54 protein-coding genes (1 of these 54 only partly in view) are annotated in these 55,956 nt (G+C 72.1%); 39 read left to right on the plus strand and 15 right to left on the minus strand.

Going from position 1 to position 55,956, the window contains the following annotated elements; all coding sequences use genetic code 11:
- The 4 genes from YWW_RS31510 to YWW_RS0118990 form a co-directional block, all read left to right on the plus strand.
- Nucleotides 1–1,001 (plus strand): LacI family DNA-binding transcriptional regulator (locus tag YWW_RS31510; RefSeq protein WP_035704545.1); only part of this gene is annotated, 1,001 nt, incomplete at its 5' end.
- Between the two features lie 64 nt (nucleotides 1,002–1,065).
- Nucleotides 1,066–1,671, plus strand: coding sequence for a TetR/AcrR family transcriptional regulator (locus YWW_RS0118980; RefSeq protein WP_026931351.1), 606 nt, complete (start codon nucleotides 1,066–1,068; stop codon nucleotides 1,669–1,671).
- 9 nt (nucleotides 1,672–1,680) lie between these two features.
- Nucleotides 1,681–2,664 carry an NAD(P)-dependent alcohol dehydrogenase gene (locus YWW_RS0118985; protein WP_051326030.1) on the plus strand — a complete coding sequence of 328 codons (984 nt, stop codon included), beginning with the start codon at nucleotides 1,681–1,683 and terminating at the stop codon, nucleotides 2,662–2,664.
- Nucleotides 2,665–2,735: 71 nt separating this feature from the next.
- Nucleotides 2,736–3,284: a GNAT family N-acetyltransferase gene (locus tag YWW_RS0118990; RefSeq protein ID WP_026931353.1), complete on the plus strand. Its 549-nt coding sequence runs from the start codon at nucleotides 2,736–2,738 to the stop codon at nucleotides 3,282–3,284.
- Here the strand turns inward: YWW_RS0118990 and YWW_RS0118995 are convergent.
- Nucleotides 3,268–4,470, minus strand: coding sequence for a sulfotransferase family protein (locus YWW_RS0118995; protein ID WP_026931354.1), 1,203 nt, complete (start codon nucleotides 4,468–4,470; stop codon nucleotides 3,268–3,270). The genes YWW_RS0118990 and YWW_RS0118995 overlap by 17 nt on opposite strands.
- Nucleotides 4,471–4,607: 137 nt before the next feature.
- Between YWW_RS0118995 and YWW_RS31515 the strand changes: the two genes are divergently transcribed.
- The 3 genes from YWW_RS31515 to YWW_RS31520 all read left to right on the plus strand — a co-directional run bounded on the left by YWW_RS31515 (nucleotide 4,608) and on the right by YWW_RS31520 (nucleotide 7,092).
- The gene (locus YWW_RS31515) at nucleotides 4,608–5,273 is read left to right on the plus strand and encodes a class I SAM-dependent methyltransferase (RefSeq protein ID WP_081687598.1); all 666 of its coding nucleotides are present in this window, start codon (nucleotides 4,608–4,610) and stop codon (nucleotides 5,271–5,273) included.
- A gap of 73 nt (nucleotides 5,274–5,346) precedes the next feature.
- Nucleotides 5,347–5,883, plus strand: a complete 537-nt coding sequence (locus YWW_RS0119005) for a tetratricopeptide repeat protein (RefSeq protein WP_026931355.1) — start codon at nucleotides 5,347–5,349, stop codon at nucleotides 5,881–5,883.
- Nucleotides 5,884–5,949: 66 nt separating this feature from the next.
- Nucleotides 5,950–7,092 (plus strand): NUDIX hydrolase, encoded by a 1,143-nt coding sequence (locus YWW_RS31520; protein WP_035700797.1) that lies wholly within the window; start codon nucleotides 5,950–5,952, stop codon nucleotides 7,090–7,092.
- A 9-nt stretch (nucleotides 7,093–7,101) separates the two neighbouring features.
- On the opposite strand, the gene YWW_RS0119015 is transcribed toward YWW_RS31520, so the two are convergent.
- Entirely contained in the window at nucleotides 7,102–7,722 is a 621-nt protein-coding gene (locus YWW_RS0119015; RefSeq protein WP_026931356.1) for a GyrI-like domain-containing protein, read from the minus strand.
- Between the two features lie 112 nt (nucleotides 7,723–7,834).
- Between YWW_RS0119015 and YWW_RS34305 the strand changes: the two genes are divergently transcribed.
- From YWW_RS34305 to YWW_RS34310, 13 genes are all read left to right on the plus strand, one after another.
- Nucleotides 7,835–8,413, plus strand: coding sequence for a TetR/AcrR family transcriptional regulator (locus YWW_RS34305; protein WP_081687583.1), 579 nt, complete (start codon nucleotides 7,835–7,837; stop codon nucleotides 8,411–8,413).
- Between the two features lie 27 nt (nucleotides 8,414–8,440).
- Entirely contained in the window at nucleotides 8,441–8,734 is a 294-nt protein-coding gene (locus YWW_RS31530; RefSeq protein WP_035700794.1) for a hypothetical protein, read from the plus strand.
- A gap of 46 nt (nucleotides 8,735–8,780) precedes the next feature.
- Nucleotides 8,781–9,602 carry an HAD family hydrolase gene (locus YWW_RS0119030; RefSeq protein ID WP_026931357.1) on the plus strand — a complete coding sequence of 274 codons (822 nt, stop codon included), beginning with the start codon at nucleotides 8,781–8,783 and terminating at the stop codon, nucleotides 9,600–9,602.
- A gap of 135 nt (nucleotides 9,603–9,737) precedes the next feature.
- Nucleotides 9,738–11,726 carry an elongation factor G gene (locus YWW_RS0119035; RefSeq protein WP_026931358.1) on the plus strand — a complete coding sequence of 663 codons (1,989 nt, stop codon included), beginning with the start codon at nucleotides 9,738–9,740 and terminating at the stop codon, nucleotides 11,724–11,726.
- 44 nt (nucleotides 11,727–11,770) lie between these two features.
- A complete protein-coding gene (locus tag YWW_RS0119040) occupies nucleotides 11,771–12,601 on the plus strand; it encodes an HAD family hydrolase (RefSeq protein WP_051326034.1) in 831 nt (276 codons plus the stop codon).
- An 85-nt stretch (nucleotides 12,602–12,686) separates the two neighbouring features.
- Nucleotides 12,687–13,355, plus strand: coding sequence for an SDR family oxidoreductase (locus YWW_RS0119045; protein WP_026931360.1), 669 nt, complete (start codon nucleotides 12,687–12,689; stop codon nucleotides 13,353–13,355).
- A 66-nt stretch (nucleotides 13,356–13,421) separates the two neighbouring features.
- Nucleotides 13,422–14,345 carry an aminoglycoside phosphotransferase family protein gene (locus YWW_RS31535; protein WP_035704720.1) on the plus strand — a complete coding sequence of 308 codons (924 nt, stop codon included), beginning with the start codon at nucleotides 13,422–13,424 and terminating at the stop codon, nucleotides 14,343–14,345.
- Between the two features lie 320 nt (nucleotides 14,346–14,665).
- Entirely contained in the window at nucleotides 14,666–16,189 is a 1,524-nt protein-coding gene (locus YWW_RS31540) for an anthranilate synthase component I family protein (RefSeq protein ID WP_081687585.1), read from the plus strand.
- Nucleotides 16,186–16,782, plus strand: coding sequence for an anthranilate synthase component II (locus YWW_RS0119060; RefSeq protein ID WP_026931361.1), 597 nt, complete (start codon nucleotides 16,186–16,188; stop codon nucleotides 16,780–16,782). The genes YWW_RS31540 and YWW_RS0119060 overlap by 4 nt, the downstream gene beginning before the upstream one ends.
- On the plus strand, nucleotides 16,779–17,402 hold the full coding sequence (locus tag YWW_RS31545; RefSeq protein WP_051326036.1) for a flavodoxin family protein: 624 nt from the start codon (nucleotides 16,779–16,781) through the stop codon (nucleotides 17,400–17,402). Before YWW_RS0119060 ends, YWW_RS31545 begins: the two co-directional genes overlap by 4 nt.
- A 4-nt stretch (nucleotides 17,403–17,406) precedes the next feature.
- The gene (locus YWW_RS0119070; RefSeq protein ID WP_026931362.1) at nucleotides 17,407–18,660 is read left to right on the plus strand and encodes an MFS transporter; all 1,254 of its coding nucleotides are present in this window, start codon (nucleotides 17,407–17,409) and stop codon (nucleotides 18,658–18,660) included.
- The gene (locus YWW_RS0119075; RefSeq protein ID WP_026931363.1) at nucleotides 18,657–19,877 is read left to right on the plus strand and encodes a glycosyltransferase; all 1,221 of its coding nucleotides are present in this window, start codon (nucleotides 18,657–18,659) and stop codon (nucleotides 19,875–19,877) included. The genes YWW_RS0119070 and YWW_RS0119075 overlap by 4 nt, the downstream gene beginning before the upstream one ends.
- A complete protein-coding gene (locus tag YWW_RS34310; RefSeq protein WP_051326037.1) occupies nucleotides 19,867–20,958 on the plus strand; it encodes a hypothetical protein in 1,092 nt (363 codons plus the stop codon). The genes YWW_RS0119075 and YWW_RS34310 overlap by 11 nt, the downstream gene beginning before the upstream one ends.
- A 64-nt stretch (nucleotides 20,959–21,022) precedes the next feature.
- On the opposite strand, the gene YWW_RS0119085 is transcribed toward YWW_RS34310, so the two are convergent.
- Nucleotides 21,023–21,265, minus strand: coding sequence for an SCO4848 family membrane protein (locus tag YWW_RS0119085; protein WP_026931364.1), 243 nt, complete (start codon nucleotides 21,263–21,265; stop codon nucleotides 21,023–21,025).
- Between the two features lie 231 nt (nucleotides 21,266–21,496).
- Here YWW_RS0119085 and YWW_RS0119090 point away from each other — a divergent pair, with 231 nt between their 5' ends.
- The 7 genes from YWW_RS0119090 to YWW_RS0119125 all read left to right on the plus strand — a co-directional run bounded on the left by YWW_RS0119090 (nucleotide 21,497) and on the right by YWW_RS0119125 (nucleotide 30,200).
- Complete coding sequence (locus tag YWW_RS0119090) at nucleotides 21,497–21,799, plus strand: hypothetical protein (RefSeq protein WP_155830268.1); 303 nt, start codon at nucleotides 21,497–21,499, stop codon at nucleotides 21,797–21,799.
- Between the two features lie 312 nt (nucleotides 21,800–22,111).
- Nucleotides 22,112–22,201 (plus strand): K(+)-transporting ATPase subunit F, encoded by a 90-nt coding sequence (kdpF, locus tag YWW_RS37465; RefSeq protein ID WP_155830269.1) that lies wholly within the window; start codon nucleotides 22,112–22,114, stop codon nucleotides 22,199–22,201.
- On the plus strand, nucleotides 22,201–23,862 hold the full coding sequence (gene kdpA, locus YWW_RS0119105) for a potassium-transporting ATPase subunit KdpA (RefSeq protein ID WP_026931366.1): 1,662 nt from the start codon (nucleotides 22,201–22,203) through the stop codon (nucleotides 23,860–23,862). The genes kdpF and kdpA overlap by 1 nt, the downstream gene beginning before the upstream one ends.
- A 12-nt stretch (nucleotides 23,863–23,874) precedes the next feature.
- Nucleotides 23,875–26,025 (plus strand): potassium-transporting ATPase subunit KdpB, encoded by a 2,151-nt coding sequence (gene kdpB, locus YWW_RS0119110; protein WP_026931367.1) that lies wholly within the window; start codon nucleotides 23,875–23,877, stop codon nucleotides 26,023–26,025.
- The gene (locus tag YWW_RS37835) at nucleotides 26,022–26,936 is read left to right on the plus strand and encodes a potassium-transporting ATPase subunit C (protein WP_211228620.1); all 915 of its coding nucleotides are present in this window, start codon (nucleotides 26,022–26,024) and stop codon (nucleotides 26,934–26,936) included. The genes kdpB and YWW_RS37835 overlap by 4 nt, the downstream gene beginning before the upstream one ends.
- Nucleotides 26,937–26,985: 49 nt before the next feature.
- Nucleotides 26,986–29,529, plus strand: a complete 2,544-nt coding sequence (locus YWW_RS0119120) for an ATP-binding protein (RefSeq protein WP_026931369.1) — start codon at nucleotides 26,986–26,988, stop codon at nucleotides 29,527–29,529.
- Entirely contained in the window at nucleotides 29,526–30,200 is a 675-nt protein-coding gene (locus tag YWW_RS0119125; RefSeq protein ID WP_026931370.1) for a response regulator, read from the plus strand. Before YWW_RS0119120 ends, YWW_RS0119125 begins: the two co-directional genes overlap by 4 nt.
- On the opposite strand, the gene YWW_RS0119130 is transcribed toward YWW_RS0119125, so the two are convergent.
- The 4 genes from YWW_RS0119130 to YWW_RS0119145 form a co-directional block, all read right to left on the minus strand.
- Nucleotides 30,182–30,886: a formylglycine-generating enzyme family protein gene (locus YWW_RS0119130; RefSeq protein WP_026931371.1), complete on the minus strand. Its 705-nt coding sequence runs from the start codon at nucleotides 30,884–30,886 to the stop codon at nucleotides 30,182–30,184. The genes YWW_RS0119125 and YWW_RS0119130 overlap by 19 nt on opposite strands.
- Nucleotides 30,887–30,951: 65 nt before the next feature.
- Nucleotides 30,952–32,436 (minus strand): glycosyltransferase family 39 protein, encoded by a 1,485-nt coding sequence (locus YWW_RS0119135; protein WP_035704722.1) that lies wholly within the window; start codon nucleotides 32,434–32,436, stop codon nucleotides 30,952–30,954.
- A 176-nt stretch (nucleotides 32,437–32,612) separates the two neighbouring features.
- Nucleotides 32,613–33,833 (minus strand): glycoside hydrolase family 64 protein, encoded by a 1,221-nt coding sequence (locus YWW_RS0119140; protein WP_026931373.1) that lies wholly within the window; start codon nucleotides 33,831–33,833, stop codon nucleotides 32,613–32,615.
- 133 nt (nucleotides 33,834–33,966) lie between these two features.
- Nucleotides 33,967–35,061 (minus strand): winged helix DNA-binding domain-containing protein, encoded by a 1,095-nt coding sequence (locus YWW_RS0119145; protein WP_026931374.1) that lies wholly within the window; start codon nucleotides 35,059–35,061, stop codon nucleotides 33,967–33,969.
- A 226-nt stretch (nucleotides 35,062–35,287) separates the two neighbouring features.
- On the opposite strand from YWW_RS0119145, the gene YWW_RS0119150 reads away from it, so the two are divergent.
- From YWW_RS0119150 to YWW_RS36115, 4 genes are all read left to right on the plus strand, one after another.
- On the plus strand, nucleotides 35,288–37,102 hold the full coding sequence (locus tag YWW_RS0119150) for an ABC transporter ATP-binding protein (protein ID WP_026931375.1): 1,815 nt from the start codon (nucleotides 35,288–35,290) through the stop codon (nucleotides 37,100–37,102).
- Nucleotides 37,103–37,198: 96 nt separating this feature from the next.
- Nucleotides 37,199–39,067 (plus strand): hypothetical protein, encoded by a 1,869-nt coding sequence (locus tag YWW_RS0119155; RefSeq protein ID WP_026931376.1) that lies wholly within the window; start codon nucleotides 37,199–37,201, stop codon nucleotides 39,065–39,067.
- Between the two features lie 246 nt (nucleotides 39,068–39,313).
- Nucleotides 39,314–39,676 carry an Rv3235 family protein gene (locus YWW_RS0119160; RefSeq protein WP_026931377.1) on the plus strand — a complete coding sequence of 121 codons (363 nt, stop codon included), beginning with the start codon at nucleotides 39,314–39,316 and terminating at the stop codon, nucleotides 39,674–39,676.
- Between the two features lie 127 nt (nucleotides 39,677–39,803).
- Nucleotides 39,804–39,998: a hypothetical protein gene (locus YWW_RS36115; protein WP_155830270.1), complete on the plus strand. Its 195-nt coding sequence runs from the start codon at nucleotides 39,804–39,806 to the stop codon at nucleotides 39,996–39,998.
- A gap of 155 nt (nucleotides 39,999–40,153) precedes the next feature.
- Here YWW_RS36115 and YWW_RS0119170 read toward each other — a convergent pair whose 3' ends face one another.
- From YWW_RS0119170 to YWW_RS0119195, 6 genes are all read right to left on the minus strand, one after another.
- Entirely contained in the window at nucleotides 40,154–41,029 is an 876-nt protein-coding gene (locus YWW_RS0119170; protein WP_026931379.1) for a hypothetical protein, read from the minus strand.
- Between the two features lie 207 nt (nucleotides 41,030–41,236).
- Nucleotides 41,237–43,186 carry a hypothetical protein gene (locus YWW_RS34315; protein ID WP_026931380.1) on the minus strand — a complete coding sequence of 650 codons (1,950 nt, stop codon included), beginning with the start codon at nucleotides 43,184–43,186 and terminating at the stop codon, nucleotides 41,237–41,239.
- Between the two features lie 106 nt (nucleotides 43,187–43,292).
- Nucleotides 43,293–43,625, minus strand: a complete 333-nt coding sequence (locus YWW_RS0119180) for a hypothetical protein (protein WP_026931381.1) — start codon at nucleotides 43,623–43,625, stop codon at nucleotides 43,293–43,295.
- A gap of 93 nt (nucleotides 43,626–43,718) precedes the next feature.
- The gene (locus YWW_RS0119185) at nucleotides 43,719–44,228 is read right to left on the minus strand and encodes a hypothetical protein (protein WP_026931382.1); all 510 of its coding nucleotides are present in this window, start codon (nucleotides 44,226–44,228) and stop codon (nucleotides 43,719–43,721) included.
- A gap of 346 nt (nucleotides 44,229–44,574) precedes the next feature.
- The gene (locus tag YWW_RS0119190; RefSeq protein ID WP_026931383.1) at nucleotides 44,575–45,084 is read right to left on the minus strand and encodes an O-acetyl-ADP-ribose deacetylase; all 510 of its coding nucleotides are present in this window, start codon (nucleotides 45,082–45,084) and stop codon (nucleotides 44,575–44,577) included.
- An 86-nt stretch (nucleotides 45,085–45,170) separates the two neighbouring features.
- The gene (locus YWW_RS0119195; RefSeq protein WP_081687586.1) at nucleotides 45,171–46,181 is read right to left on the minus strand and encodes an aldo/keto reductase; all 1,011 of its coding nucleotides are present in this window, start codon (nucleotides 46,179–46,181) and stop codon (nucleotides 45,171–45,173) included.
- A gap of 123 nt (nucleotides 46,182–46,304) precedes the next feature.
- Between YWW_RS0119195 and YWW_RS0119200 the strand changes: the two genes are divergently transcribed.
- The 6 genes from YWW_RS0119200 to YWW_RS0119225 all read left to right on the plus strand — a co-directional run bounded on the left by YWW_RS0119200 (nucleotide 46,305) and on the right by YWW_RS0119225 (nucleotide 52,117).
- Nucleotides 46,305–47,510, plus strand: coding sequence for an ROK family transcriptional regulator (locus YWW_RS0119200; protein WP_035700828.1), 1,206 nt, complete (start codon nucleotides 46,305–46,307; stop codon nucleotides 47,508–47,510).
- 317 nt (nucleotides 47,511–47,827) lie between these two features.
- Nucleotides 47,828–49,123 (plus strand): ABC transporter substrate-binding protein, encoded by a 1,296-nt coding sequence (locus tag YWW_RS0119205; RefSeq protein WP_051326038.1) that lies wholly within the window; start codon nucleotides 47,828–47,830, stop codon nucleotides 49,121–49,123.
- A 9-nt stretch (nucleotides 49,124–49,132) separates the two neighbouring features.
- Nucleotides 49,133–50,098 (plus strand): carbohydrate ABC transporter permease, encoded by a 966-nt coding sequence (locus tag YWW_RS0119210; RefSeq protein ID WP_026931387.1) that lies wholly within the window; start codon nucleotides 49,133–49,135, stop codon nucleotides 50,096–50,098.
- Nucleotides 50,099–50,103: 5 nt separating this feature from the next.
- A complete protein-coding gene (locus YWW_RS31565) occupies nucleotides 50,104–50,979 on the plus strand; it encodes a carbohydrate ABC transporter permease (protein WP_081687587.1) in 876 nt (291 codons plus the stop codon).
- 157 nt (nucleotides 50,980–51,136) lie between these two features.
- Nucleotides 51,137–51,523: a DUF4234 domain-containing protein gene (locus tag YWW_RS31570; RefSeq protein WP_051326039.1), complete on the plus strand. Its 387-nt coding sequence runs from the start codon at nucleotides 51,137–51,139 to the stop codon at nucleotides 51,521–51,523.
- A gap of 78 nt (nucleotides 51,524–51,601) precedes the next feature.
- Entirely contained in the window at nucleotides 51,602–52,117 is a 516-nt protein-coding gene (locus YWW_RS0119225; RefSeq protein ID WP_051326040.1) for an adenine phosphoribosyltransferase, read from the plus strand.
- Between the two features lie 4 nt (nucleotides 52,118–52,121).
- Here the strand turns inward: YWW_RS0119225 and YWW_RS0119230 are convergent, their stop codons facing one another.
- The gene (locus tag YWW_RS0119230; protein ID WP_026931389.1) at nucleotides 52,122–52,715 is read right to left on the minus strand and encodes a bifunctional 4-hydroxy-2-oxoglutarate aldolase/2-dehydro-3-deoxy-phosphogluconate aldolase; all 594 of its coding nucleotides are present in this window, start codon (nucleotides 52,713–52,715) and stop codon (nucleotides 52,122–52,124) included.
- Nucleotides 52,712–53,629, minus strand: coding sequence for a sugar kinase (locus tag YWW_RS0119235; protein ID WP_026931390.1), 918 nt, complete (start codon nucleotides 53,627–53,629; stop codon nucleotides 52,712–52,714). Before YWW_RS0119235 ends, YWW_RS0119230 begins: the two co-directional genes overlap by 4 nt.
- Nucleotides 53,630–53,890: 261 nt before the next feature.
- Here YWW_RS0119235 and YWW_RS0119240 point away from each other — a divergent pair, with 261 nt between their 5' ends.
- Both YWW_RS0119240 and YWW_RS31575 read left to right on the plus strand, forming a co-directional pair.
- Nucleotides 53,891–54,319, plus strand: a complete 429-nt coding sequence (locus tag YWW_RS0119240) for a hypothetical protein (protein WP_026931391.1) — start codon at nucleotides 53,891–53,893, stop codon at nucleotides 54,317–54,319.
- Nucleotides 54,320–54,457: 138 nt separating this feature from the next.
- A protein-coding gene (locus YWW_RS31575) for an RICIN domain-containing protein (RefSeq protein WP_051326041.1) crosses the window boundary here: on the plus strand, nucleotides 54,458–55,956 show its 5' portion. It continues 37 nt past the right edge of the window; 1,499 of the gene's 1,536 nt are visible here — the first part of the coding sequence; its start codon is at nucleotides 54,458–54,460; the stop codon falls past the right edge of the window.

The raw sequence follows: 55,956 nt of genomic DNA on the forward strand, positions 1-55,956 counted from the left end.
TGGCACGGAAACGACCGACGATCAACGATGTCGCGGCGGCCTCGGGTGTCTCGCGCGGCACGGTCTCGCGCGTCCTCAACGAGAAGGGGAACGTCTCGCTGGCGGCCGAGACGGCGGTGCGCAGGGCCGTGGCCGAGACCGGCTACGTCGTCAACCGCGCCGCCCGCAGCCTCAAGACCAACCGCACCGGCTCGATCGTCATGGTCCTGTCCGAACCGCAGGAGCGGCTGTTCGAGGACCCGAACTTCAGCGTGCTCATGCGCGTGGCCACGAACCAACTGGCCGAGCGCGACATGTCGCTGGTGCTCATGGTCGCCGGCGACGACGGCGGCCGCGACCGCGTGGCCCGCTACCTGCGCGGCGGCCACGCCGACGGCGCCCTGCTCATCTCGACTCACTCCGGCGACCCGCTCCTGGAGGCCATCGAGCGCTCGGACGTGCCCGCCGTCGCCTGCGGCGCCGTGCTGGGCCGCGAATCGGTCATCCCCTACGCCGCGGCCGACGACCGCGGCGGCGCCCGCGCCATGACCGAATACCTGGTGGCGCGGGGGCGCCGCAGGATCGGCATGATCACCGGCCCGCTCGACACGCCCGGCGGCTCGCTCCGCCTCGAAGGCTTCACCAGCGTCCTGGGCCGCAGGGCCACCAAGCAGATGGTCGTCCACAGCGATTACAGCCAAGCCGGCGGCGAGGCGGCCATGCGGCGGCTGCTGGAGACCGTCCCCGACCTCGACGCGGTCTTCGTCGCCTCGGACCTCATGGCCGCCGGAGCGCTCCAGGTCCTCCACACCGCGGGCCGCCGGGTGCCCGACGACGTGGCCGTGGGCGGCTTCGACGACTCGGCCGTCGCCACCGCCACCAGGCCGATGCTGACGACGGTGCGCCAGCCGCTGGCGACGGTCGCCGAGGAGACGGTCCGGCTCCTCACCGCCCTGCTCGACGACGAGCCGGTCGAGCCCGTCGTCCTGCCGACCGAACTGATCATCCGCGAGTCCGCCTGAGCCCGCCAATAATTGCGTGATAAGCAAATTTGCGTAACACGCAATATTGGGCTAGGCTCGGCGCATGTCCACTCGCAACGACCCCGCCCCGAGCCACCGGGAGCGCAAGAAGAACGCCACCCGCGAGCGCCTCGGCGAGGCCGCCCTGCGCCTGGCGGTGGAGCACGGACTCGAGCACGTCCGCGTCGAGCAGATCGCCGCCGCGGCCGAGGTCTCGCCGAGGACCTTCAACAACTACTTCTCGTCCAAGGAGCAGGCCATCGTCAGCCTGCTCGCGGGCCGGGCGCGGCGGTTCGCCGCCGCCGTGGCCGCCGCCGACGGGACCGCCCCGCTGTGGGAGGCGATCGCCGAGGCCGCCGCTGCGCTCGCCCCCGCCGACGACGAGGCCGAGCGGTGGCGGCCCCAGGTGCGGCTCATCCTGGACACCCCCGCCCTCGAGGCCGAGTACTTCCGCGTCACCGCCGCCGTCGAACGCGAACTGGCCCAGGAGATCACCGACCGCACCGGTGAGACGGGCCTGTACCCGCGCCTCGCCGCCTGCGCGGCCGTCGGCGCCATCCGCGCCGCCCTGCTGCACTGGATCGACGAGCCCGACAGCCCTCCCTACACCGCGCTGCTCCGGCAGGCCATCACCCGGGTCGGCGCCGGACTGCCGGCCCCCACCGAATAGGAGACCCCCATGCCGCAACCGACCATGCGCACCGCACCCATGCGCGCCGTCAGGTACGACCGCTACGGACCCCCGGAAGTGCTGAACGTCCGCGAAGTGCCCCGGCCCGAACCGAAACGCGGCCAGATCCTGGTCCGGGTCCACGCCGCCGCCGTCAACGCGGTCGACGCCGCGATCAGGGCCGGCTCCCTGCGCCTGGCCACCGGCTTCCGCTTCCCCAAGGCGACCGGCGCCGACTTCGCCGGCACGGTGGCCCAGGTCGGCCCCGGCGGCGACGAGTCCCTCGTCGGCCGGGCGGTCTGGGGCGCGGTCAACCCGCTGTCCGGCCGCACTGCCGCCGAGTACATCGCCGTCGAGGACGGCCAGTGGTCCCCGGCCCCTGCGGGCCTCGACCTCGAAGGCGCCGCCGCGCTGCCGACGGTCGGGATCTCGGCGCTCCTGGCGCTCGACGCCGTCGGCGCCGGACGCGGCCGACGTCTGCTGGTCGTCGGCGCCAGCGGCGGCGTCGGCAACGCCGCCGTGCAGCTCGCCGCCGCCGCGGGCGCGAGCGTCGCGACGGTCTCGAGCAAGGCCAACCTCGACTTCTGCCGCACCTGGGGCGCCGAGGACGCCTACGCCTACGACGAGCGGGCCGACCTCGACCGCGTCCTGCGCGAGGAGCGCTTCGACGCGATCCTCGACGTCCACGGCACCGCCATCGGCGCCTACCGCAGGCGGCTGCGCCCCGGCGGGCGCATGGTGACCCTGGCGGCCAGGGCGATGCCCGCCGCCCTGGCCTCGGCCGTCCTGCCCGGCCCGCGGGTCCGGCTCGTCCAGATGCGGCCCACCGGGGCCCGCCTGAAGCGCCTCACCGGGCACGTCGAGCGCGGCGAGCTGCGGCCGGTCGTCGACCGGGTCTACCGCATGGACGAGATCGCCGAGGCCCACCGCTCGGCGGGCACCGGCCACAGCAGAGGCAAACGGGTCGTCCTCGTCGCCGAGGAGGGCGACTGAGCCGGACGGACCGCTCGGCGATCCGCCCGAACTCGCTTGCGCGGCCCCGCTCCGGAGGCGAAGCTGTGGTCATGCGAACGGTGATGCGACTGGACGACGGGACCGTCTCCCTGACCCCGCTGGGGCCGGACGACCTCGAGGCCCACCTCGCCGGCGAGGACGAGGAGCTGGTCCGCTGGCTCTCGGGCGGACCGGCCGACCGCGACGGGCTCCTCGACTACCTGCGCGCCTGCGAGCGGATGTGGATCGAGGGCGGGCCGATGCACAATTTCGGCGTCCGCTGCGGCCCCGAGGCGGTCCTGGCCGGGACCATGGACGTCCAGTTCGACCAGCCGTACCTGCCGCCCGGGGAGGTCAACCTCTCCTACGGGCTCTACCCCGCCTGGCGCGGCCGCGGCGTCGCCACGCGCGCGGTCGTCCTCGCCTGCGACTACGCCACCGCGCTCGGCGCCGAGGCCGCCGTCATCCGCTGCGAGGCGGCCAACCGACGCTCCGCCGCCGTGGCCGAGCGCGCCGGCTTCGAGCCGCTCGAGCCGCGCCTGGCCGAGGACGGCGACCTCCTCGACTGGTACCGCCGAGCCTTGATTCACCAAGACAGAACACCTAGCGCATGGACGTGACCATGCGCCCGTAGTCGCCGAAGGCCCGCTCCACCGCCTCCGCGTCCAGCCCGTACCGGGCGAGCGTGTACTCGTGGTTCCGCCGCATCCCCGGCCGCGCGAGCACCGACTCGAGGTTGCCCTCCTCTTTGAACGTCCACTCCAGACCGAGCTGTTCGAAGATCTTCGGGAGCTGGCCGTAGGGGTCGGCCGTCAGCTGGTGGTAGGAGACGTCGACCATCCGCTCCGGCGGGATCCGCAGCCGCTGCTCGCGACCCTGGTCGACCATCCACGGGAGGGCGTCGATCCAGTCCGCGCCGATGTCGAAGGGGTCGTAGACGCGGTTGCACATCGCCGTCCCGGTCTCCACCAGCGAGCACCACGAGCCCATGACGGTCTGCGGGTCGCGGTGCGTCCACATGATCGTCGCGTCCGGGAAGACCTTCATCAGGGCGTCCAGGTTGTACATGTGGAACGGCGACTTCAGCACCCAGCGCCGGGGCCGGTCGCCGTACTGGAGCACCTGGAGGAACTCCTTGAGGTAGGCGTAGTCCGGCGCGAAGTCGCGCTCGGCGAGCCACTCGCGGTAGCCGGTCAGGCGGAAGCGGGTCAGCCAGTGCAGGCCGTGGGGGAGGGCCAGCACGCACTCCTCCGGCGTGTCGGCGCTGTTGGGGTGGATCGTCTGCCACACCGGCGCGATGTACTTCACCGCGGAGGAGACCTGCTGGGCCTGCCTGCGGCGCCTGTCGCGCAGCCGGGGGTCGGCGTCGGCCCGGTCGGTGGCGCGGAACTCCCACATCAGCGGCGCCCGGTTCCCCTCCGGCGCGGCGATGACCTTGTGCGCCAGCGTGGTCGCGGTCCGCGGCAGGCCCACCACCACGATCGGCCGGTCGATCGGCTCCTCGGCGATCCGGGGCGCCTCGGCGAGGCGGGCGCGGATCCGCAGCCGGTTCTCGAGGCGCATCTGGATCTCCGCGGTCGTGGCCGCCCATCCCAGATACGAGAGGGTGGGGATCTCGGCGAAGCGGCGCAGCAGGCCGCGGAAGTCCTCGGCGAACGCGTCGCCGCGTTCCGCGTCGGCTCCGGCGGCCCGCTCGGCCCTGGCGAGCAGCCGGTCGAAGGTCCGGTCGGGCTCGCGTACGGCCCGCGCGAGCGCGGGCGACATCATGGCGTTGACGGGCCGGACCCAACGGGCGATACGGCGCATGGCGCGTCCTCTCCTGGGGCGTTGGAGTAAACGCGCCCAGTCTCGCACACGGCGCGAACCGGCCGTGCCGCCTCGTCCGCCCCTCGGGCCGGCTTCGCGGGTTCGATCCGTCGCACGGCCGTGAAACCATGGGCGCCATGGAATACGAAGCGATCAAACAAGACCTGCGGCAGGCCTACGATGCGAAGGCCGAAGTGCGCGAGCGCAAGGAGGACGCGCCGTGGAAGCGGGACGAGCGGGCCCGCTTCGCCGCCCACCTGCGCGAGGCCGGGTCGTCGGTCCTGCTGGAGATCGGGGCCGGCCACGGCGTGAGCGGCCGGTACTTCGCCGACGAGGGCTTCGCGGTCACCTGCGTCGACCTCTCGCCGGAGATGATCGGCTACTGCCGCGCCAAGGGGCTCACCGCCGAGGTCATGGACTTCAACGCCCTCGACTTCGCGGACGGCTCCTTCGACGCCGTGTTCGGCATGAACACCCTCCTGCACGTCCCGCGCGCCGAACTCGAGGCCATACTGCGCGAAGTGAAGCGGGTCCTCGCGCCCGGCAGCCTGTTCTACTGGGGACAGTACGGCGGCCGGGACTCCGAGGGCGTCTGGTCCGGCGACCACTACGAACCGAAGCGGTTCTTCTCGTTCATGACCGTCGAGCGGATCACCGACCTCGCCGCCGAGCACTTCGAGCTGCTCGACCTCGTCGTCCTCGAAGCGGACTACACCGGTTTCGAGTACCACGGCCTCGTCCTGCGGCGGAACCGGACCGATCCTGCCGGAACGGAGGAGGAGGCGGGGCTCGCCCGGCGTTAGACTTTCCGGCAACCGGGCGGCAGCGCCCCCGTCGCCGCCCTGGCACCCGCTCGCCTGAAATCGAGGAAGAGTGATGTCGGCAGTGCAACGCCAGATAGCCGAGTTGATCGCGACCGGCAACGACGGCCGCATGTACGCGACCGAGCCCGAGAAGCTCCGGCGGCTCGTCGAGTTCGAACTGGCGCGGGAGGCCGGGCTGGCCCAGCCCGAGCTGCGCCAGGTCGGCGTCGGCCTGATCGCGCTCGGCGACCATCGGAACGCCCAGAAGGTCCTGGGACGAGCCCTGTCCGGGGCCGCGACGCCCCGCCAGACCGTGGCGACGCTGATCAACCTCGGCGACGCCCACCGCTACGGCGGCGACCTGGCCGGCGCCGAGCCCAACTACACGCGCGCCATCGAGACCGCCAAGTCCTCGTGCCCCGAAGTGCTCCACTTCGCCATGCAGCACTACGGCAAGCACCTCATCGACGCCCGCAAGCCCAAGCTCGCGGCCGAGGTGCTCCAAGAGGTCCTGAAGACCCGCAGGAAGATCGGCGACCAGGCCCTGATCGCCTCGACCCGGGAGGCGCTGAACCTCGCCAGAGCGGCGGTGGGCCGGCGGACCGTCTGAAGACGCACCGGCGGGCGCCCTCCGGACCGCCGGTACCCTCGGAGACCCGACGACCGAGGGAGAGCGATGGCGGACGAGAGCGCGGCGGTGGGCCTGGCCAGGCTGGCGGGCATGCTGCGGGCCGAGGCGACGAACGGCCTGTTCTGGGGCGGCGACGAGGACGAGCTGGCGCGGCTGCGCCAGCTGCGCCGCAGCGCGGCGGCCCTGATGGCCGAGGTCGACCACCGGCCGAAGGAGGTCATCGAGGCGTTCTTCGACGCCGACGTGCATCTGCGCAGCCCCATGCCGGGCACGGAGTTCCGGATCCGCTGCGCCGACGGCGAACTGCTGGTCCAGCGCCGCCGCCTGACCCGCGAGGGCGAGTCCCTCGGCACCCGCCTGGCCGAGCTCGCCGCGGCCCTGGAGACCGAGGCGCCCGCCGAGGCCTCCGGCATCGCCGACACCGACCTGGCCGGGCTGCCGTGCCCGCACACCTTCCTCCTCGTCTACGAGGCGGCCACGCCGCTCACCGCAGCCGAGGCCGGCCGCCGCCTCGCGCCGGGCGACGCCGACCTGGACGGCCCTGTGGAGGCCCTCGCGCCCGCCGCGAGCGCCGTCGTGCGCGAGCGGCCCCCGCTGCCGGTCTCGCCCGCCGTGAACGAGATCCTGAACGAGGTCGCCCGCACCGGCAAGGAGGGCATCGCCGCCGCGAAGACCGTCTACGAGCTCGAACGCCACGAACGCGTCGTGGCCCTGTGCGGCGACACCGTCCGGACCGATCTCGCCTACGCCCGCATCGACTGCGGCGACCTCGCCTCCGAGTGCCTCTCGACCGGTACGGACGCCGCGGTCTTCGACGACCGGGACCGCCTGCTGCTGATCCGCCGCACCGACACCGGCCAGTGGGCCATGCCGGGCGGCGGTTCCGAGGTCGGCGAGACCGTCGCAACGGCGGCCGTGCGCGAGGCCTTCGAGGAGACCGGCCTGGACGTCACCGTCACCGGACTGATCTCGGCCGTCGACAAGCGCGACGTCCGCGTCGCCGACTCACGGTTCCCCTTGATCGTGGCCTTCACGGCCCGGATGAACGACCCCGAGCAGCCCCTCCGCCTCGCCGAGCTGGAGGCCTCCGAGGCCCGCTGGATCACCCGCGACGAGGTCGGGGGCATCGACTTCTTCAAAGGCCACGAGCACCGCGTCCCGGCCGCCTTCGCCGCGCACCACCGCTGAGGGGCGGCGCTACTCGGCGGCCGCGACCGGTTGGCGCAGGACCGTCCGCAGCTTCGCGGCCTCGGTCTTGCGCGGGTCGCTCAGATAGACCTCGTGGTGGTGGCCGTTGAACCCGAGGCGGTTGTCCGGCATGTAGCGCTCGTGGAGCTCGGCCAGGAGCGGGCCCTCGTCATCGTAGGAGCCCACGTGCAGCGCCTGCGCGCACCGGCCCTCGCGGAGGATCTCGAACCGCACCCGCTCGACGGCGGGCAGCCGCTTCTTCGCCAGCGCGGCGGCCTTCGCCTCCTCGATCGCCTCGGCGCCCACCCACTCGGGCTGGCAGATCATCATCGTCCACTGCCACGACTGCTTGGCGCGGGCGGTGAAGTCCTCGGGCGTGTCCGACCACCAGAGCCCCTCGAGCGGCCCCACGACGAAATCCCCGCCCTCGCCGCGCTTGGAGGCGAACTTGATCGTGTACGCGACGCCGTAGAGCGCCTCGACGGCGTGCCTGTAGGCCTCGGCGGTGTTCGGGTCGCCCCGTCCGTCGACCGCGATGAACCGCTGTTCCGGCACGTCCACCAGGTTCCAGTCGGTGTTCTTCGGGGCGTAGAGCGTCTTGAGATCGCGTTTGAGGTCGTAGGCGGCCATGCCGTCTCCCATGTCCGTCGGAAATGAACCGGGCCACCGTACCCGCACGCTGCGACATCCCGGAGGCCCGCGTGCACTTGACAGACTGACAGAATAAATTTATAATGTCAGTATGTCGAGCAGATCAGCGGACACCAGGGACGCCATCGTGGCCGCCGCCATACCGGTCTTCGGCCGCTACGGCTACAGGAAGACCACCATGGACCTCATCGCCCAGGCCGCCGGCGTCTCACGGCCGGCGGTCTACCAGTACTTCGACGGCAAGACCGCGGTCTACCGCGCCGTCGCCGCCAGCGTCGGCGCCCAGCTCGCCCGATCGGCCGAGGCCGCCGCCGCGACCGGGGCGAGCACCGCCGAGCGGCTCCGAGGCGCGCTCGCGGTCAAGCTCGACTTCGCCGCGAGCGCCGTCGAGGCCGACCACCGCAACGAACTGGCCCTGGAGGCCGGCTCGATCGCCGCCGACGTCATGGCCGAGAGCGAGGCCCGCTACGCCGCCGTCGTCGAGGCGGTGCTCGCCTCGGCCGACGACCTCGACCTCCTCGACGACGCGCTCCCGGCCGCCGACGCGGCCGAGCTGCTCATCGACGCCATGACCGGCATCGCCCGGTCCCAGGCCACGCGCGAGCAGATGCACGAGCGACTGCGCCAGCTGGTCGCCCTCGCCGTCCGCGGCCTCTCCACGGGCCGCTGACCCCAACCACTACGCAACGGAGACGACATGTTCCAAGCAATCGCCCTCGGCCTCCTCGCGGGCCTGTTCCTCGCCAACGGCGTCCCGCACTTCTTCCGGGGCATCGTCAACGAGCGCTATCCGATGGTCTTCGGCTCGGGGCCGGTCCCCAACCTCATCGCCGGCTGGGGCTCCTTCGTCATCGGAGTGCTGCTCCTGGCCGCCGCCGACCTCGGTGCCGAACCGGTCGCGGGCGGGGCGGCCCTCGCACTCGGGGTGCTCCTGATGGGCCTGTTCCACGCCGCCGGCCTCGCCTTCGGCGTCGCCTCCGAGCGGTCATGAGGCCGTCTCGGTTGCCCTCGCCCGGCGCGGAGGCGATACTTGAGGAGTGCAGACTCCTCAGGTGATCGCCTCCGACCTGGACGGCACGCTCCTCACCCCCGACGGCCGACTCTCCGAACGAACCCGCAAAGCCCTGGTGGCCGCGCGCGAATACGGCCTCGCCGTCGTCGCGGTCACCGCCCGCACCCCCTACGGCGTCGAGCTGCTCCCCGAGCTCCTCCCGCTGCTCGACACCGCCATCTGCGCCAACGGCGCCGTCTTCTACGACCCGGTCGAAGCGAGCACGCTCATCCGGCACTCCATCGAGCCCGACACGGCCCACCAGGTGTGCGCCGCGCTCGCCGAGGCGCTGCCCGGCGCGTCCCTGGCGGTCGAGACCGGCGTGGGCATCGTCGGCAACCGGAGGCACTACGACCGCATCGTCTCCGACATGTCCCACTGGGAGTTCGTCGACTCCGACGAGGAGATGCTCGCCCGCGCGGGCACCGTCGTCAAGATCAAGGTCTACGACCCGGGCCTGCACTCCGAGGAGATGCTCCTGGCCGTCGACGGAGCCGAGCTCGCCGGGCTCGACATGTGCCACTGGGGCGACTTCGGGATGCTCGACTTCAACCCTCCCGGCGTCAACAAGGCCACCGGCCTCGCCGCCTGGTGCGCCGAACGCGAGCTCGGGCCCCGGGACGTGGTCGCCTTCGGCGACATGCCCAACGACGTCCCCATGCTCGCCTGGGCCGGCCGCTCCTACGCCGTCGAGGGCGCCCACCCCGAGGCGCTGGCCGCCGCCACCGACGTCACCGCCTCCAACCTCGACGACGGCGTCGCCCGCGTCATCGAGTCCATCATCGACGGCGCCCGGGCCGCCGCCTGAGCGAAAAGCGATTGCGGCGCCGCCGCCGATCTGCTGCACTACTCCCGACCGCACGAACAAGGGAGTCCGAAATGCGCCGAGCGTTCATGTCCGACCAGGAAGGAATCATCGTCAAAACGGAGGACATGACCGTACGTGCGCACACTCAACCTCGGCATCCTGGCCCATGTCGACGCCGGTAAGACCAGCCTGACCGAGCGGCTGCTCCACGAGGCCGGCGTCACCGACGAGATCGGCAGCGTCGACGACGGCAGCACGCTGACCGACTCGCTCGCGCTCGAACGCCGCCGCGGCATCACCATCAAGGCCGCCGTGGTCTCCTTCGCGCTCGGCGAGACCACCGTCAACCTCATCGACACGCCCGGCCACCCCGACTTCATCGCCGAGGTCGAACGGGCCCTCGGCGTGCTCGACGGCGCGGTCCTGGTGATCTCGGCCGTCGAGGGCGTGCAGGCCCAGACCCGCGTCCTGATGCGGGCGCTGCGGCGCCTGCGCATCCCGACGCTCCTGTTCGTCAACAAGATCGACCGCGAGGGCGCCCGGTACGGCGGCCTGCTGCGCGAGATCGCCGAGAAGCTCGACCCCTCGACGATCGCGATGGACACCGTGGTGCGGGTCCCCGGCCTCCGCGCCCGGACCCGCTCGCTGCCCCGCACCGACCAGGTGTTCGGGGCCGAGCTGGCCGACCTGCTCGCCGAGCATGACGACGCCTTCCTCGCCGACTACGTCCGCGACGAGCGCTCGGCCACGCCCGAGCGACTCCGCCGGTCCCTGGCCGCCCAGACCGGCCGGGCGCGCGTCTTCCCCGTCCACTTCGGCTCGGCCATCACCGGCGAGGGCGTCGAGGGCCTCACCGAAGGCATCCGCCACCTGCTCCCGGCCGCGGCGGCCGACGCGGACGGCCCGGTCTCGGGCACCGTCTTCAAGGTCGAACGCGGCCCGGCGGGGGAGAAGATCGCCTACGCCCGCCTGTTCTCCGGCACCATCCGCGTCCGCGACCGCCTGCCCTTCGGCGACGGCAAGGAGGGCAAGGCGACCGCCGTCAGCGTCTTCGACCAGGGCACCGACCGCCGCCGGCCGTCGGTCGAGGCGGGCCGGATCGCGAAGCTGTGGGGCCTGGACGCGCGGATCGGCGACCCGATCGGCCTCGAGCCGCCGACCCGGACCGAGCACTTCGCGCCGCCCACGCTGGAGACCGTCGTCGTCCCCTCCCGCCCCGGCGACAAGGGCGCCCTGCATCTGGCGCTCACCCAGCTCGCCGAGGCCGACCCGCTCATCGGCCTGCGCCACGACGAGCGACGCTCGGAGCTCTCGCTCTCCCTGTACGGCGAGGTCCAGAAAGAGGTCATCGGCGCGACGCTCGCCGAGGAGTTCGGGCTCGACGTGGACTTCCGCGCCTCGACCGTCATCTGCGTCGAGCGGCCGACCGGCTCGGGTGAGGCCGTCGAGCACATCGCCAAGGCGCCGAACCCGTTCCTGGCCACGGTCGGGCTGCGGATCGACCCGGCCCCGACCGGCTCGGGCATCGGCTTCCGCCTCGGCGTCGAGCTCGGATCGATGCCGTTCGCGTTCTTCAAGGCCGTCGAGGAGACCGTCCACGAGACCCTCGCCCAGGGCCTGCGCGGCTGGCAGGTCGCCGACTGCACCGTCACCATGACCCACTCCGGGTACTGGGCCAGGCAGAGCACCGCGCACGGCGGCTTCGACAAGAGCATGTCCAGCACCGCGGGCGACTTCCGCGGCCTGACGCCCCTGGTGCTGATGGACGCGCTGCGCACCGCCGGGACGGCCGTGCACGAGCCGATCCACCGCTTCCGCCTCGACCTCCCGGCCGAGGCCCTCGGCCCGGTCCTGGCCGCGCTCGCGAAGCTCCGGGCCGTGCCCGAGACGCCGCGGCTGAACGGCGGGGAGTGCACCTTGGAGGGCACCGTCCCGGCCGCGTCCGTCCACGAGCTCGGGCAGCGGCTGCCCTCGCTGACCGGCGGCGAAGGCGTCGCCGAGAGCGCGTTCGAACGCTACGAGCCGGTGAGCGGCCCGGTCCCGAGCCGCTCCAGGACCGACCACAATCCGCTCGACCGAGAGGAGTACCTCCTGGCCGTCGTCCGCCGCGTCGCCGGACGCTGAAAACAGCGTTGCCGTCCGCGCGGCGCCTCCCCGATACTCGAGGCGTGCAAGGGCTCAAGGTGATCGCCACCGACCTCGACGGCACCCTCCTCGACAGGGGCCGGCTGTCCGAACGGAACCGGAAGGCGCTGCGGGCGGCGCGCGAACGCGGCGCCCACGTCGTGGCGGTCACCGCGCGAGCACCGCGCGGCGTCCACCGCCACCCCGGACTCGCGGCCTCGCTCGACGCCGCGATCTGCTGCAACGGCGCCATCCACTACGACTTCCCGACCCGCGCCACCGACTTCCGCCACCCGATCCCGCTCTCGGTGGCCCGCGAGCTCCACCGCCGACTGCGCGAGGCGATCCCCGGGGCGCTCTTCGCGATCGAGACCGGCGAGGGCCAGATCGCCCAATCGCGACGGTTCAGCGAGAACGTGCTCCTGCACGACCCGTGGACCTTCGTCGAGCCCGCCGCCGAGCTGTTCGACGGGGTCGACGCCGTCGCCACCTTCGTCGTCCGCGCCCCCGGCGCCGACGGCCCGGCACTGGTGGCCGGGGCCCGGAGCATCGAGGCACCCGGCGTGCGGATGTGGCACTGGGGCAGCTACCCCGAGATCGAGTACAGCGCGCACGCCGCCACCAAGGGCGCCTCCCTCGCCGCGTGGTGCGCCGAGCGCGGCATCGGCCCCGAGTCGGTGGTCGCCTTCGGCGACATGCCCACCGACGCCTCGATGCTGGCCTGGGCGGGCCGCTCCTACGCCGTCGCCGACGCGCACCCCGAAGCGGCCTCGGCGGCCTCCCACCGCACCGGCGCGTGCGCCGAGGACGGTGTGGCCCAAGCGGTCGAATCGATCCTCGCCGAGTTCGACGCTCCGAAGAAGCCCGGCCGCTGAGCCGGGAGCCGCGTCCCCGAGCCGCCCGAATGTCGGATTCTCGCCGATCGCTTCCGCGCGGCGCCGCGGCGGTTAGGCTTCCGGTATGCACATCGTCATCGCCGGAGGACACGGACAGATCGCGCTGCGCCTGACCGAGGCCATGGCCGCCAGAGGCCACGCGGTCACCGGCCTGGTCCGCAATCCCGACCACACCGAGGACATCACGGCGATCGGCGGGCGGCCGATCGTGCTCGACCTCGAACAGGCCGACGTCGAGCACGTCTCGGGGCTCCTGGAGGACGTCGACGCCGTCGTCTTCGCCGCCGGGGCCGGACCGGGCAGCGGAGTGGACAGAAAGGACACCGTCGACCGGGCGGCATCGGTCCTCATGGCCGACGCGGCCGAGCAGGCCGGGGTCACCCGCTTTCTCCAGATCTCCACCATGGGCGCCGGAAGGGCCCCCGAGCCGGGGCGCGGCGAGGTCTGGGAGGCCTACATCGAGGCCAAGACCCGCGCCGAGGACGACCTCCGCTCGCGCGACCTCGACTGGGTCATCGTGCGCCCGGGCCGCCTGACCGACGACGAGCCGACCGGGACGGTGACGCTGGCCGAGGCGGTGGGCGGCGGCGAGATCGCCCGCGCCGACGTGGCCGCGGTGCTCGCCGCGCTCCTCGAGGCGCCCGAGCTGACCTGCCGCACCCTCGAACTGGTCGGCGGCGGGACGCCGATCGCCGACGCCATCGCGACCCTGGCGGCGCCCGAACAGGCCTGACCGCCGCGGCCCGGCTCACGGCGGAAATCGTTTGCGGCCCTGCGGCGGCGCGCCGATACTGGGCCGATGCGCTTCGACCCCGTCCCCCAGAACGTCCGCCGCTCCGTGCTCGGTTGGAGCGGCGAGGACGGCGAACGCTGGCTCGCGAGCGTCCCCGGCACCGTCGAGCGGCTGCTGCGGGCCTGGGCGCTGCACCGGACGGGGCCGCCGTTCGACGGCGGCACCCACTCCTATGCGCTGCCCGTCGAACGCGCCGACGGCACGCCCGCCGTGCTGAAGGTGATCTATCGGGACGTGGAGAACCAGGCCGAGCCGACCGCGCTGCGCGCCTACGGCGGCGACGGCGCGGTCATGCTCTATGAGTACGATCCCGGCACCGGGGCGATGCTGCTGGAGCGGGCCGAACCGGGCGCACCGCTGCTGGAGCACGAGTTCCCCGGCCTGAGCGAGCGCGCCGCCGCCCGCGAGCGCATGGCGATCGCCTGCGAGCGCTACCGCCGGCTCTGGCGCTCCCCGGTCGTACCGGGGGAGTACCCGGACTTCCCGAAGGCGAGCGACATGCTCGCGGCCTGGGAGGCCGGCTTCGCCGAACCGCGGGCGCCGCTGCTGGACCGGATCGGCCCCGCATGGGCCGAGCGCGCGCTCGCCTGGTGCTCGGAACTGCGCGGCCCGGTCGCCGAGGGCATCGCCAACCGCGACACCCACATGGGCAACATCGTCTCGAGCCGGCGCGAGCCGTGGCTGCTGATCGACCCCAAGCCGTACGTGGCCGAACGGGCCTTCGACGGCGGCTACTTCGTGTTCAAACAGGTGCTGCACGGCCCGCTCGCCGCCGCCGAGGCGCTCCGCGCGACGGCCGAGGCCCTGGGCGCCGAGCTCGAACGCGTCCGGGCCTGGGCGGCGCTGCGCGGCGTCGACGTCGCGGCGGACCTCGACGAGAAGGACGATCTCGCCGCCGCACTGGCCGCCGTCGAATCGATCTTGGAATGAACCGCGCCCGCTCCATAGTGCGCGGGCGACGACTTCACCTTCTTTTCTATTGAAAGTGCGAGTAATCGCGGCAATTGGATTCCAAAGTACCATGACGACGATCACAGTCGCCTTTTGATTCTCGATGCATCACCACTCTGATCTGCGTGAACGATGACTCCACATGAGCGGCCGACTCGCGACCTCCAAGTCACAGCAGATGCACTGCATATCATCATCCCCAGTAGACGAGTTTCGTTGGGAGCGCTTCCCCATGAAGGCGATCCGCGATGCTAGCCTGACCGCGGGCGCAGCCCCCGCCACAGAAGGAACCGTTCAACATGAATACAGTACGTCCACTGAGGATCGATTTGCATCGATTCGCCTGTCCAGTAGCCGACCCGTTCGACGCCTTCATCAAACTGCGCGCGAGCCGGGGAGAACAGGAGGTCTTCCTGCTCGAATCGCTCTCCGGGCCCGCCGTGGACAAGACCCGCGCCCTCATCGGCGTGACGCCCCTGCTCGACGTCGTCGTGCGCGACGGCGCCGTCGAACTCGACGGCGCCGAGCACTGGCTGGCCTGGGCCCGCGACCGCATGACCGGCTTCGACGCCGCCCGCCCCGACGGCCGCCGCTTCCGGCTCGAACGCCGCGAGGCCCTCTGGGACGCCCTGCGCCACCTCCGGGCCGGACTGGCCGTCGACGCCGTCGACGACCGCCGCTTCGGCTTCGGATTCGTGACCCTGCTCAGCTACGACGCGGTCACCTACATCGAAACCCTGCCCCGCCTCATCGAAGGCGACGACCGGATCCCCGACGCCGTGTTCCGCCTCTACGCCTCGGTGATCGAGATCGACCTGGTGCACCGCACCGCCGAGCTGACCGTCGCCACCTGCCGCGAATGGGACGGCCCCGACCCCGAGCGGACCCACCGCGCCATAGCCGCCGAGCTCTCCGTCGCCGACGACGCGCCGCCCGACCGCGCCCCCGGGCCGCCCCTCACCGCCGAACCGGAACTCACCACCACGCCGCGGGCCTACGCCCGGCGCGTCGAACGGGCACTCGACCACATCCGCGCCGGCGACATCTACCAAGTGCAGCTCGGCCACGAGGTCCGCACCGGCGGCAAGCGCTCCGACCTCGAGGTCTACCTGCGGATGAGGGCGGGCAACCCCTCCCCGTACATGGCCTTCATCCCCTTCGACGACATGACCCTCCTCAGTGCCAGCCCCGAGCTCCACGTCCGCATCGAGTCCTCGAAGCTCACCATGCGGCCCATCGCCGGCACCGTCCGCCGCGGCGCCGACGGCGACGAGGACGCCGAACGCGCCGCCTGGCTCCGCGGCGACGCCAAGGAGACGGCCGAGCACATCATGCTGGTCGACCTGTGCCGCAACGACCTCGGCCGCGTCGCCGAACCCGGCTCGGTCGAAGTCCTCGGCCTGATGAGCGTCGAGACCTACTCCCACGTGCTCCACCTCGTCTCGACCGTCACCGCCGAACTCGCCGACGGCTTCGACGCCTACGACGTCGTGCGGGCCACCTTCCCGGCCGGCACCATGACCGGCGCGCCGAAACTGCGGGCCATGGAGATCATCGAGGCCACCGAGACCAGCAGGCGCGGCATGTACGCCGGAGCCTTCGGCGTCATCGGCTTCGGCGGCTTCGCCAACCTGGCCCTGAGCATCCGCACCATCGTGGCCTCCGGCGGCACCTACACCGCCCGCGCCTCGGCGGGCGTGGTCGCCGACTCCTCGCCGCGCGGCGAATGGCACGAGACCCTCGCGAAGCTCGGCTCCTCGATCGACGCCCTCGTCGGCGACGACCGCGCCCGGCACTTCACCGCCGAAAGCGAGGGAATGTGAAAGCCCTCCTCATCGACGCGTTCGACAGCTTCTCCCACATCATCTACCAGTACCTGCGGGTCCTCGACATCGAGACCACCGTCATCCGCTCGGGGCAGCTCACCCCCGCCGAAGCCCTCGCCCACCGCTCCGACTTCGCGGTCCTCGGCCCCGGCCCCGGCACCCCCGAGGACTCCGGCCACGTCGAGATGGTCCGCGCCATGGCCGGGACCAAGCCCATCCTCGGCGTCTGCCTCGGACACCAGGCCATCGCCGTCGCCTACGGCGCACTGGTCCGGCCCGCCCGCCACCTCATGCACGGCAAGACCAGCGTCATCGCGCACGACGGACGCGGCGTGTTCACCGGGGCCGCACCGGACTTCAACGCCACCCGCTACCACTCCCTGATCGTCGTCGAGGAGAGCCTGCCCGCCGAGCTCGCCGTCACCGCCCGATCCGCCGACGACGGCTACGTCATGGGCCTGCGACACACCCGCCACCTCGTCGAAGGCGTCCAGTTCCACCCAGAGAGCGTCCTCACCGACGCCGGACTCGGCCTCTTCGCCGGATTCGCCGCCTCGGTCCGCGACGCCGACCCGGAGGCGAGACGATGAAGGTCCTCACGATCAACGGCTCCGAACGCGCCCGCGGCTCGACCTGGACGGCGGCCCGGCAGGTCCTCCAACACGCCCGCGAACGCGGCTGCGAGACCGAGGGCGTCGACCTGGCCGACAAGCGCATCGTGCGATGCGAATGCGGACGCTGCAACTCCCGGCCCGAGCCGTGCCCCGTCGACGACGACGTGGCCGCGATCGTCGAGGCCATGATCGAGGCCGACGCGGTGGTGCTCGCCGCCCCCGTGCACGGCTTCGGACCGGCCTCGCTGATGCAGACGTTCATCGAACGCGCCGGCGTCGGCCACCTCCGCTTCGCCCGCCCGCTCACCAACAAGATCGGCGCCGCCGTCGTCGTCGGCAGACGCTACGGGCACCTCGAAGTCCACGCCCAACTGCTGCACAACCTCCTGCTCAACCGCTTCATCGTCGTCGGCTCCGGCTTCCCCGCCATCCTCCACTCCGGAGGCGAACGGGGCGTCCTCTCCGACGCCGAGGGCATGGACGCCCTGCGCCGCACCGTCGACAGGATCGTCGACATCGGCACCGCCCTGGCCGCCTCCGGCACCGCGCTGCCCGTGCCCGGCGAGATCGAGCGGCGACTCGGAAGGACCGGATGAGCCGGTGACCGCCTCCGTGAACACCGGCCGGGCCGCCGGCGGCGGACTGCGGCTGCTCATCGCCGGCAAATTCGCCTCCACCGTCGCCTACGCCACCTCGTGGGTCCTGCTGCCGCTCTACGTCTACGAGGCCAGCGGCTCGGCGATCGCCGCCGCCCTCGCCTCGGCCTCCAACGTGGTGCCGTTCCTGCTGTTCGGGCTGCTCGCCGGCTCCATGGTCGACCGCTCCTCGCCGACGCGCCTCATGGCCTGGATGGAGTGCGCCAACGCCGCGGTCCTGCTGTGCGTCCCGCTCCTCGTCGCCACCGTCGGAGCCGGACCGGTGGCCCTGTGCCTCATCGGCTTCGCCTCGGCCACCGCCTACGTCTGGTTCGACGTCGCCAGTGCCGCCGCCGTCCCGGCCCTGGCCGGCAAGGACGGCGTCTTCCGCGCCAACAGCCGCCTGTGGACGGTCACGACCGTGCTCACCGCCGTCGCCGCGCCGCTCGGGCTGTTCCTGCTCGACGCGCTCCGGCTCGGGCCGACCTTCGCCGTGCTCGCCGGCTGCTACCTCGTCTCGGCGCTCCTGATCGCCCTGGTGCGCCTGCCCGCCGACGCCGAAGACCGGCGGCCTCCCGGGCGCGGCGCGGTCTGGGCCGGCATCCGCTTCATCACCGCCCATCCGCTGCTGCGCGTCTACACCGCCGTCAACGTCGGCGTCGGCCTCAGCGCCGGCGCGGTGTACGGCATGCTCGTCGTCTTCGCCTCCGAAGCGCTCGACCTCGACACCGACGACTACCGGATGGCCTGGATCATCGCCGCCTCCGGCGTCGGCGCGCTGTGCGGGGCGCTCCTGGCGCCGCGGTTCAAGTCCGCGCCGCCGATCCCCGTCGCCCGCTGGATGATCGGCGTCGAGCTCGCCCTGCTGCTGGCCTACGCCGCCGCACCGGACTGGACCCTCGCCGCGGCGGCCCTGCTGTGCTGGAACACCGTCCACACCTGCTTCCTGGTGGTGGGCGTCTCGGTGCGCCAGACCGCCACACCGCAGTCCCTGCAGGGCAGGGTGAACGCCGTGGGCCGGATGATCGTGTGGGGCTCGGTGCCGGCCGGGACGCTGCTGTGCGGCTGGCTGACCGACGCCATCGGCCCCCGGCCCGCCCTCGCGGCGCTGGCCGTCTGCGCCCTCGCCAGTCTCGTCGCCGCCATGCGCGCCCCCCGCGGCCTGCGCGCCGAATCCACCACGACGGAGCCCCCGTCCATGAAGAAAGTGAGCCAATGAACGACCACGATCGCCCGATGCGGGCGCTGTTCGTCGCCTTCAGCCGTTCGAGCCTCGGGCACATCACGCGGATGCGCACGGCGGCGGAGCGGTTCGCCCAGGCCGGCCACGAGGTCGCCGTCGCCGCCCACGCCGAGGTCCGAGACCTGGTCGCCAAGGCCGGACTGCCCTGGATCGGGATCGACGAGATCGGCCCGGCCCCGGCCTGGCGTGGCATGGACGACGTCGCCCAGCTGCGCGCCTTCGCCCGCACCAGGCTCGCCAGCCCCGAATACGTCGCCGACTCGCTGCGGGACGAGCTGCGGGCCATCGACGACTTCGGACCCGACGTCGTGGTCAGCGACATGCGCAACACCGCCTCGGTGGCCGCCTCGATGCGCGACCTGCCGAGCTTCACCTGCCACAACCTGCGCCTGTTCCGCCACCCCATGCACGCCGTCCTGCCCGAGATCCTCGCGACCCTCCGGCAGCTCGGCGTCGGCAGCTTCCACGCCCGCAAGGCCCTCGGCGACGTGCTGCTCGTGCCCGACCTGCCGCTGCTCGACCCGCTGTCCGACATCCCCGCCGAGACCGCCGGACTCGTCTCCGGCCTGGTCTCCGAGATCCGCCACATCGGACCGCTCGCCCCCGAGCGGCTGCGCACCGGCCCGATCGCCGCCGACCGGCCCCCGCTGCTCCACCTCACCCTCGGCGGCAGCGGCGCCGGCGACAAGGACCTGCTGCGGGCGGTCGCCGCCGCCCGAGGGCTCGGCGTGCCGATGGCCGTCACCCTCGGCGTCGAGGGACCCCAGAGCGAGGTCCTCGCCGACGAGGTCCGGGCTGCGGCGGCCGGCGCCGATATCGACATCGCGGCGTTCCGCCACGACGCCGCCGAGCTCACCGCCCGGGCGGCGGCCGCGGTCGTCCACGGCGGCCACACCTCCATGATGGAGGCGCTGCTGAGCGCCACGCCCATGGTGTTCATGCCGCACTCCGAAGAGCAGCGCGGCAACGCCGCCCGCATCGCCTCCCTCGGCCTGGGCGCCGTCGTCGAACCGGACGACCCGGTCGAGACCGTGTCCGCCACAATGGCCTCGGTGATGTCGACGCCCGACGCCGACGCCCACGGCGCGTTCGCCGCTCTGCTGCGCTCGGCCGACGGGGCCGAGGCGATGCTCGCGCGCGTCGAGCAGGCCGTGCGCATGCACCGCATCAGAAGGGACCTCCATGCCAGGTGACGACGTCCGCCTCTCCGCGGCGATCATGACCCACCCCGCCCGGGCCGGGCACGCGCGCGAGCTGGCCGCGCGCCTGCCCGAGCTCGACCCCGTCTGCGTGGTCGACGAGACCGGGCCGGACCGCGGCAACCTCGCCAACGCGCTGCGCGCCTGGGCGGCGGTCGGCGACGACGCCACCCACCACCTGGTCCTCCAAGACGACGTCATCCTCTGCGACCGCTTCACCGAACTCGTCCACTCGGCGGTCCGCTCCCGGCCGGACGAGGCGGTGAGCCTGTTCTGCGAATGGGGCTCGCGCACGGCCACCCTCGTGCGGGCGGCGGCCTGGCAGGGCCTGTCGTGGGCCCGGGCGGTGGACATGTACACCCCGTCGCAGGCCCTGGTCATGCCGCGGGCGGTCGCGCTCGACTTCGTCGCGAGCGCGGCGGACCCCGACGGCCCCGACGACCTCGCCCTCGCCTCCCATCTGCGCCGCACCGGCGTCCCCTCCGTGGTGACGGTGCCGAACCTGCTGGAGCACGACGACCGCCCGAGCCTGACCGGCAACGGCTTCCAAGGGCTGCGCCGCTCCGCGTGCCCCCCGCCGCCCGGCATCGGACCGCTCGCGGCCTCGGAGGCGGCCGGGAGCGGCCTGGTGTGGCTGCCGTACGTCTCGTGGATGCGCGTGTACGCCGAATGGTGCTACTGCGGCACCATCGCCGAGCCCGCCTGGATCGGCGAGCCGGCCGACACGAAGCTCCCCAAGGGCTTCGCGAAGGCCGAGCTCGCCGACGCCTTCGCCGAGGCGCTCGACGCGGCCGACCCCGCGCTGCGGCGGGCGGTCAGCGAGGTGACGCTGTTCGAGTTCTGGACGGCCTACACCGCCCTCGGCCTCGCCGTGCCCGGCGCGGCGCGACCCGGGCCGCTGGCCGAGACCGCGTTCGGGACCGCCCTGCCGGGCGCCTTCCGCCGGTACCTGTCCGCGTCCGCGCTGGAGGCGCTGGCGCCCGCGGCCGGACGGTTCGCGATGGCCGCGTTCGCACTGGGGTCCGCGGCGGAGATCGACCGCCCGCACCCGGCGTGGTACACCGAGGAGACGTGAGGCGCCGCTCCCCTGAAAGGGTGAACTTCGCTGCGCGGCGACGGGCTTTCCCGGTGCGGCCGGACTAGGAGGACCGCCGGGCCGCCAGGAGCCCGCGGAGGCCGATGACCCCGATCGCCGCTCCGAGCGCGAAGGAGACCACCGCCAGGACCAGATGCACCCAGAAGTACCCGGTCGGGTCCCCGGCGGCGTCGAACGCGAGCCCGCTCGCGTCCTCGAACAGGTTCTTCACGAACGTGGTCCACACGATCAGCGACCAGACCCCGAAGAGGAGCAGGAACCAGGAGATCGGGCGACTGAGCTTCATGCCTCCCAGTATCCGCGCCGACGCGCCGCGCCGCGGCCGGGGCGAGCGCGCACGGTCACCGCTCACATATGGAATCCGGCGGCGCTCAGGCCGTTTTCGCGTCGATTCGACCGTGCCTCTATCCTGTGGACATGCGATCCGGTATCACGCTGTGCGCCGCTTGCGTGCATACGGTGGTCTGCGATGATGGAGACCGGAATGTCATCAATGCATGGATTGGCTGATTCGAAGATGAGCCGACCGACTGGACGTGAACTGCCCACGGGGTACCCCGACCCCTCCACCGCTGGCTGGATTCGCACCGATGACCTCGAGTTCGGGGGTCTCAGCATCAGGATGACGGTGGCCCCCGGCGAACGGCTCGTCGAACTCTGGGAGCTCGAGGACGGCCATCCCCGGCAGTGGCTCGGCCACGTGTTCCGATTGGACTCCGAACCCCCCGTCGTCCGACTCAACTACGTGTACGAGCGGCGCCTCAAGCCCGCCGAGCGCATCGCACTGGCCCGCCTCGGCGCCAAGTTCTGGAAGTCCTGAACCGGGGACCGCCCCCTCCCGAGCCCGGATGCGACCCGACGGTTCGCCTTAGTGCGCCCTGAATCCGGACCGCCCGCCCCGCCCGTCAAGCGCACGTCAATATCCGCTTCTCGCTCGTATCGAAGCCGTCAACCCCCTAGGCAAGCGCTCGCGCCGGGCGTTCACTCGAGTCGCCGGCCCGCACCGAGCCGGTGGCGCGCCCCGCGCCTCCTGCGATCGAGAAGAAGGAATCATGCCCGATCTCGCCTACCTGGCGCTGACGGCGGCCTGCTTCATCGCCCTCGGCCTCCTCGTCAAGGCGGTGGAGCGACGGTGAGCGCTGTGAACCTCATCGGCGCCGTCCTCGCCGTCGGCATCGGCGTCTACCTCGTCGTCGCGCTGCTCAGACCGGAGCGGTTCTGATGTCCGAGACCACCGCCGGCCTCACCTTCATCGCCGCGATGATCGCGGCCCTCGCCGCCACCTACCGGCCGCTCGGCGACCACCTCTACCGCGTGGCCGCCCGCGAGCACCACCGCGCGGTCGAACGCGGCGTCTACCGGCTCGTCGGCGTCGACGCCGACACCGAGCAGAACTGGGCCGGGTACGCCCGCAGCGTCCTCGCCTTCTCCGCGGTGAGCATCGTCGCCCTCTACGGCCTGCTGCGGCTCCAGCACCTGCTGCCGCTCGACAAGGGCATGCCCGGCCTCGAACCGGGCCTGGCCTGGAACACCGCCGTCAGCTTCACCACCAACACCAACTGGCAGGCCTACTCCGGCGAGTCCGCCCTGGGGCAGATCGCGCAGACCGCGGGCCTGGCGGTCCAGAACTTCGTCTCCGCCGCCGTCGGCATCGCCGTCGCGATGGTCCTCGTGCGCGGCTTCGCCCGCAAGGCCACCGACCGGCTCGGCAACTTCTGGGTCGACCTGACCCGCATCACCCTGTGGGTGCTGCTGCCGATCTGCCTCGTCGCCGCGATCGCGCTGCTCGCCGGCGGCGCCGTCCAGAACCTCACCGACACCGTCCAGGCCACCGGGCCGGCCGGCGACACCCAGGCGATCACCGGTGGCGCCGTCGCCAGCCAGGAGGCGATCAAGAACCTCGGCACCAACGGCGGCGGCTACTACAACGCCAATGCCGCCCATCCGTTCGAGAACCCGACGTCCTGGACGAACTTCCTGCTGGTCTACCTGATCCTCGCCATCCCGTTCTCGCTGCCGCGCGCCTTCGGCCGCATGGTCGGCGACAAGCGCCAGGGCCTGGCGATCGCCGCCGTCATGGGCGTCATCGCGTCGGTCTCGCTCGCCCTGGTCGTCGGCCTCGAGAGCCTCGGGAACGGCACCGTGCCGCAGGCCGTGGCCGCCGCCATGGAGGGCCGCGAGGTCCGCTTCGGCGTCCCCGATTCGGCCCTGTTCGCCTCGGCGACCACGCTGACCTCGACCGGTTCGGTGAACTCCTTCCACGACTCGTACACCTCGTTCGGCGGCGGCGTGCTCATCCTCAACATGATGCTCGGCGAGGTCGCACCCGGCGGGGTCGGCGCGGGCCTGTACGGGATGCTCGTGCTCGCCGTCGTCACCGTCTTCGTCGCCGGCCTCATGGTCGGGCGCACCCCCGAGTACCTGGGCAAGAAGATCGGCGCCCGCGAGGTCAAGCTCGCGAGCCTGTACTTCCTGGTCACCCCGGCGCTGCTGCTCGTCGGCGTCGCCGCCTCCATCGCCGTGCCGTCCAACCTCGAGTCCATGCAGGAGGCCGGGCCGCACGGCCTCTCGGAGATGCTCTACGCCTTCGCGTCGGCGTCGAACAACAACGGCTCGGCCTTCGCCGGCTTCGGCGCGGACACGCCGTGGTTCAACACCGCGCTGGGCCTGTGCATGGCGCTCGGCCGCTTCGTCCCGATCGTCCTGGTGCTCGCCCTGGGCGGAGCGCTCGCGAGGCAGCGGCGCGTCCCGGCCTCGGCCGGCACCCTCCCCACCCACCGACCGCTGTTCGTCGGCATGGTCGTCGGCGTGACGCTCATCCTCGTCGCGCTCACCTTCCTGCCCGTCCTGGCCCTCGGCCCGATCGCCGAAGGCCTCCAGTAGATGAGGTCCGCAATGTCAAGCATGGCGACAGTGGCGCCGAAGACCCGCGGGGGCCTGCTCGACCCCCGGCAGTGGCTCGAGTCCGCCCCCGCCGCGTTCCGCAAGCTCGATCCCCGCGTCATGTGGCGCAAGCCGGTCATGTTCGTCGTCGAGATCGGCGCGGTGTTCACCACCGTGCTCGCCTTCGCCGAACCGAGCGTCTTCGCATGGCTGATCACGGTGTGGCTGTGGCTGACCGTGCTGTTCGCGAACGCCGCCGAGGCCATCGCCGAAGGCCGCGGCAAAGCCCAGGCCGAGAGCCTGCGCAAGGCCAAGACCGACACGATCGCCCACCGCCTCATCGCGCCCGGGAGCGACCGGACGCCCGAGGCCGAGACGGTCGAGGTGCCCGCGCCCGAACTGGTGCGCGGCGACCTCGTCCTGGTGACCGCCGGGCAGGTGATCCCGGGCGACGGCGACGTCGTGGCCGGCATCGCCTCGGTCGACGAATCCGCCATCACCGGCGAGTCCGCCCCGGTCATCCGCGAATCGGGCGGCGACCGCTGCGCGGTCATGGGCGGCACCGGAGTCCTCTCCGACTGGATCGTCGTCAGGATCACCGCCGAGCCCGGCAAGTCCTTCCTGGACCGCATGATCGCGCTCGTCGAGGGCTCGGAGCGGCGCAAGACGCCGGGTGAGATCGCCCTCGACATCCTGCTGTCGGCCATGACCGTCGTCTTCCTGCTGGCCGTGGTCACCATGCAGCCGGTCGCGATCTTCTCCAAGGACTTCATGGCCGCCTCGCCCGACACCGCCGTCCTCGACGGCGACGGCGTCACCGGCATCGTCCTCGTCTCGCTCCTGGTGTGCCTGATCCCCACCACGATCGGCGCGCTGCTCAGCGCGATCGGCATCGCCGGCATGGACCGGCTCGTCCAGCGGGGCGTGCTGGCCATGTCCGGGCGCGCCGTCGAGGCCGCCGGCGACGTCGACACGCTGCTGCTCGACAAGACCGGCACCATCACCTACGGCAACCGGCGGGCGAGCGCCTTCCTGCCCGTCCCCGGCGTGGCGGGGCGGCGCCTCACCGACGCCGCGCAGCTGTCGAGCCTGGCCGACGAGACCCCCGAGGGCCGCTCCATCGTCGTGTACGCCAAGGAGGCGCACGGGCTGCGCGAACGCCGCACCGGCGAACTCGCGCACGCCGACTGGATCGAGTTCACCGCCGCCACCCGCATGAGCGGCGTCGACCTCGGCGCCGCTCACACCGGCGACGGCGCGGTCCGCCGCATCCGCAAGGGCGCCGCCGCGTCGGTCGCCGCATGGGTCGCGGCCCGCGGCGGCGACCCGAACCCGCGCGTCGACGACCTGGTCGAGGAGGTTTCCGCCTCGGGCGGCACACCGCTGGTCGTCGCGGAGCACCGCGACGGCGAGCCGGCCGAGGTCCTCGGGGTCGTCCACCTCAAGGACGTCGTCAAGGAGGGCATGGCCGAGCGCTTCGCCCGCCTGCGCTCCATGGGCATCCGCACCGTCATGGTCACCGGTGACAACCCGCGCACCGCCGCGGCCATCGCCGCCGAGGCCGGCGTCGACGACCATCTCGCCGAGGCCAGGCCCGAGGACAAGATGGCGCTCATCAAGTCCGAGCAGGACGCCGGCCGCATGGTCGCCATGACCGGCGACGGCACCAACGACGCGCCCGCGCTGGCGGCCGCCGACGTCGGCGTCGCCATGAACACCGGCACCTCGGCGGCCAAAGAGGCCGGCAACATGGTCGACCTGGACTCCGACCCGACCAAGCTCATCGAGATCGTCGCGATCGGCAAGCAACTGCTGATGACCAGAGGGGCGCTCACGACGTTCTCGATCGCCAACGACATCGCCAAGTACTTCGCGATCATCCCCGCGGTCTTCGCGGCCGTCTACCCGGGCCTGGACGCGCTCAACATCATGCGCCTCGCCAGCCCCGAATCGGCGATCGTCTCGGCGGTGGTCTTCAACGCGCTCGTCATCGTCGCGCTCGTGCCCTTGGCGCTCAAGGGCGTCGCCTACAAGCCGGGCTCCGCCACGTCGCTGCTGCGCCGGAACCTCCTGATCTACGGCCTCGGCGGCCTCGTCACGCCGTTCATCGGCATCAAAGCCATCGACCTGCTGGTCGCGCTCATACCAGGAGTGGCATCATGATCCGTCTTCCACGCTGGGCCTCCCGGCACCTGGCCGCGCTCCGCGCGCTCGCCGTCCTCACCGTCGTCACCGGCGTCCTCTACCCCCTCGCCGTCCTCGCCGCCGCCCAGCTCCCCGGCCTGGACGACCAGGCCGAAGGCTCGCTCATCTATGACAGCGACGGCGACGTCGTCGGCTCCTCGCTCATCGGGCAGTCCTTCACCGACGGCGACGGCGAGGCGCTCCTCGAGTACTTCCAGCCGCGGCCCTCGGCCGCCGGCGACGGCTACGACCCGCTCGCCTCCGGGGCCTCCAACCTCGGCCCCGAGAGCGTCGTCGACGCCCTGCCCGACCCCGCGCTCGGCTGGGACGGCGACGAGAACGCCGCCAAGAGCCTGCTCACGCAGGTGTGCGAGCGCAGTTTCGCGATCGGCGAGCGCGAAGGCGTCGACGGCTCCCGGCCGTACTGCACGCCCTCCGGCGGCACCGCCGTCGGCGCCGTCCTCGGCGTCTACCGCTCCGAGGGCACCTCCGGCGAGGTGGTGCGGGCGGTCAGCCTCAACGAGGAGTGCGGCACCGTCGAGGCGCCGTTCATCGCCGCCTACGGCGGCGCCCGCGTCGAGTGCGCCGCCTACGGCGAGGACCACTCGGCCGCCGTCGTGACCCCGATCAGGGGCGAGGCCCCAGCGGAGCCGGCCGTCCCCGCCGACGCGGTCACCGCCTCGGGCTCCGGACTCGACCCGCACATCAGCCCGGCCTACGCCGAGCTCCAGGCCGCCCGCGTCGCCGCCGAGCGCGGCGCCGACGAACGGGCCGTCCTCCAACTCGTCGAGGAGCACACCACCGGCCGCTTCCTCGGCTTCATGGGCGAACCGGCGGTCAACGTCGTCGAGCTCAACGTCGATCTCGACCGGGCGTTCCCGCTCACCTGAGCGAGGGGAACGGTGGCGGCCCCGCGGACAAGGGAGGATGCTAATGGCTGTGACACGCGGCCAGCTTCGGATCTACCTCGGGGCCGCCCCGGGCGTGGGGAAGACGTTCGCGGCGCTCGAGGAGGCGCACCGGCGCGCCGGGCGCGGCACCGACGTCGTGGTCGGCTTCGTCGAGACCCACGGCCGGTCCGCCACCGCCGCGCTCCTGGAGGGGCTCGAGGTCGTCCCGCGCCGCACGCTCCACCACCGCGGTGCCCCGTTCGAGGAGTTCGACGTCGACGCGGTCCTGGCGCGCGCGCCCGCGGTCGCGCTCGTCGACGAGCTCGCCCACACCAACGTCCCCGGCTCCCGCAACGCCAAGCGCTGGCAGGACGTCGACGAGCTCCTCGACGCCGGGATCGACGTCGTCTCCACGGTCAACATCCAGCACCTCGAATCGCTGGGCGACGTCGTCGCCGCCATCACCGGCGTGCCGCAGCGCGAGACCGTCCCCGACGAGGTCGTCCGCCGCGCCGACCAGGTCGAGCTCGCCGACATCACGCCCGAGGCCCTGCGCCGCCGCATGCTCCACGGCAACGTCTACCCGCCCGAGCGGGTCGACGCCGCGCTGTCGCACTACTTCCGGGTCGGCAACCTCACCGCGCTGCGCGAGATCGCGCTGCTGTGGCTGGCCGACAAGGTCGAGGACCAGCTCGAGCGGTACCGCGCCGACGAGGACATCACCGCCGTCTGGGAGTCGAAGGAGCGCGTCGTCGTCGCCCTGTCCGGCGGCGCCGAGGGCGACACGCTCGTCCGCCGCGCCGGGCGCATCGCCGCCCGCTCCGGCGCCGAGCTCAAGGCGGTCCACGTCGCCTCCGGCGACGGCCTGACCAGCGCCGACCACGCCCGCAACCTCGCCCGCCAGCGGCTCCTCGTCGAAGACCTGGGCGGCACCTTCCACCAGGTCGTCGGCGACTCGACCGTCGAGGCGCTCCTGGAGTTCGCGCGCGGCGCCAACGCCACCCAGCTCGTCCTCGGCGCCTCCAGGCGCGGCCGGCTCGCGCAGCTGGTCTCCCGGGGCGTCGGGGTCACCACGGCCGCCAAGTCCGGGCCGATCGACGTCCACCTCGTCACCCACGAGCGGGTCGCGACCGCCAGGCGCGCCCGCTCCGGCCGCGGCGTCATCGGCGCCGGGCGGCGCCGCCTCGGCTTCGCGCTGGCCGCGCTCGGCATCCCGGCGCTGGTCGCCGCCCTGATCCCGCTGCGCGGCGAGCTGTCGCTGACCACGCTCATGCTGGTCGTGCTCACCGCCGTCATGGGCATCACGCTGACCGGCGGCATGTGGCCCGCGCTGACCGCGGCCCTCATGGGCTTCTCCCTGCTGAACTTCCTGTTCACCGAGCCCTACCACCACTTCAAGGTCTACGACCGGGAGCACCTCATCGCGCTCTTGGTGTTCGTGGCGCTGGCGCTCGGCGGGGCCGCCGTCGTGAACATCTCGGCCGCGCGGGCCCGGCTCGCGGCCCGCGCCAGCGCCGAGGCGCAGACCCTCGCGACCCTGGCCGGGAACGTCCTGCGCGGCGGGAACCGCCTGGCCGACCTGCTGGAGCAGTTGCGGGAGACGTTCTCGCTGGAGTCGGTGACGCTGCTGGAGCGGACCGGGCCCGGCGCCGGGCCCGCCGAGCGCCGCGACCCGAGGCTGTGGCGGGCCGTCGCCTGCGCCGGGGCTCCGTGCGCGAGCCCCGGTGAGGCCGAGAACGACCTGCCGGTCGACGACGAGCTGACGCTGGCGCTGCGCGGCCACACCCTGGAGGCCGCCGACCGGCGCATCGCCCAGGCGTTCGCGATGCACGCCGCGGCCGCCCTCGAACGCGAACGACTGGAACGCCAGGCGGAGGCGGTGCGGCGGCTGACCGACACCGACAAGCTCCGCACGGCCCTGCTGGCGGCGGTCTCGCACGACCTGCGCACCCCGCTGGCCTCGGCCAGGGTCGCCGTCGGCAGTCTGAAGTCCACAGGAGATCTGTTCACCGCCGAGGAGCGCGCCGAACTGCTCGACAGCGCCGACGCCTCGCTGGCGCGCCTGACCGGCCTGGTGGACAACCTGCTCGACATGAGCCGCCTCCAGGCCGGGGTGCTCGGCGCCGACCCGGTGCCGATCGCGCTCGACGAGGCGGTGCCGTGGGCGCTCGACGAGCTCGGCGAGGCCGCCGCCGACGTCCAGCCGCAGGTCTCCAGCGAACTGCCCGAGGTGGTGGCCGACCCCGGCCTGCTCCAGCGCATCCTCGTCAACGTCATCGGCAACGCCCTGCGCTACAGTCCCGCTGGCCGCCCGCCGCGGATCACGGCCGGGGCCCACTCGGGCGCGGTGGAGCTGCGCGTCATCGACCGCGGGCCGGGCGTGCCCGACGAGGAGCACGAGCTGATGTTCACGCCGTTCCAGCGCCTCGGCGACCGCGACAACACCAGCGGCGTCGGCCTCGGCCTGGCGCTCTCGCGCGGCCTGGCCGAGGCGATGGGCGGCACGCTCGCCCCCGAGGCCACGCCCGGCGGCGGCCTCACCATGGTCTTGGCGCTGCCCCTGGCGGCGAACGACACTGAGGAGGCACGGTGATCAAGGTCCTGGTGGTCGACGACGAGCCGCAGATCGCGCGGGCGCTGCGCATCAACCTGACCGCCCACGGCTACGAGGTGCGCACCGCCGCCGACGGCGCGGGGGCGCTGCGGGCGGCCGCCTCGGCCGCCCCTGACGTGGTGGTGCTCGACCTCGGCCTGCCCGACATGGACGGCGGCGAGGTCATCGCCGGGCTGCGCGGCTGGACCGACGCGCCGATCATCGTCCTGTCGGGCCGGGCCGCCAGCGCCGACAAGATCGCGGCGCTCGACGCCGGAGCCGACGACTACGTGACCAAGCCGTTCGACGTCGGCGAGCTCCTGGCGCGGGTCCGGGCGGCGACCCGCCGCCGCGGCGGTGACGCCGAGCCGGCGGTCGTGACCTTCGGGGAGACGAACGTCGACCTCGCCGCCCGAACCGTCCATAAGGGTAATGCGGAGGTCCGCCTGACGCCCACCGAGTGGCAGCTGCTCGAGGTCCTGCTGCGCAACCCGGGCAAACTCGTCGCCCAGCGCCAGCTGCTGCACCAGGTGTGGGGCCCGGGCTACGACCGCGAGACGAACTACCTGCGCCAGTACATGGCCCAGCTGCGCCGCAAACTCGAGGCCGACCCCGCCCGCCCGGCCCACCTGCTCACCGAGCCCGGCATGGGCTACCGCTTCCGGCCCTGACCGCGCCGAGCGGAGCGCGCGAGACGGAAGCCCAGGTCGTCGATCTGGAACGTGGACATGCTGCGCCGCCGCACCGAGGCCCGGCAGCTCCAGTGCTCGTCGAACCACCCGCCGCCGCGCAGCACCCGATAGGTGCCGTAGACCTCGGGGTCGTAGAGCTCCCAGCACCACTCCCAGACGTTCCCGAGCATGTCGTACAGGCCCCACGGGTTCGGCCGCTTGCCGCCGACCTCGTGGATCCGCTCCTCGGAGTTGCCGCGGTACCAGGCGATCTCGTCGAGCTCGCCGTACCGCGGGCCGGTGGTGCCGGCCCGGCAGGCGTGCTCCCACTCGGCCTCGGCGGGCAGCCGGTACCCGTCGGCGTCGTCGTCGAGCCCGATGGCGTCGTCCGTCTCGGCGCCCTCGCCGCCGAGACGGTAGACCGGTGCCAGCCCTTCGCGTTCGGACAGGGCGTTGCAGAACCGGACCGCCTCCCACCAGGAGACGTTCGTGACCGGCAGCCGGGCGCCGCGCACCGTGCTCGGCCAGGCGCCGGTGACGGCCGCGTACCGCGCCTGCGTCACCGGATGGGCTCCGAGCAGACACGCCTCGACCGCGACCGTCCAACTGCGCTCGGTGCGCTTGTCCGCCAGGGTCACCCGCCCCGCGGGGACGGGAATCATCGCCATGTCCGCATCCGTGTCCATCGGCGGCGATCCTACCGGTCGCCCGGTCGGCGGCCGGCGCGTTCGGCCCCGGTGCGACCGGGCGCTCAGCTGTAGTGCTGGAAGTGCGGCCACAGCTCGCCCCAGGCCTCCACGGGGCCGCGGCAGACGCCGACGGTGCGGCCCTGCTCCTCGTTGTCGACGCCGATCCCGTTGTCCAGGGTCGCGGCGGCCTCGCAGTCCTCGAAGAAGCCCTCGACGCGCGGCAGCGGTATGCCCACGGTGACCACCACCGTCGCCGTCTCGGGCGGCGGCCCGTAGTGCCGGAGGTGGTTGTGTCCGCTGTAGACCTCGGGCAGGCCCCACGCGTCGCCGTAGCGGTCGACCGCTCCGGCCTCGCCGTAGTTGGAGGCGATCACGACCGCCGACGCCGCGTCGGCCTCGGGCAGGCCCTGATAGACCTCGCCGATCTGCTCCACGTACGCCTGCCAGCCGAGCTGGTCGGGCAGCGAGGAGTTGACCTCGGGCAGCGGCGTCTCGCCGAGCCGCTCGGCGGGCACCAGCGGCAGCCCGATGACCGCCGAGACGGCCGTGTTCAAACCCACGGCCCCGATCACCGTCCACTCGCGCCACCTGCCGCGGCGCATCCACTCGGCGGTCGGAACGCAGCCGATCGCGAACAGCGCGATGACCAGCCCCAGCGGGTAGTACATCTGCCCGCCCGCGATCAGGACGATGACCAGCAGCACCGGATAGGCCACCGCGAGCGCCCGCGCCCCGCGCCAATGCGGGCGGCGCAGCAGCGCGATGACGCCCGCGATCCAGATCGGCGTCATCAGCGCCAGGAGCACCGGCTGGAACGGCAGGAGCTCGACCCGGGCGTCGGGCCCCTTCGTCTCGGCGATGACCGAGGCCATCTCCAGTTGCGGCCAGCCGTTGAGGGCCTGGTAGAGCAGGTTCGGGGCGCCGATGAGGAGCGCCAGGCCGACGCCCGCCCACAGGTGCCCCGACCGCAGGACGCGCCTCGGGCCGACCACCAGGAGCGCGACGGCGAGGCTGATCAGGAGCAGCACCACCAGGTGCTTGTTGTACAGGCCGACGCCGACCGCCGCCCCGGCCGCGAGCCACCAGCGCGGGTCCGCGCGGCGCAGCGCGCGGGCGGTGAACAGCAGCACCGCGGTCCACACCGGGATGTCGACGGTGGCCGTGGCGAGCATGTGCCCCATGGAGACCGAGACGCCCGCGAAGGCCAGGCCGGCGGCGCACACGGTCTGCGCGCGGGGCCCGCCGCCGAACTCGCGGGTGATGAGGACGGCCAGCCACAGCGTCGCGAGCATGCACAGCATCGCCGGAACCCTGAGGGCCCACAGGGAGTCGCCGAAGACGGCGATGGCCGCCTGCGCCAGCAGCGGGGTGAGCGGCGGCTGGTCCACATAGCCCCAGGCGGGTTCGAGCATCCGGAAGTACAGCTCGTCGCGGTGGTAGTCGTACCTGGAGGCGGTCGCGGCGTACACCGCGGTCAGGACGAGGGCGGTGACGGCCAGCGGCGGGCGCGCCACGCGCGGCAGCGCCTCGGGGGTGCGTTCGGTCATGTGGGCCTTCGGTTCTGGTCGGCGGTGACTTCGGGCGGCCGCCGGAGGGGTGGCGCCGCCTCGATCATTCCGCGGCTCGACCGAAAGCGCAAGCCCGCTCCGATGAGGACGTCACCGCGCACGCGGAAGGGCCGCGGGCGGTCGGCCCGCGGCCCCCGTCCCACAGGAGCGAGGCGTCAGCCGGCGTTCACGGTCAGGCGGCTCGGGTTGCCGTCGAAGGCGGCGCCCGACTGGTCCGGCGCGCCGTCGGGGGTGACGTCGTCGTAGGGGAAGGCGTAGCCGATCGGCGAGTTCGCGTGGACGGCCCGGGAGTAGTGGTTGGTGACGGGGTCGAGGTAGAACTCGTCCACGCCTGGGCCGTTCGGCTGCTCGGCGTGGCTGTGGATCGTGCTGCGGTTGAACGCGGCGGCGATGCGCGCGAGCAGGCCCTTCTTCTCCTCGGAGTCCGAGGGGATGTTGGCGAACGGCCCGTGGTTGCAGGTGAAGACGTCCCACGAATTGGGTTTGGCGAAGGTCGAGCCGTCCCCGAAGACGAGCACGTCGCCTTCGACGCGGCCGGTGAGCACGCCGCGCCCGCCCTGGAGGTCCACGTTCAGGTCGGTGCCGCGGTAGTGCTCCCAGACCCGGTCGGCGTAGCCGCTCCAGTAGTCGGCGAACGGCATGTCCGGCTGCCCGAGGGCGGGCGCCATGAGGTTCTGCGGCGACATGACCCGCAGGATCCGCCCGCCGTCGTCGCGCATGATCAGGCGGTCCCACGGCTGCCCGTCGGCCTCGGCCTGGCCGGTGAGCTCGGCGGCGATCGCGTCGACCGCGCCGGCCGGGAGCGGTGCGACGCTGCGGTCGCCGTCGCCTTGGAGGCGCAGGCCGATCGGCAGGGCCGTCACGAGGTCGACGTAGCTGATGTTGACGAACAGCTGCACGTCGTTGAAAGTGAACTCGCAGAACGAGACGACCTTGCCGTAGTTCGAGTCCGCGGGGTTGTGCAGCGCCGGTTCGACGAGCGCGGGGCCGGGGTTGACGTAGAAGTCGAGGGTGTCCTCGCGGACGAAGTAGATGCGGGCGCCGTACATCCGCGGCAGTGTCACGACCACCGGCCCGGAGCCGGGCGCGCCGAGCGGGATCGAGGCGTCCACGGGGAGCGGCGTGGCCGGCCCGGGCGGCTCCTCGAGGTAGTAGGGGCCGCCGCTCGCGCGCAGCAGTATGAAGCGGTCGGTGCCGAACTCGCGCCCGGTCACGTAGGCGTTGACCGCGGCGTCCGAGTCGTTCACGAGCGCGAGCTCGCAGGTGGCAGGGGCGGCCGAGGCCGGGGGAGCGGCGGCGCCGCGCCACCAGGCGGTGCCCGCCGCGAGGGCGCCGGTCGCGGCGGTGGCGGTGATGAGCGTTCTTCGTGAGACCATCGAAAACCTCCAAGCGAAGCCCCCTAAAACACACCAGAGGGCTGGAATTCGGAAGAGATTAGCATGGTTTCTTTAAAGATTAAAGGGGCAATTCCGTATATACGCGCTCACGGGACGGCATCCCACCAGGCGATCAGTCCGATACGAAATCGATTCCAGTCAATGCCACCGCCCGATGGCGGGCGAGGCGCTCCGCCTGCTCCGCAACGGCGTCTCGCAAGGCCGCCGACATCCCGCCCCACGGCCGGACCGCGACGGTGAACTTCTTGCCCGCCTTGCGGGGCCGCCACGTGCCGGCGACCTCCCCGTCGACCAGGACCGCCCCGGGCCGCCCCAGGACCGGCCACAGCTCCTTCGCCCGGGCCTTGTCCGGCACCAGCGTGGCGCGGTCCCTGGCCTGGAGGAACAGGTCGTAGGGGCCGAGCAGCCGCGTTCCCTCCGCCTCGGCCGAGCGCAGCGCCGCCTCGTCTTCGGCCAGCGCCCACCGGGCCTCGCCGTCGACGCGCACCTCGACCGTGTCCTCGGGCCAGCGCGCCTTCACCTCCTTGACCGTCGAGTCGAGGAACTCGGCCACGTGCTTCGGCGTGGCCGGGCCGAGCAGCCGCAGATACGAGCGGACCAGGTCGAAGCGCTCGTCGGCGGCCGCCTTCGCGAAACCGGGCAGGGGCCGCAGCACCGGCGGCGACGTGCCCGGCTCCAGCTCCAGCCCCGCCCGCAGCGCGCCCAGCCGGAACGGCTGCTCGTACATGTGGATCGCATCGCACGGCCGGCAGAAGCGCAGATACGGCTCCGGCAGCTCCTCGGCGAGCCGTCCCGAGAGCTCGCCCTTCACCGTCGGCTCGGTGACGATGGCGCGCATCCGCGAGGCGACCTCGTCCAGCGCCTCCACGATGCCGATGCCCGCCGCCTTGAGCGGTTTGGACGCGTCGAAGACCCGCTTGGCGGCGTCGGCCTCCGAGTACGGCTCGAGGGCCGCGGCCACGCGCCCGGCGTCGCCGCGCCGGTACAGATGCGGCGCCCCCCGCAGCGTCCACAGCAGGACCAGCTCCTCATCGCTCACCGCGGCGACGTCCACGCCGCGCAGCGCCAGCGCCCAGCGGGCGCCGTCGGGGCCGGTGTCCTGCACGCCGAAGTCGAGCACGGCGGTGTCCGCCGGCGTCCCTCCGCCGTCCCTGTCGAGCTGCTGAGCGCCCATGCGGAAGCGCAGGACCCGGTGTCGATCGATCATGCCGGTACGGTAGCGCGCCCCGCCGACACCGGGCCGAGGAAAACACGGTGGCGCTCCGCCACGGCCCTTGATACCTTGTGCGCGCGTCACCGGACGACCGGGGCGCGGACACAGGAGGTACTTCCGATGCGGGACGCCGTCACTCACCAGCGCTGAGCGGCGGTGCCGGATTCCGGTCGCCCGTTCGGCTCGAATCCGTCCATCCTCATCCGCCCCGGAGGGCCCTGTGTTCCGCCGTCTCGAAGACCTCGCCGACCCTTTCCAAGCCGCCGACGACCGCGCGCCGACCGCGGGGGTGTGGGCGTTCCTCGCCCGCAATCTGCGGCCGCTGCGCCGCATCGCCGCCATGAGCCTGGCGCTCAGCGTCGTCAGCGCCGTGCTCGAAGTCTGGCTCATCTACTACGCCGGCCGCCTGGTCGACCTGCTCGCCGCCACCGACCGCGACCGCTTCTGGCCCGAGCACGGGACCGAGCTGGCGCTCGTCGCCGTCCTGCTCCTCCTCGTCCGCCCGCTCGCCTGGCTCGGCCGCGAGGCGCTCGACGACATCGCCTTCCGGCCCAACGCGCTCACGCTCGTGCGCTGGCGGGCGCACCGGCACGTCCTCGGCCACACCGTCGGCTGGTTCCAGAACGACCTGTCCGGGCGCACCGCCATGCGCGTGCGCGAGCTCGGCACCGCCGCCACCGGGGCCGCCTACGTCGTGATCCACACCCTCTCGTACGTCGGCGTCTACATCGTCTGCTCGTTCGTGCTGGTGTCCTCGGTCGACCCCAGCCTGATGCTCCCGCTCCTCGCCTGGGTCGGGCTCTACGCCGCGCTCATGGCCTACGCGGTGCCGCGCTTCCGCGACACCGCCGAGCGCCACCAGCGGGCCGACTCGGCGCTCACCGGCCTGATCGTCGACACCTACGCCAACATCGACGTCGTCAAGATCTACGGCGGCGGCGACCGGGCCGAGGACCGCGAGCGGTTCGCGGCCGCCCGCGCCGCTCACATCGGCATGCAGCGCTTCGAGGTCACCATCAACGTCGGCATGACGGCGCTGGGGGCGGTCCTCATGGCCGGCCTGGTCGGCTACGCGCTCGTCCTGTGGAGCGAAGGCGAGGCCCCGATCGGCCTGGTGGCCGCCGCGGTCGCCCTGACCTTCCAGATCAGCGGCCAGGCCGCATGGCTCCTGGACGCCGTGGCGGACCTGTTCGGCAGCCTCGGGGCGGCCCGCGAATCGCTGCGGACCGTCGGCGTCCCGCACGAGGTGGACGACACCGGTGCGGCCGAACTCGCCGTCGACGGCGGCTCGATCCGCCTGCGCGGCGTCAGCCACCACTACGGCAAGGGCTCGGGCGGCCTCGACGACGTCTCCCTGGAGATCGCCGCGGGGGAGCGGATCGGCCTCGTCGGCCGCTCCGGCGCCGGCAAGTCCACGCTGGTCAACCTGATCCTGCGGTTCTTCGAGGCCGAGCGCGGCACCATCGAGATCGACGGCCAGGACCTCTCCGAGGTCACGCTGGAGAGCCTCCACCGCCACCTCGCCGTGGTCGGGCAGGACGCCGTCCTCCTGCACCGCTCGGTGCGCGACAATCTCACGCTCGGCCGCACCGATCTCACGCGGGACGACATCGACGCGGCCGTCCGCAAGGCGGCGGCCGACGCCTTCGTGCCCGGCCTGCGCGACCAGGACGGGCGGTGCGGCTACGACGCCCTCGTCGGCGAGCGCGGCGTCAAGCTCTCGGGCGGCCAGCGCCAGCGCATCGCGCTGGCCCGCGCCATCCTCAAGGACGCCCCCATCGTCGTCCTCGACGAGGCCACCTCCGCCCTGGACTCCGAAGTGGAGGCCGCCATACAGGAGACGCTCCACCAGGTCATGGAGGGCAAGACCGTCATCGCGATCGCGCACCGGCTCTCCACGATCGCCAGCCTCGACCGGATCGTGGTCCTCGACGAGGGCCGCATCGCCGAGCAGGGCACGCACCAGGAGCTCATCGCGCGAGGCGGCCTCTACGCCGCGCTGTGGGCGCGCCAGTCGAACGGCTTCATCGCCTGAGCAACGCAACCATCCCTATTGGATTTGATGGAGAGAACGCGAGAGTGTTTGCAGTAGCATGTTGCCTCAACGTCGGCATGGACGAGTGGAGGCGCCGTGGCGCAGTACTATCAGGCCGTCCTCCGCGACGGCGGCGACAAGCTCGGGCCGAGACTCCGCCGATGCTTCGCCGCCTGGGCCTCTGTGGACGATGACGGCTCGGCCCGCCTCGAGCGCTCCCGCGGCCGCACCCGCGTCTCCTTGGCCGACAACGACGTCTGCGGACGCTACACCGTCGACATCCCCACCGGCGCCGGGCGGCTGCGCACCACCGCCACCTGGGCCGAGGCCAAGCGCCGCGCCCACAACTGGGTCACGGTCACCGTCGAGGGCGAGCTGTCCTCCGACGCCGAGCCCGTGCGCGCCCCCTCGCTGGTCCCCGCCTTCCTCCGGACCGGGCGGGCCGGCGACGGCGCGGTCCCGCTCGAAGCGGCGCCGCACCTCGCGGGCCGCGACGAGATCGACCAGCTCACCGGCTGGCTCGCCGACCCCGCCCGGACCGTCCCCGTCACCGTCCTCACCGTCGACCGCGCCGACCCCGAGGTCATCGCCTCCCACGCCGAGCACCTCGCCGAAGCGCTCGCCGGCGTCGCGGTCGTGGTGCGGCTCTTCGACGTCCAGACCCAGGACCTGCTCAACGAGCGGCTCGGCGAGGCGCTCACCGTCTTCGGCGGCGGCCTGCGCACGTACATGCCCGGCCTCGACCTCCGCGCCGATCCCTACCCGCCGCGCCACCCCGTCCGCGGCGGCGGCGCCATCCGCGACCAGGGCGCCCGCGCCCTGGGGGTCGTCATCGACGGCGTCATCGAGCACGCCGTCCGCCGCCCCCTCCCCGCCGACGTCCGCCAGGCCGACGCCCGCGTCTCCCGCATCCTCGCCGGGGAGGTCGGCCCCGAGCACCTCCACGCCGCCCCGCCGAGCCCCGCCGAACTCGCCCGCCCCCGCGGCCTCGAAGTCCCCGCGCGCCGGGCCGCGAAACCTCCGGCCGCCGAAGCCGAACCGACGCCCGAGCCCGACGAGCCGGCCGAGCCGATCCCGCCCGAGGCCGTCGCGCTCATCGCCGAGCGCGTCTCCCAGCAGGTCACCGACAAGCTCGCCGACGGCATCCTCGAAGCACTGGTGGACATGGCCCGCGGCGGCGACTCCGAGACCACCCGGCTCATCCGCGCCATGTCGGCCCACCTCGCCGCGCTCATGGGCGCCATCGAGGAGGCCGAGCTCATCGGCGACCGCGCCGCCCGCGACGACCGCCGCAAACGCGAACTCGAACGGCTCCGCAAGGACTACGACCAGCTCGAGTTCGACTACGGGCTGCTCCTGGACGAGGAGCGGCACGCCCAGGAGCGGATCAGATGGCTCGAGGGCCGCCTGGCCGAACACGCCGACCCCGTCTACGGCGTGGACGAGCCCGGCGAAGTGTGGGAGGCGGGCAGCCTCATAGAGGTCGTCGCCCGCGCCCGCGAGACGCTCAGCCGCGTCGACCTGCCGGAGACGCTCGACGCCGACGTCGCCAAACTCGACGTCACCCACCCGCGGATGCGCCGCCGCTGGACCGGCAAGGCCTGGGACGCGCTGCGCGCCCTGGACGCCTACGCCACCGCCCGCGCCGAGGAGCGGTTCACCGGCGGCTTCTACGACTGGTGCTCCCGCCCGCTGCCGGGCCGGCCCGCCATCTCCCCGAGCATGGTGTCCATGAAGGAGTCCGACAGCGTCACGGGGCGGCCGAAGTTCCGCGAGGCCCGGACCTTCCGCGTCCCGACCGCCGTCGACCCCTCCGGGCGGCTGTACATGCCCTCGCACATCAAGCTCCAACGGGTCGGCAACCCCGCGCCCCGCATGCACTTCCTCGACGACGCCGGCGGCGCGACCGGCAGGATCTGGATCGGCTATCTGGGCGACCACCTGCCCAACACGCGGACCAACTGAAATCGCGGCGACGACGCGCCCAACGGCGCGCCGACCGTTTTTTGTAGGGTCCGACATCCGGCCTCCGCTTACCCGTGGAGCTGTGTCGCTTACGAAGCCGCGCCGCCCGGCGGGCCCTGGTGCGGAGTCGACAGACGCGGCCCTCGCGAAGCGGCCGGATCGCCTTGCGCGTGTTTGACTTCGGTGAACGCGATGCCTAGATTCCTCCTCATCCCACCAACATTCATCACTCTCTTGGGAGGAACCATGGTCTGCGACAACCGGACTGCGGTCGGATCCGCTCGGCTCTCGCCCCGCGAGGCGGTCAGCCACTCCTGCTATTTCCTCAACATCCTCACCGGTCGCAAGCCGCTGCTCGGCGCCGAGAGGCTCGCCACCCGAAACGGCTGGGCGGCGTTCGCGAAGGTGCGCCGCCGCATCCCGAACCGCTTCCGCAGCGTGCGAGTGGGGCGCACGGCGTGCCCGAGCGACCGCGTCGTCGAGATCGTGGCCTTCGTGGAGGACGGACGGCACCACCAGGCGATGACGTTCACCTTCCGCGCCACCGCGGCGGGCTGGCGGCTCGACGACTGCGAACTGATCGACACGAACGGACGCCGCCGCGCATGAGCACCGGATGACGGTGGGGCCGCGCCTTCCGGCGCGGCCCCGCGAGCCGTTCGGCGTCCGCGCCGTCGGCCCGCCACCGCGGCGCGCGGCCTCGGTAGGCTCGGGAGGGAACGAGGAGGAGACCACGATGCGGGGAATGCGGCGGTACTCGCGATGGATCGCGTTGGCGGTGGTCATCGCCATGGCCGCGCCGTTCCTCGCCCAAGGCCTGGGCGCGCTGCTCTCGATCGAGCCGGTGTACGTGGCCGCGGCGCTCCTGGCCGCCACCGTGCTGGCGATCGTGCTCATGGCCCGCCCGCGGGACGACGAAGAAGAGGACTGAGCCGCCTCGGCCGCGCCGCCGACCCGGCGGGTGCCCCGGTCCGGGCGATCGCCGCGACCGTGCCCACCACGGCCGTCCGATGGGCACCGCCCCGCCGACCACCGGACGCCGCATTCGCGGCGGCCGCGGCAGGAGCCCAAGCCACGGGACGGCCCCTAAGCGATCCGCCCGTAGGCGTGCAAGGTCGTCAGCCTCGAATACGTCAGATGGCCGCCCCACTCGTGCCGCACCAGCGGCGTCCACATCTCGAAGTTCGGCGCCCAGCTCCCGTCGTCCTGCTGCGCGTCGACCATCGCGTCCAGATGCAGGTCGATGTCCGCGTCGGTGAACAGGCGGCGCGCCAGCGCATCCGGCGTCGGCGCCACGTCGAGCGGGGAGTGGACGTGGCCCGGCGCGTCGGGGTCGAGCGCCACCGTCGCCAGCAGGGCTTCGCCGAGCCGCTCGAACTCCGCTTCGGCCCGCGCCCGGTCGGGCACCCGCTCGAGGAACGCGAGGACGCACAGGGCCTCGTACGCGCCCGGCTCCGAGGCGGTGGCGATGCGGTCCCAGCAGAACTCGACGGCCCGCTCCAGCCACGGGTGCTCCACACCGTGGGCGAGCAGGAGCCCGGCGATCGGCCCGGTCGGGTTGAGCGAGCCCGGAGCCGGGTCGCCCTCCGGCTGCCACCACGGGGCGCGCTCGGTCTCCACGACGTTCGGGAGCACCCACGGCACCCCGCCGTCCTCGGCCGTGTGCGCGGCCAGCCAGTCGCAGGCGGCCCGGACCGAGGGGTCGTCGAAGGCGTCGAGCTCGTCGAGGACCCAGAACGCCATCTCCACGCCCTGCGGCTGGCCGCCGGAACCGCGCAGGTCCGGCTCGATCGCGTTGCCGAAACCGCCGTCCGGGTTCTGGTAGCCGCGCAGGGCGTTCAGGATCGGTTCGGACGGCCCGCCGTGGAAGCACCGGGCGAACCGGAGCCGGTCGATGAGCCTGGCGTTGAGGACCATATAGCGTTCGGCCGCGGCGAACGCGTCCTCGGTGAGCGTCTTCATCTGCGGAATCCCCTCGGTTCGATGCGGTGGATCCGCAACCGTACCGTCCGGGACCGACACGTGGGCTGCCCCGATGGAACAGCCCGCCCCCGAAGGCGAACGAAGCAACCGCGCGGCCGGGCTCGGCTCCCGAAGGAACCGAGCCCGGCCGCGCCGAAGACCGGAGCGCGGGGCGGCTGCACGGTGGCCGCCCCGCGCCCCGACCGCCTACGCGTACGGATCGTCGTCGTCGTCCTCGGGCGATCCGCCCCAGACCTCCTCCTCCTCGGTCATCCACACCTTCCGCTCGCGGTCCTCGTCCTCACCCGGGCCCTTGCCGCCCGCGCCTCCGGCGGGGACCACTCCGGTGGCGCCCATGCCGCCTCGCCCGGCGGCACCGCCGCCGAGGCCGCCGCGTCCGGCACCGCCGAGGCCGCCTCCGCCGCGCCCGCCGCCGGCACCGGAGCCCGAGCCGCCACCGGCGCCCAGTCCGCCGCCGCTGCCGCGGCCGAGCGATCCCGATGAGCCGCCGAGCCCGCGGCTCGTCGTCCCCGCCGGACGGTTCGCCCCGGTGCCCGCGTTGATCGGGTTCTTGCCGCCGCGTCTGGTGCTGGGCACCAGCCCGCCGCCTCCACCGCCGATCCCGATGGGCCCGCCGCCGAGACCGCCCCCACCGAGACCCCCTCCGCCGCCGATCCCGCTGGGAGGGGCGCCCGTTCCGCCCAGGGGCCCGCCGCCGCTGGCGAGACCGCCCGAGACGTCCTCGGGGTCGGGCGGGTTCGCGGGGTCCCATGGATTGGCCGGGTCCAGGTCGCCGAGACCGCTGCCGGGGTACTGGGAGGGCGGCAGACCGCCCCCGCCGGGATTGACTCCGGTGAGGTCGCCGGGAGGCTGGCCGCCGAGGTTGTCGGGGTCCTCCAGGCCGGAGCTGAACGGGTTCTCCTCGCCCAGGCCACCCGGGCCGGAGCCGCCGGGGTACTGGGACGGCGTCAGACCGCCGCTCCCGGGGCCGCCGCTGCCGAGGCCGCCCGGGCCGCTCCCGATGTCCTTCAGGTCGGTCGGGCCGGTCATGCCGTCCAGCCCGCCTCCACCGCCGATGTCGGGCATCCCCCCGCCGCCGCCGGTGTCGAGCCCGCCGCTGCCGGGCATGTCGGTCATGCCCTCCTCGAAGGTGGTCGGCTCGCCCTGCCCGGCGTCGGGCTCGATCTCGGTGACCTGGGCTTCGACGTTGCTGTGCCGCTCGGTCACGTCCTCATTGATGATGGAGGCCTCTTCTTCGAGCTGCTCGGACCCCTGCGCCCCCATCGCGACCAGCTCCTGGTCGGCGTACTCGTCGGCCTTGCTCTGGGCGAGCGCTTCGCCCTTGAGGCCGTTCTCCTCGTAGTCGGGGTTGTTGTTGAGGTACTCGATCCACCGGTCGTAGGTGCGCTGGCGGCCCTCCTGGACCTCGTCGACCACGGTCGGGTCGAACCCGGCCATCTCGACCGCGTGCTTGATCTCGTCGTTCTCCTCGATCACGCAGGACTTGAAGAAGGGCGGCCGGATGTGGATCCGGTGCGAGCCGCAGCTCGTGCCCTCCATGTAGAACTTCGGCGCCGGATACGCGCAGGCGGTGCCCCCCTGCTGCTCGAAGATCTCGATCTGCTTGGTGTCGAGAAGCTTGATGACCCCGTCGGCGCCGTCCTCGCCGCCGATGTCGTTCTGGATCGTCCGGCAGTTCGCGATGACGGTCTCGAGCTGCTCCTCGAAACCGTCGTAGTCCTCGCCCTTCCAAGCCGAGGACAGCGCCACCAGGCCCTGCTCGAGCTTGGGGCCGACGATCCGGAACTCCTCGTAGAAGTCGGTCCACTCGTCCCTGATGGTGTCCAGGGCGTAGTCGGCCTCCGGCTGGGGGCGGATCGAGGAGACCATGCTCTGGATGGTCTTCCCCTCGGGGAGCATCATGGTGCCCTCGCGGGCGGCGCGGATGTTGTTGATCTGCGTCGCCTGCGGGACCGCCGACATGAGCTTGACCCACGCCGCCTCGGCCGGCTCCTCCTGCTGGGCGGTGCACGAGTCGGTGCCGCAGTGCGGCTTGACCGTCAGATCGTTGGCCGCCTCCTGGTACTGCGAGGAGGACTGGCCTTCGGCCAGGTCCCCGTACTCTTCGCGCTCGACTTCAGGTGCTTCTTCGGTCATTGCCGTTCCTCGTTCTCGGCTGGCTTCGGGATGTCCGACCGGATCCGCGGCGGGCGGCCCCGGTCGATGGCTGGTGCCGTGGTGCGGGGGTACACCGTCGTGCGTCTCACTGTCCGCCGGTGAGCTCGGACTCGTAGTCCTCCAGTTCCGAGGCGGAATCCTCGTCGGCGTCGGTTGCGAGTGCGGCGGAGTCGTCGAGAGTCCGCATGATCCCGCTGAGCGACGCGCGGAGGGTCTGCAGGTTCTCCCAGGTCGTCTGGTGGAAGGTCTCGTAGTTCGTTCGCGCGGTCACCGAGGCGTCGAGCTGCCCGAAGGCGGGGAGCCTGCCGAGCGCGTTCCCGTTCTTGAGCCTGGGGATGATCGTGTCGATGTGGTCCAATTGCTCTTGGACGAGCGTGCGGTATTCGTCGAGGGCTTCGGGATCGAGCTCTCTTGCCATTGGTCGCCAATCTGTGTCAGAGTGCGGCGGGCCGTGCCGGATCGGCCCGCCAATGTAAATCTGTTGAGGACAGATAATCGAGTGCCTGATCGATCAGGAGCGGAGCGCGGTCTCGGTGACCTTCCACCCGAGGGCCTTCCGCCCCGCCGCGAAGGCGCGCCTGTCGGGCACGGCCGAGGGGAACGGATACTCCATGGTGGACTTGACCGCGGCGGGTCGGCTCGTGCTTCTGGCGCGTCCGACCAGCGGTTCGGGCTCGGCGCCGTTGCCGCTTCCCGGGGCGTTGTTCTGGAATCGCTCCCAGGTCTGGATCGCGGCCTCGAGTCCCTCCGAAGCCGTGGTGCGCAGGGCGGGATGCGCCGACGCGGCGCTCCGATCGCTCCTCGACGCCGCCCCTTCCTCGTCGGGTTCCGACTGCGAGCGCTGCCGGTCGGGAGACGCGAGCGGACCCCGCTCGCGGAGGCTGTCCCGCGGCCCGGTCGGTGCCGTGAAGACCTCGTCGAGCGGCGGCTCGGCTTCGACCGTGGGGGCCGAGCCGGCGGTGACCGCGACGGTGGCGTTGCCGCAGGCGAGAGATCGCTCTCTGGAACCTTTGTCGGTCAACAGAGCTCCTGACGAAGTGGGATCGGAATCAGATAGACGCCAACATTATGCAGACTTTCCATATCCGGGTCGGTACGGACTCATCTGCACGGTATGTACTCGACTGGACACGTTCATGCCATGGGGTGTGTCCTGAAGTGCGAATACGCACGCAAATTACTCCGATGTGGACAGACTGATGTTCGACATCGGGTGCGCCGGAATGTGAAGCATTAGACAGCATTCATTGATTCCGCAACCGAATCGCAACGGAGAATTCATATCGGAAGGCGTTGTAGTTCAGCGGTGCCGCCGGGCGGCGGGCCTGTCGATGCGGCCCCGGTCGGCCGGAACCCTGTGCCGGTCCTTATCGTTCGGAGGCCTTCCGGAATGCGGCGAGCACCTCGGGGTCGAGCAGCACGAAGCGGATGTCGGCGATCGAGGAGGAGGCCGAGGCCACCGTCTCGAGCGCGATGCGGGCCGCCGAATCGGCCGGCCAGCCGTAGACGCCGGCCGAGACGGCCGGGAACGCGATCGAGTCCGCGCCGAGGTTGTCGGCCACCGCGAGGGACTGGCGGTAGCAGGAGGCCAGCAGCTCCGAGCGGTCCTCGGTGGGGGAGTAGACGGGGCCGACGGTGTGGATCACCCAGCGCGCCGGGAGCTTCCCGGCGGTGGTGGCCACCGCCTTGCCGGTGGGCAGACCCCCGCCGTACTGGGAGGCCCGCAGCTGACGGCACTCCTCGAGGATCGCCGGCCCGCCGCGCCGGTGGATCGCCCCGTCGACGCCGCCTCCGCCCATGAGTGATGAATTGGCGGCGTTGACGATCGCGTCGACGCGCTGCTCGGTGATGTCACCGCTGATGATCGATATCCCCATACCCGCATTGAAACACGAGGCCGCGGCCGCCAGGCGCCGCCGCGCGTTTCGGGCCACGCGGCGGCGGAGACGCGAACCGGCCGCGCCTACCAGCGGTGGTGGACCAGCGGCCGGATGAATTCGTCGTAGACCGCGGCCACCTCGGCGTGGACCTCCTCCGACAGCGGCGCGAAGCCGGCCGCCGCCGCGTTCGCCTTCGCCTGGGCGGCGTTGCGGGCGCCGGGGATGACCACCGAGACGCCCCGCTGGTCGAGGATCCACCGCAGCGCGAACTGCGCCATCGTCATGCCCTCGGGCACCAGCGGCCGCAGCCGCTCCACGGCCGCCAGGCCGGTCTCGTAGTCGACGCCGGCGAAGGTCTCGCCGACGTCGAAGGCCTCGCCGTGCCGGTTGAAGTTCCGGTGGTCGTCCTCGGCGAACCGCGTCCCGGCGTCGTACCTGCCCGACAGGAGCCCCGAGGCCAGCGGGACGCGCGCGATGACGCCGACCCCGGCCTTCTCGGCGGCGGGCAGCACCGCTTCGAGCGGCTTCTGCCGGAACGGGTTGAGGATGATCTGGACGCTCGCCACGTTCGGACGGCCGATGGCCGCGAGCGCCTGCTCGCACGTCTCGACACTGACCCCGTAGGCGCGCATCCGGCCCTCGGCGACCATCGCGTCGAGGTCGTCGAAGACCGCCTCGGAGTGGTAGACCGGCGTGGGCGGGCAGTGCAGCTGCACCAGATCCAGCGTCTCGACGCCGAGATTCGCCCGCGAGGCGTCGTTCCAGGCCCGGAAGTGCTCGGGGCTGTAGTTCTCGGGCAGCTGCTCCATACGCCGTCCCATCTTGGTGGCGACGGTGATGCCCGGGTGCCGTCGCAGCAGGGCGCCGACGAGCAGCTCGGACCGGCCGTCGCCGTAGACGTCGGCGGTGTCGAAGAAGCTCACGCCCGCTTCGACCGCCGTCTCCAGGGCGGCGTTCGCGTCGCCCTCGCCCACCTCGCCCCAGGACGCGCCGATCTGCCAGGCGCCGAAGCCGACCGCGCCGACCGCGACGGGAGCGCCGTCGGTTTCGCCCGCTCGGGGCGCCGTGCGAGTGATCAGTGTCCGCTCTTCCATGCGCCGAGCATAATGGGCATGGGACCCCGCGGGGCCGCCCGATGGCCGCATCGCCTTCGAAGGCCGGTGACCGGCTTCATCTAACCCATTTACAAAGGTGTCGGGCCGACGTACGCTTCCATCATGAAATCCACCTCGCGCGACATCCGCATTCGCAATTGCTTCTCTGTGCTCAGGCATCTCATCGCGGAGACGCCGACGTCGCGCCAGATCCTCGCCCGCGAGACCGAGCTGTCCGTCGCCACGGTCTCGAACCTGGTGTCCGACCTGATCGAGCTCGGGGTCGTCGTCGAGGTCGGGCGCGAGGAATCGGGAGGCGGCAGGCCCAGGGCGCTCCTGTCGCCCAACACCGGCGGCGGCGTCCTGATCGGGGTGGACGTGGCCGAGACGTACGTGCAGCTCGAGGCCTACGATCTCGGCCTCTCCGTGCTCTGGCGGGTGGACGAGCGCCTGGACACCGCCGAGAACACCCCCGAGCAGGTCCTCGGCCATCTCATCGACGGCATCGAGGCCGTGCGCGAGCGCTTGGGGGACCGCGAGGTGCTCGGGCTCGGCGTCAGCCTGCCCGGCCAGGTCGACGTGGCCGGCGGCGTCTCGACCTTCGCGCCGAACTGGAACTGGCACGACGTGCCGTTCCGGGACCTGCTGGCCGAGCGGTTGGACCTCGACGTCCCGATCTACCTGGACAACCCCCTCAAGACGGTCACGGTCGGCGAGCTGTGGTTCGGCGACGGCCGCGGTGTCGACCGCCTGGCCGTGGTCAACCTCGGCACCGGGTGCGGCGTCGGGCTGGCCTTCGAAGGGAAGCTCTACCGCGGGGCGACGAACTCGGCGGGGGAGTGGGGGCACACCACGCTCGACCCCGACGGCCCCCAGTGCCGCTGCGGCTCCAAGGGATGCGTCGAGGCCTATGTGGGGGCTCCGGCGATCCTGCGGCAGTGGGGCGAGCGGGACGAGCGCGCCCTCGACGGCTCGCAGTCCGAGGCGATGGCCGCGCTCGCCGCGGCCTGGGAGGCGGGGGATCCCGCCGCGGTCCGCACCGTCGAGGCGGTCTCGCGGCAACTGGCGGCGGGCGTCGCGAACCTGGTCAACCTCGTCAACCCCGATCTCGTGGTTCTCATAGGGTGGGTCGCGCGCGTTCTCGGGGACGGGCTGATGCCCGAACTCGAGCGCCGCCTTCCCGAACACGCGATGGAAGCGCCTCTCAAGGCGCTGCAACTGAAGCGGAACAGCCAGCAGCGCAACATGGTCTGCCTCGGAGCCGCCGCCCTGGCCCTGGAGGGCCACCTCAACCGCATCAACACCGTGGGCGCCCGCGCCCGCCGCTGAAGGCCCGCCTCCGCGCACGCGCGGAGACCACGACCGAGGGACGCGGCTCCGAAACCCGCCCCGCTCCTCGGGCGGGATCGGGCGAACGCTCCCGTCGGTCTTCGCCCCGTGCCGTCGTCTCCCGCCTCGGACGCCTGCTGGGAGCCCGGTGGGAGCGCGTCTCCTGAAGACCCTTACTTCAACCCATTGACAAAGGGGGTTCACTCCCGCAAGACTGATGAGGAATCGACGAATATTGATTCTCCGCTGCGGCGTCGACCATGACCCGGGGTCGCACGGAAACCCTTCCGACCTCTCGACGTAGCGAGGAGCACGACATGGTTGCTTCAGGCAACACCCGCTTTTCGAAGAACGCGCTTGCAGCGACGGCGTTGAACCGCCGCCGAATGCTCGCCCTCGGCGGGCTCACCGCCGGAGCCGGAGCACTCGCCGCCTGCGGATCCAACACCGGACGGGGCGACGGCGACGGCGTCAACCTCTCGCAGTGGTACCACCAGTACGGCGAGGCCGGCACGCAGCAGGCCGCCGAGAAGTACGCCGCGGCCTACGAGGACGCCAACGTCACCATCAACTGGGTGCCCGGCGACTACGACACCGCCCTCTCCTCGGGACTGCTCGCCGGCGAGGGCGAGGCCCCCGACGTGTTCGAAAGCCACCTCAACCGCTCCATGGTCGAGAGCGGCCAGGTCGTCGCGCTCGACGACCTCTACGAAGGCGTCCTCGACGACTTCACCGAAGGCGACCTCGCCCGCAACACGATCGACGGCAAGCTCTACGGCATCCGCATGATCGACGACCCGCAGTTCCTGTACTACCGGCCCTCCCTCCTGGAGGCCAAGGGCGTCGAGCCGCCGACCACCTTCGAGGACCTCATGGCCGGCTCGGCCGAACTGACCACCGGCGACGTCAAAGGGCTGTTCCTCGGCAACGACGACTCGGCCACCAAGCTGTTCCAGCCGATCGTCTTCTCGGCTGGGCAGACGCTCCTGACCGAGGACAACCAGATCGGCTTCGACAAGGACGCCGTCATCGCCGGCGCCCTCCAGGTCAAGGAGCTGCACGAGTCCGGTTCGCTCCTCATCGGAGCCCCCACCGAGGCCTGGGACCCGACCTCGATCATCCAGGAACTGTGCGCGATCCAGTGGTGCGGCCTGTGGGCCATGCCCCAGATCATCGAGGCCCACGGCGAGGACGTCGCCATCATCCCCTTCCCCGGCTTCGGCGGCGGCACCCCGACCGTCTTCAACGGCGGCTGGTCCACCTTCGTCAACGCCAAGTCGCCCCACGTCGAGGAGGCCAAGGCGTTCACCAAGTGGCTGTGGATCGACCACGAGGAGTTCATCCAGGACTGGTGCCTCTCCTACGGCTTCCACATCCCGCCGCGCCTGTCGATGCGCGAGAGCGCCGAGGCCCTCGCCGACGGCCCCGCCGCCGAGGCCGTCCGCATCTCCGAGGAGTACGGCTGGGCCGAGAACCCCAACTGGACGCCCACCATGGAGACCGCGGTCGACGACATGATGACCAACATCGTGCTCGAGGGCAACGACCCCGAGGCCGAGTTCGACAACGCCGTCGGCACGATCCAGACCGAGCTCGACAGCATCTTCGGATAGGCGCGCACCGTGGCCGTCTCAGCAGAGCCCGCCGCGCCCGAAGCGGGAACCGGGGGCCCCGCCCCCCGGCCCCCCCGCTCGGGCCGCTGGCGGACGACACTCGCGTTCTGGTACTTCGTCGGGCCGTTCCTGGCCGGGCTGATGATCTTCACCTTCATCCCGGTGCTGTGGAGCGCGTACCTCTCGTTCTTCGAAGCCCGCAACACCGTGACGCCCGCGGCCGAGGACTACGTCGGCTTCGACAACTACGTCAGGATGTTCCAGGACGACGCCTTCCGCGACAGCCTGGTCACCTTCACCGTCTTCGCGGCGTTCGTCGTCCCGCTCACCTTCGCCAGCTCGCTCGGCCTGGCGCTCATGCTCAACCGCGTCCGATTGGCGCGCGCCTTCTTCCGCTCGGTGTTCTTCCTGCCGTTCGCATGCTCCTATGTGGTCGCATCGCTGGTGTGGAAGATGTCGATCTTCAACGGCGTGCGCTACGGCATGGCGAACTCCATCCTGGACCTGTTCGGCCTCGAGGACGTCCCCTGGCTGTTCGACCCGAGCCCGCCGTGGTACTGGCTGGTCATCGTCACGCTGCGCCTGTGGATCCAGTGCGGCTTCTACATGATCCTGTTCATCGCCGCCCTCCAGCAGATCCCCGAACAGCTCTACGAGGCCGCCTACGTCGACGGCGCCAAACCCGGCAGGCAGACGTTCTGGCACATCACGCTGCCGCAGCTGCGCTTCAGCGCCGTGGCCGTGCTGATGCTCATCCTCATCGCCGCCTACCAGGCCTTCGACGAATTCATCAACCTCATAGGCAACCAGGCCTACGCCAGACCGCCGCTGGTGTACCTCTACTACACCTCCCTGGGCACGCAGCAGGACCTCGGCCTCGGCTCGGCCGGGGCGCTCATCCTGGCCCTGATCATCGCGATCGTCACCCTCGCCCAGGGCAAGATACTCGGCTTCGGCAAGACGGAGGAACGGTGAGTCCGATGGTGACACTCAAGGAGCGGAAGAACCCCGTCGGATACCGGCCCGGCGCCGCCTCGAAGGGCGCCAGGGCCGCGAACTTCGCCGTGCTCAGCGTGCTCGCGGTGATCTTCCTGATCCCGTTCTACCTGATCGTGCGCAACGCGCTGGCCACCGACGCCGAGATCACCGCGCCGGGGTGGATGTGGTTCTCCTCCTCGCCGGCCTGGGAGAACATCTCGAAGCTGTTCAGCGACCCCGCGGTGCCGATGGCCAGGAGCCTGCTGAACTCCGCGGTGGTGGCGGTGCTGACCACCGTCGGCACGCTGTTCCTGTGCGCCACGGCCGGATACGGCCTCGCCAGGATCCCCTACCGGCACGCGAACAAGGTGTTCTACCTCGTCCTGGCCACGCTCATGATCCCGAGCGCGGTCACCTTCGTGCCCAGTTTCGTGATGGTCTCCAGCCTCGGCTGGATCTCCGACTTCCGGGGCCTGATCATCCCGACGCTGTTCAACGGCTTCCTGACGTTCCTGTGCCGGCAGTTCTTCCTGGGCTTCCCCAGGGAACTCGAGGAAGCGGCCAGAATGGACGGACTCGGCTACTGGGGCGCGTTCTGGCGCATCGTGGTCCCCAACTCCAGCAGCTTCCTCGCCGCGATCGCCGTGATCACCTTCGTCACCTCGTGGAACTCCTTCCTGTGGCCGCTGGTCATCGCCCGCTCGCCCGACTCCTGGACGGTCCAGGTCGCCCTGTCGACCTTCCTGACCGCCCAGACGATCAACATCTCGCAGCTGTTCATGGCCGCCGCCGTGGCGATCCTGCCGCTGATCTTCGTGTTCCTGTTCCTGCAGCGGTTCCTGGTGCAGGGCGTGGCCCAGACCGGCCTGAAAGGTTGAGGAGCGCCGGCCGAAGGGCGGTCCGGACAAGACGATCAACCGTGCTAGCGTGATGACCTCATTGCCGACGCCCAGTTCATCCTGCCGCGGGACCGCCCGTCCGGCGGCCGGAGGGGTCGGTACACCCTGATCCTGAAACACAAGGAGTCGTTCTCCAATGCCCGACATCAAGACCCGCAGCCCCTTCGGCGTGTGGGGGCTCAGCCTCATCACCTTCGGCATCTACTACTACGTGTGGGCCTTCAAGACGTGCGGTGAGGTCCAGGCCGTCAACCCCAACCACCCCGACAACCGCAGCGGCGGCAACGTGGTGCTCTCGATGCTCTTCGGCGGGCTCACCCTGCTCATCTGGCCCGCCATCAACTGGTTCAAGTTCTGCGGCTCGGTCAAGGCCGAGCAGCAGGCCGTCGGCCTCCAGCCCACCTTCAACACCGGCCTGGCCACCTTCCTGATCTTCGTGGCCAGCACCCACACCTGCTACGTCCAGTCGCAGCGCAACCTCGTCGTCCAGACGGTCAAGCAGCGCCAGGGCATGCCTGTCTAGAACCCCTCGAAGCCCGGACGCCTCCGCCCGCCTCCCGGGCGGGGGCGTCCGGCGTCCAGGGCCCGTTACCCTTGCGTGGTGGATCTGACCGACTACGTGCCCATCGTGTCCGACTTCCCCGAACCGGGCGTGGGCTTCCGCGACATCACGCCGCTCCTGGCCGCCCCGCAGGCGTTCCGGGCCTCGATCGACCGGCTCGAGGCCGCCTGCGCGGCCCACCCGTACGACGCCATCGCCGCCTTCGACGCCCGGGGGTTCCTGTGGGCCGCCCCGCTGGCAGACCGCACCGCGAAGCCGCTGATCCCCATCCGCAAGGCCGGCAAGCTCCCGCGCCCGGCCGCCGTCGAGGCCTACCGCGGCGAGTACGCCGAGGTCCGCGTCGAGATGCACGCCGACGCCGTCGCGGCCGAGGACCGCGTCCTCCTGGTGGACGACGTCATCGCCACCGGCGAGTCCATGGCCGCCGGCATCAGGCTCGTCGAAGGGCTCGGCGGCACCGTCGCCGCCTGCGCGGCCCTGCTCGAGATCGGCGCGCTCGCCGGACGGGACCGCCTCGACGGCTACCCGGTCGTCTCCCTGCTCGGGAAGCTCTGAGCCCCTACCGCCCCGTCAGCTTCGCCAGCGCCGCCGGATCGGCCAGCGCCGAGCCGATCCCGATCACCGACGCGCCCGCCCGCAGGTAGGCGTCGACCTCGTCGACGGCCACCCCGCCGGTGGCCACGAACCGCATGTCCGGGAACGGGCCCCGCATCGCCTTGAACCAGGCCGGGCCCAGCGCCGCGGCGGGGAAGACCTTCACCCAGCGGCGCCCGTGCGCCGCCGCCAGCTGCAACTCGCTCGCCGTGGCCACACCCGGCAGGTGCGGCATCCCGGCGGACTCCGAGGCCTCGAGCACGCTCACGTCCAGGCCCGGCGCGACGGTGTAGGCCGCCCCCGCCTCGCGGGCGCGGGCCACGTGGTCGGCGGAGACGACCGTGCCGGCCCCCACGGCGTGGCCGCGCTTCGCGCCGGCCTCGACGGCGGCGGCGAGCGCCTTCTCCTGGCCCGGCTGCCCGATCGGCACCTCGACGAGCTCGACGCCGCCGTCCCAGGCGGTCTCGGCCAGCGCGACGGTCTCGGCCGGGGGCAGGCCGCGCAGGATGGCCATCACGCGCTGGCCGTCGAAGAGGGCGTCGAAGTCGATTCGGGTCATGTCTGCTGCTCCAGGATAGATCTGACTGTCTGCGGTCCGGGGGGTGCGGCGAGGTCGCCGGTGGTCTGGAGGGCGCCGGCGGCGAGCCGGTGGCCCAGCCTCATGCAGCCGTCGGGCGAGGCGCCCTTGAGGCGGCCGTAGAGGAATCCGGCGGCGAAGGCGTCACCGGCGCCGACCGGTTCGATGATCTCGACCGGCTCGGCGGGGGAGTAGTGGTGCTCCGAGCCCTCGAAGCAGGTGACGCCGTTGCCGCCGTCCTTGACCACCAGCGTGTCCACCGTGGGCAGTTCGGCGCGGACGTCGTCGGCGGTCTTGCAGCCCCAGAGCGTCTCGGCCTCGTCGAGGCCGACGAAGGTGATGTCCGCGGCGTCGGCCAGGCGCGCCAGCTGCGGTGCGGCCCGCTCGACCGGCCACAGCGCGGGCCGGTAGTTGACGTCGAAGCTGACGGTGGCGGGAGCGAGCGCGCGGTCGACGACGAGTTCGCGCATCAGACCGGCGCAGCTGTCCGAGAGCGCCTGCGTGATGCCCGAGACGTGGAGGATCGCCGGCGGCTCGACGTCGGCGAGGTGCCCGGGCCCCATGGCGGAGGCCGCCGACCCGGACCGGTAGTAGTGGACCTTGGTGCCCTCGGGGTGCGGGTCCTTGAAGTAGACGCCGGTGGGCCTGCCGGGGTCGACCTCGGCGCCGTCGCAGTCGACGTCGGAGGCGCGCAGCACGTCGAGGACGCGCTGTCCGAAGGGGTCGTCGCCGACCTTGCCGCGCCACCCGGCGTGGACGCCGAGCAGCGCCAGGCTGATCGCGACGTTGGACTCGGCGCCGGCGATGCCGGCCCGCAGGTTGGCGGCGTGGCGCAGGGGCGCCGCGGCCGTGGGGGCGAAGACGACCATCGACTCGCCCAGGCACAGGACTTCCATTGGCGACTCCTCACGGCTCGAATGTGCCCACGCGGATCCCACGGCGCTGTGACTCCTTGTGGCGGGGTGCTCCCAGAGTACAAGGACCGTTGCTCCGCGGCTCATCCTCATCGATCGATATCCGCGTTAGACTCGGAGCCGAGCCGCCGCACTGCGCGGACCAGCGGCCGCGGGTGTCGGCGAGGGCGGTCGGCGGCGCTCGGATCCCACCCGTGCGGCGGGCTCGCGGACCGCGCCGGGCAGTGAGGAGGGGCGGGGTGGATGATGACCGGCGCAGCCCTGGTCAAGCTCTTCGCCTGGGTGATCGGCGCGCTCGTGCTGCTGTGGATCCTCGTGCAGTGCCTGGGCGGGCCCGGCGACCCCACCGAGCCCGAGGGGGAGAACACCGAGCGGAACGCCGAGCAGTACGCCGAGGACTGCCGGAACACGTGGGAGGCGCTGGAGCTCATGGGCGAGGCCGACCATGAGAACGTCGACACGGTGGTCGACGAGATCGACCTGATCGCCTCCGAGATCGAGGACCCCGAACTGTCCGAGATGGCGTACGCCTTCGTCACCCGGACCCAGGAGATGGTCGAGCACGCCGAGCCCGGCGACACCGAGGAGCTCGAGGACACCTACCACCTGTACCGGGGCCTGGTCGAGGTCGACCTGTCGCTCAGGTGCGCCGGCGTCGACCGATCCGATTGACGGATTGACAACGTTGAAAGTTATCGTTAACCTCAACGCGTTCGAACCTCCGCCCCTCCGCCGACATTCGAAGCCGCACCACCCCTCGGCGCCGCCGTCCCGGTCTGCCGGCTCCCGCTACAACCACAGTGGAGTGATATGAAATCCCTCGTCGAACGCCTGAGAGCCGCGCGCCGGCCGCGCCGCTCCCGGCTCGCCGCCGGCCTGGCCCTCGCGGTCGCCGGCACGCTCTTCCTCACCGCTCCGGCCGCGCTCGCCGACCGCGGCCACCACCCCGACTGCGAGAGCCCCGAAGCGCCGTCCGGCCCCATGCTCGGCGAGCTCGGCTCGCACGACCCGGCCCTCGTGACCGGCTGCGAAGGCGAGCCCTGGTACGTCCTGGCCACCGGCCACGGACCGTTCATGGACGGCACCGTCCCGATCCGGCAGTCGCTCGACGAGGGCCGCTCGTGGCGGACCGTCGGCACCGTCTTCGACGCCAAGCCCGCCTGGGTCGAGGCGGCCGTCCCCGGCGTCGACAACCTGTGGGCGCCCGCCGTCCACTTCGACCGCGGGACCGAGACCTACTACGTCTACTACTCCGCCTCCACCTTCGGCTCCCAGCGCTCGGTGATCGGCCTGGCCACCAACACCACGCTCGACCCGGCCGACCCCGACTACGAATGGGTCGACCACGGCCAGGTCTTCGAGTCCTCCGACGGCGACCCGTACAACGCCATCGACCCCGAGATCGTCGTCGCCGGGCACGGCAGGCACGCGAAGCACTACATGGTCTTCGGCTCCTGGTGGACCGGGATCTACACCGTCGAGCTCGACTGGCCCTCCGGCAAGCCCGCCGAGGGCGCCGAACCGGTCCACCTCGCAAGCCAAGGCGGCGAGGGCATCGAAGGCCCGGCGATGGTCAAGCACGGCCGGTACTACTACCTGTTCGTCTCCCTCGGCGTCTGCTGCGCCGGAGCCGACTCGACGTACTCCATCGCCGTGGGCCGCTCCACCTCCCCGACCGGCCCGTTCTACGACCGGGACGGCGTCGACATGCGCGACGGCGGCGGCACCGTGATCCTCAAGGAGCACGGCACCAACGTCGCCACCGGCGGCCAGAGCCTCGACGACGGCCTCATCGCCTACCACTCCTACGACCAGGCCGGCGGCTTCGCCTTCGGCATCGAACGGGTCGAGTGGAGGCGCGGCTGGCCGAGCCTGTCCGGCCCCGCCGGCGGCGGTGAGCCGAGCCCGGCGGTCGACCCCGACACCTGGTACGAGATCACCAGCGCCCACTCCGGACTGGTCCTCGGCATCGAAGGCGCCTCCACCGAGGGCGGCGCGCCCCTGGTGCAGCAGGAGCCCACCGGCGACGCCCACCAGCAGTGGCGCTTCGTCTACTCCGACAACGGCTTCTACCGCCTCGAGAACCGGCATTCGGGCCGCGTGCTCGACATCTGGGAGTGGAACGCCCAGCCCGGCGCCGTCATCGCCCAGTGGGACGACCTCAACGGCGTCAACCAGCAGTGGCGGATAGAGCAGACCGACGGCGGGGCGATCACCCTGCTCAACCGCTTCTCCGCGCTGTCGCTGACCGTCTGGGAGGGCGCGACCGAACCGGGCGCGCGCGTCAGCCAGGACCTGCCCTCCGGCGG

This window comes from Glycomyces tenuis DSM 44171, from assembly GCF_000427885.1.
GTDB lineage: Bacteria > Actinomycetota > Actinomycetes > Mycobacteriales > Micromonosporaceae > Glycomyces > Glycomyces tenuis.

Excerpts from the sequence above, each read along its gene's own strand:
- YWW_RS0118980 (WP_026931351.1), top strand. The coding sequence starts at position 1,066 with ATGTCCACTCGCAACGACCCCGCCCCGAGCCACCGGGAGCGCAAGAAG.
- YWW_RS0118985 (WP_051326030.1), top strand. The coding sequence starts at position 1,681 with ATGCCGCAACCGACCATGCGCACCGCACCCATGCGCGCCGTCAGGTAC.
- YWW_RS0118990 (WP_026931353.1), top strand. The coding sequence starts at position 2,736 with ATGCGAACGGTGATGCGACTGGACGACGGGACCGTCTCCCTGACCCCG.
- YWW_RS0118995 (WP_026931354.1), bottom strand. The coding sequence starts at position 4,470 with ATGCGCCGTATCGCCCGTTGGGTCCGGCCCGTCAACGCCATGATGTCG.
- YWW_RS31515 (WP_081687598.1), top strand. The coding sequence starts at position 4,608 with ATGGAATACGAAGCGATCAAACAAGACCTGCGGCAGGCCTACGATGCG.
- YWW_RS0119005 (WP_026931355.1), top strand. The coding sequence starts at position 5,347 with ATGTCGGCAGTGCAACGCCAGATAGCCGAGTTGATCGCGACCGGCAAC.
- YWW_RS31520 (WP_035700797.1), top strand. The coding sequence starts at position 5,950 with ATGGCGGACGAGAGCGCGGCGGTGGGCCTGGCCAGGCTGGCGGGCATG.
- YWW_RS0119015 (WP_026931356.1), bottom strand. The coding sequence starts at position 7,722 with ATGGCCGCCTACGACCTCAAACGCGATCTCAAGACGCTCTACGCCCCG.
- YWW_RS34305 (WP_081687583.1), top strand. The coding sequence starts at position 7,835 with ATGTCGAGCAGATCAGCGGACACCAGGGACGCCATCGTGGCCGCCGCC.
- YWW_RS31530 (WP_035700794.1), top strand. The coding sequence starts at position 8,441 with ATGTTCCAAGCAATCGCCCTCGGCCTCCTCGCGGGCCTGTTCCTCGCC.
- YWW_RS0119045 (WP_026931360.1), top strand. The coding sequence starts at position 12,687 with ATGCACATCGTCATCGCCGGAGGACACGGACAGATCGCGCTGCGCCTG.
- YWW_RS31535 (WP_035704720.1), top strand. The coding sequence starts at position 13,422 with ATGCGCTTCGACCCCGTCCCCCAGAACGTCCGCCGCTCCGTGCTCGGT.
- YWW_RS31540 (WP_081687585.1), top strand. The coding sequence starts at position 14,666 with ATGAATACAGTACGTCCACTGAGGATCGATTTGCATCGATTCGCCTGT.
- YWW_RS31545 (WP_051326036.1), top strand. The coding sequence starts at position 16,779 with ATGAAGGTCCTCACGATCAACGGCTCCGAACGCGCCCGCGGCTCGACC.
- YWW_RS0119075 (WP_026931363.1), top strand. The coding sequence starts at position 18,657 with ATGAACGACCACGATCGCCCGATGCGGGCGCTGTTCGTCGCCTTCAGC.
- YWW_RS34310 (WP_051326037.1), top strand. The coding sequence starts at position 19,867 with ATGCCAGGTGACGACGTCCGCCTCTCCGCGGCGATCATGACCCACCCC.
- YWW_RS0119085 (WP_026931364.1), bottom strand. The coding sequence starts at position 21,265 with ATGAAGCTCAGTCGCCCGATCTCCTGGTTCCTGCTCCTCTTCGGGGTC.
- YWW_RS0119090 (WP_155830268.1), top strand. The coding sequence starts at position 21,497 with ATGAGCCGACCGACTGGACGTGAACTGCCCACGGGGTACCCCGACCCC.
- kdpA (WP_026931366.1), top strand. The coding sequence starts at position 22,201 with ATGTCCGAGACCACCGCCGGCCTCACCTTCATCGCCGCGATGATCGCG.
- kdpB (WP_026931367.1), top strand. The coding sequence starts at position 23,875 with ATGTCAAGCATGGCGACAGTGGCGCCGAAGACCCGCGGGGGCCTGCTC.
- YWW_RS37835 (WP_211228620.1), top strand. The coding sequence starts at position 26,022 with ATGATCCGTCTTCCACGCTGGGCCTCCCGGCACCTGGCCGCGCTCCGC.
- YWW_RS0119130 (WP_026931371.1), bottom strand. The coding sequence starts at position 30,886 with ATGGACACGGATGCGGACATGGCGATGATTCCCGTCCCCGCGGGGCGG.
- YWW_RS0119135 (WP_035704722.1), bottom strand. The coding sequence starts at position 32,436 with ATGACCGAACGCACCCCCGAGGCGCTGCCGCGCGTGGCGCGCCCGCCG.
- YWW_RS0119140 (WP_026931373.1), bottom strand. The coding sequence starts at position 33,833 with ATGGTCTCACGAAGAACGCTCATCACCGCCACCGCCGCGACCGGCGCC.
- YWW_RS0119145 (WP_026931374.1), bottom strand. The coding sequence starts at position 35,061 with ATGATCGATCGACACCGGGTCCTGCGCTTCCGCATGGGCGCTCAGCAG.
- YWW_RS0119160 (WP_026931377.1), top strand. The coding sequence starts at position 39,314 with ATGGTCTGCGACAACCGGACTGCGGTCGGATCCGCTCGGCTCTCGCCC.
- YWW_RS36115 (WP_155830270.1), top strand. The coding sequence starts at position 39,804 with ATGCGGGGAATGCGGCGGTACTCGCGATGGATCGCGTTGGCGGTGGTC.
- YWW_RS0119170 (WP_026931379.1), bottom strand. The coding sequence starts at position 41,029 with ATGAAGACGCTCACCGAGGACGCGTTCGCCGCGGCCGAACGCTATATG.
- YWW_RS34315 (WP_026931380.1), bottom strand. The coding sequence starts at position 43,186 with ATGACCGAAGAAGCACCTGAAGTCGAGCGCGAAGAGTACGGGGACCTG.
- YWW_RS0119180 (WP_026931381.1), bottom strand. The coding sequence starts at position 43,625 with ATGGCAAGAGAGCTCGATCCCGAAGCCCTCGACGAATACCGCACGCTC.
- YWW_RS0119190 (WP_026931383.1), bottom strand. The coding sequence starts at position 45,084 with ATGGGGATATCGATCATCAGCGGTGACATCACCGAGCAGCGCGTCGAC.
- YWW_RS0119195 (WP_081687586.1), bottom strand. The coding sequence starts at position 46,181 with ATGGAAGAGCGGACACTGATCACTCGCACGGCGCCCCGAGCGGGCGAA.
- YWW_RS0119200 (WP_035700828.1), top strand. The coding sequence starts at position 46,305 with ATGAAATCCACCTCGCGCGACATCCGCATTCGCAATTGCTTCTCTGTG.
- YWW_RS0119205 (WP_051326038.1), top strand. The coding sequence starts at position 47,828 with ATGGTTGCTTCAGGCAACACCCGCTTTTCGAAGAACGCGCTTGCAGCG.
- YWW_RS31565 (WP_081687587.1), top strand. The coding sequence starts at position 50,104 with ATGGTGACACTCAAGGAGCGGAAGAACCCCGTCGGATACCGGCCCGGC.
- YWW_RS31570 (WP_051326039.1), top strand. The coding sequence starts at position 51,137 with ATGCCCGACATCAAGACCCGCAGCCCCTTCGGCGTGTGGGGGCTCAGC.
- YWW_RS0119230 (WP_026931389.1), bottom strand. The coding sequence starts at position 52,715 with ATGACCCGAATCGACTTCGACGCCCTCTTCGACGGCCAGCGCGTGATG.
- YWW_RS0119235 (WP_026931390.1), bottom strand. The coding sequence starts at position 53,629 with ATGGAAGTCCTGTGCCTGGGCGAGTCGATGGTCGTCTTCGCCCCCACG.
- YWW_RS0119240 (WP_026931391.1), top strand. The coding sequence starts at position 53,891 with ATGATGACCGGCGCAGCCCTGGTCAAGCTCTTCGCCTGGGTGATCGGC.